Genomic DNA, 57,671 nt, shown 5'->3' with positions numbered 1-57,671 from the left:
TCGGCGCCGCGGTGGACAAGACGACCACCAGCCAGATCAAGGCCGACTACATGGTCGCCATGGCCAGCGGCGGCGACCTCGACAAGAGCGCGCTGACCGCCCTGGAGAAGGCCCCCGGCGTGACCGCCGTGTCGCCGCAGCAGGCCGCGTACTTCGACATCGGCGACACCTGGGCCTCCGCGTCGGCGATCAGCCCCGAGGACGTCGAGCGGGTGCTGAACGTCGAGGTGGTGAACGGTTCGCTGGCCACCCTCGGCCAGGGCCGGATCGCCGTCGCCGAGAAGACGGCCGCCAAGGAGGGCTGGAAGGTCGGCGACAGCCTGCCGGTCACCTTCTCGGACAAGAAGAAGCAGTCGCTGACGGTCGGCGCGATCTTCAAGGACAGCGAGTTCCTGTCGCCGGTCCTGGTGGACACCGAGGTGGTCGGCCCGCACGAGGCGAAGCCGTACATCCGGCAGATCTTCGTCAAGATGGAGGGCGGCGAGACCGCGGCCAACGAGAAGGCCCTGGCCGGCGCCCTGGGTGAGAACCCGGCGATCAACATCATGGACAAGCAGGACATCCGCGACGAGTTCGGCGGCATGATCAACATGATGCTGAACATCATGTACGGCCTGCTGGCGATGGCCCTGCTGATCGCGGTGCTTGGTGTGGTCAACACCCTGGCGATGTCGGTCTTCGAGCGCCAGCAGGAGATCGGCATGCTGCGGGCGATCGGTCTGGACCGGCGCCGGGTGAAGCGGATGGTGCGGCTGGAGGCCGTGGTCATCTCGGTCTTCGGCGCGGTGGTCGGCATCGGCCTGGGCGCGTTCCTCGGCTGGGCGATCGGCCAGACCGTGAAGTCGGAGCTGCCGGGCTACGCGCTGGTCGTCCCGTGGGACCGGATCGGGATCTTCCTGGTGCTGGCCGGCCTGGTGGGCGTCCTGGCCGCGATGTGGCCGGCCCGCAGCGCCGCGAGGCTGAACATGCTGAACGCCATCAAGACCGAGTAGCCCCCGCCGCGGGAGGCAGAGGGCCGGGTTCCCGTACGGGAGCCCGGCCCTCGCGCCGTCACGGGGCGGTGGTCTCGTCCCACACCCGGGTGCGCAGCGGCAGCCCGGAGGCGCCGCTGCCGGGGGTGCGGACGGCGAGGACCTGGTTGACCCCGATGCGGTTGCGCTCGAACGAGACGGCGCACGCCGCCATGTACAGCTGCCACACCCTGACCCGGCCCGGCGAGGTGAGCCGCTCCGCCTCGGCCCGGGCGCCCTCCAGGTTCGCCACCCAGCGGCGCAGGGTCAGGGCGTAGTGCTCGCGCAGCGCCTCGACGTCCCGCACCTCGAAACCGGCCGCCTCCAGGGTGGCCGTGGTGCGCCCGAGCGGCGCCAGCTCGCCGTCGGGGAAGACGTACCGGTCGATGAAGTCGTCGAGCCGGTGCGGGGCGCCGTCCGGCTCGGGGCGCCGGGAGATCTGGTGGTTCAGCAGCCGGCCGCCCGGCCTGAGCAGGGCGTACAGCGTGTCGGCGTACTCCCGGTAGCGGACCTCGCCGACGTGCTCGGCCATCCCGATCGACGAGATCGCGTCGTACGGGCCGTCCCTGACGTCCCGGTAGTCCTGGACGCGGATCTCCACCCGGTCCGTCAGGCCCTCCTCGGCGACGCGCTTGCGGGCGTGGGCGGCCTGCTCGGTGGAGAGGGTGATGCCGACGACCCGGGCGCCGTGCTCGCGGGCGGCGTGCATCGCCATGGAGCCCCAGCCGCAGCCCACGTCCAGCAGCCGGTCGCCCTCCTTCAGGGCGAGCTTGCGGCAGACCAGGCCGAGCTTGGCGGCCTGCGCCTCCTCCAGGGTGCCGCCGTCGGTCCAGTAGGCGCAGGAGTACACCATGGACGGCCCGAGGAGCAGGGCGTAGAAGTCGTTGCCGACGTCGTAGTGGTGGCTGACGGCGGCCCGGTCGCGGACCCGGGTGTGCAGCGGCCCGGCGCGGTGCCGGACCTCCTCGGCGGGCGGTCTGGGGGGCAGCCCCGGCCCGGCCAGCCGCAGCAGGTCACGGGCCGCGGCGCGCAGGGCCGGGTCGCGTACGTCCCGGACGCGGCGCACGGCCGGCGGGGGCGCCTGGGGGTCGTCGCGCTCCCAGAGCAGGCCCGCCAGCCGGTCCAGGGCCTCGTAGAGGTCGCCCTCCACGTCCAGCTCGCCGGCCACCCACGCGCGGGCCAGCCCCAGCTCCCCCGGGCGCCACACCAGCCGCCGCAGCGCCCGGCGGTGGCGCACGACGAGCACGGGCGCGCCCGGCGGTCCCGCCCGGCTGCCGTCCCAGGCGCGGACGGCGACCGGGAGCGGAACGCCCAGCAGTTCCTCGGCGAGCGCGATGAGCCGCGACGCGGCGTCGGCCATGGTGCACACCTCCGTGGTGAGGAGTCCCCGACATGCTCGACACCACGAAAGCACCCGGGGCGCGCGGGCGCAGTCCCGCTGCGGCAGCGGAGGTGGGCGAAAAGGGGGAGCCCGTACGCCGTGCGGGGCTCCTGACGCCTCCTCAGCCCCCCGGCGCCGCCCCCGCGAAGCACCCCGCGCCACCGTGGCGTCAATACAGCGAGGGGCCGCCCGCACCACGGATGGCGGGCGGCCCCTCGTCAGGACCGTACGGAGCCCGGCGGTGCCGGGGGCGGGCCCGGCCGCGAGCGGCCGGGACCGGGGGGTGTCCGGGTCAGGACGCCTTGGCCTTCTCCGGCTTGGCCGCGGCCGGAGCCGCCGCCGGGGCCGGCTTGGCCGCCTCGTAGAACTCCTCGCGCGGCGACTCGATGGCGCCGAGCGAGACGACCTCGCGCTTGAGGAACATCGCGAGCGTCCAGTCCGCGAAGACCCGGATCTTGCGGTTCCAGGTCGGCATGGCCATGCCGTGGTAGCCGCGGTGCATGTACCAGGCGAGACGGCCCTTGAGCTTGATCTTCACCTTGCCCATGACGATCATCGCGACGCCCTTGTGCAGGCCGAGACCGGCGACCGCACCCTTGTTGGCGTGGCTGTACTCCTTCTGCGGGAAGCCCCGCATGCCGGAGATCACGTTGTCGCCGAGGACCCGGGCCTGGCGCAGCGCGTGCTGGGCGTTCGGCGGGCACCAGGCGTTGGGGTTGCCGGCCTTGCGGCCGACGAGGTCCGGGACCTGGGCGTTGTCGCCGGCGGCCCAGATGTAGTCGGTGCCGTTGACCTGGAGGGTGGGCTCGCAGTCCACGTGGCCGCGGGGGCCGAGCGGCAGGCCGTAGCGGGCGAGCGCCGGGTTCGGCTTCACACCGGCGGTCCACACGATGGTGTTGGAGTCGACCTCGAGGCCGTTCTTCAGCACCACGTGGCCGTCGACGCAGGAGTCCATGGACGTCGAGAGGTAGACCTCGACCCCGCGGCCCTCCAGGTGCTCCTTGCCGTACGTGCCGAGCTTGGGGCCGACCTCGGGGAGGATCTTGTCCGCGGCGTCGACCAGGATGAAGCGCATGTCCTCGCGCTTCACGTTCTTGTAGTACTTGGCCGCGTCCCGGGCCAGGTCCTCGACCTCGCCGATGGTCTCGGCGCCGGCGAAGCCACCGCCCACGAAGACGAAGGTCAGCGCCTTGCGGCGGACCTCCTCGTCGGTGGTGGAGTCGGCCTTGTCGAGCTGCTCGAGGACGTGGTTGCGCAGGCCGATGGCCTCCTCGATGCCCTTCATACCGATGCCCTGCTCGGCGAGGCCGGGGATCGGGAAGGTGCGGGAGACCGCGCCCAGCGCGATCACCAGGTAGTCGAAGGGCAGCTCGTACGCCTCGCCGACGAGCGGCGCGATCGTGGCGACCTTGCGGTCCTGGTCGATGGTGGTGACCCGGCCGGTGAGTACCTCGGCCTTGGGCAGCACGCGTCGCAGCGGGACGACGACGTGCCGGGGCGAGATGCTGCCGGCGGCGGCTTCGGGCAGGAAGGGCTGGTAGGTCATGTACGACCGGGGGTCGACGACCGTGACGGTCGCCTCGCCGTAGCGCATCTTCTTGAGAATGCGCCGAGCTGCGTACAGGCCTACGTACCCACCGCCTACTACGAGGATCCTGGGACGCTCCGTGGTGCTCATGCCATCGAGTATCCACCCGGTCGAGGGGGGTTGCTCGTGCGCCCCTTCACAAGGTCCGGGGACACCTCTGCTACACTGCGCGGCCCGCGTGACCCAGGTCATGGGGTCCGGGGGGAACCACCGGGGGTCCGGGGACATTGTTCACCCCCGTTGAACTGGGACGGTGAGGCCCATGAACCCTGAACCGCCATCGGAGTTCACGCCTGCGAAACACCGGCCTGGATGCGGGATACGCCTGCGAAAGGGCCCCGGAAGGGGGCGCGGAGGCCGTTGCGGGCCCCCATCGGCCCTCCCGGGGCCCTTTTCCTTGTGAAGAACTTCACGAACTTTTCCGACGGACTGTCGTCCGGCCGCCCGGTCAGGCCAGCGAGAGGGCGATTCCGTCCAGAATGTCGTGCTCGGAGACGACCACCTCACGGGCCCCGGCGCGCTCCATCACGGCCAGCAGGACCAGGGCGCCGGAGACGATGACGTCCGCCCGGCCCGGGTGCATCACCGGGATCGCCACGCGCTCGTCGTGGGTGGCCGCCAGCAGCCGGGCGGTGACCTCGGCGACCCGCTCGTAGGAGATCCGGGACCGGTGGATGGCCGCCGAGTCGTACGCGCCGAGCCCCAGCGCGATCGCCGCGACCGTGGTGACCGAGCCGGCCAGCCCGACGAGCGTCTCCGCCTCGCGCAGCGGGACCGTCTCCTCGGCCAGGTCCAGCGCGGCCTCGACGTCCGCGCGGATCGCCGCCACCTCCGCCTCCGTCGGCGGGTCGTGCCGGACATGACGCTCGGTCAGGCGTACGCAGCCGATGTCGACGGACCGGGCGGCGCGGGCGTGCTCCGCCCCGACGACGAACTCGGTGGAGCCGCCGCCGATGTCCACCACCAGGTACTCGCCGGACCCGGAGCCCGCCAGCTCCTGGGTGGCGCCGGTGAAGGAGAACTCCGCCTCCTGGTCGCCGGTGACGACCTCGGGCTCCACGCCCAGCACGTCCAGGACGCCCCGGACGAAGTCGGCGCGATTCTCCGCGTCGCGGGAGGCCGAGGTGGCGACGAAGCGCAGCCGCTCGGCGCCGTACTCCTTGATGACGTCGGCGTACTCACGGCAGGCCGCGAAGGTGCGCTCCAGCGCCTCGGGCGCGAGCCGGCCGGTGCGGTCGACGCCCTGGCCGAGCCGGACGATCGTCATCCGGCGGTCCAGGTCGGTGACTTCACCGGTGGCGGGGTCCACGTCGGCGACGAGGAGCCGGATGGAGTTCGTCCCGCAGTCGATGGCGGCGACCCTGGTCACCGGGCGTCCTCCTCACCGGCCGCGGGGCCGGGGCAGGGGGTCACGCAGGGGCCCTTGGCCCACCACTCGGGCAGCATGGCGAGGGCCTCGTCGCCCAGCGGGTTGACGCCGGGTCCGGCGGCCAGCGAGTGGCCGACCAGCACGTGCAGGCACTTGACGCGGTCCGGCATGCCGCCGGCGCTGGGGAAGCCCTCCAGCACCTCGATGGCGTCGCGGCGGGCGAGGTAGTCCTCGTGGGCGGCGCGGTAGGAGGCGGCCAGCTCCGGGTCGGTCAGGAGCCGCTCGGACATCTCCTTCATCACGCCGTTGGCCTCCAGGGTGCCGATCGCGGAGGCCGCGCGCGGGCACGTGAGGTAGTACGTGGTGGGGAAGGGCGTGCCGTCCGGGAGCCGGGGCGCGGTCTCCACCACGTCCGGGTTGCCGCACGGGCAGCGGTGCGCGATGGCGCGCAGGCCGCGCGGCGGGCGGCCGAGCTGTTCCTTGAACGCCGCGACGTCCGCCTCGGTGGGTTCGGTGCGTTCGGTCTGCGGAGGGGGCGTTTCCATGCCTGCCTTGGGTTCTACTCGCGATCGGTGCGGTCGGCGGTGTCGACGCCGTCCCAGAGGTTGGAGTACCAGGGGCGGTCGGCCGCGCCCTGGTCGTCGCGGTGCCGGCGCACCGCGTCGGGGTCGATGACCGTGTAGCCGGTCTCCCCCGGTAGGACGTAGTGGAGGTGCTCGCGCGCCAGGCGCCGGATGTAGGCGTCGTCCCGGAGCCGCGCCTTCTCGTCGCGCAGCCGCTCGACGCGCTCGCCGGCCTCGGCGGCGAGCCGCTCCTGCTCGGCGATCTCGGCGCGCTGGGACACCCATTGGCGCATCGGGTACGCCAGGGCCACCACCAGCGAGCAGACCACCAGCGCCAGGAAGGCCGCGCGGCCGGTCAGCCGCGAGCGGCGGGCCTGGCGGCGGTTCTGGGAGCGGTAGACACGGGCGGCGGTCTGCTCGCCGAGCAGTCGCAGCCTGGTCGCGGTGGAGAACCGGTCCCGGGCCATGTGGTGCACCGCCTCCCCTGCCCGTCACGTACATACGTCCCCGGACACGGTACGGGACCGTGGCCGGGGACGTACGTAACCCGGGCGGGGAAGGGCCGGCCCGCGGGGCGCGGGCCCCGGGGCGCGAGCCCTCCGGGGTCAGCCCTTGAAGCGCGGGAAGGCGCTGCGGCCGGCGTAGACCGCGGCGTCGTCGAGGATCTCCTCGATGCGCAGGAGCTGGTTGTACTTGGCGACGCGCTCGGAGCGGGCCGGGGCACCGGTCTTGATCTGGCCGCAGTTGGTGGCGACGGCCAGGTCGGCGATGGTGACGTCCTCGGTCTCGCCGGAGCGGTGCGACATCATGCACTTGAAGCCGTTGCGCTGGGCCAGCTCGACGGCGTCCAGGGTCTCGGTGAGCGAGCCGATCTGGTTGACCTTGACCAGCAGGGCGTTGGCGGCGTTCTCGTCGATGCCGCGGGCCAGGCGCTCGGGGTTGGTGACGAACAGGTCGTCGCCCACGAGCTGGACCTTGGAGCCCAGCTTCTCGGTGATGGTCTTCCAGCCGTCCCAGTCGTCCTCGAACAGCGGGTCCTCGATGGAGACCAGCGGGTACGCCTCGACCAGCTCGGCGTAGTAGTCGGTCATCTCGGCGGCCGAGCGGGACTTGCCCTCGAACTCGTACGAGCCGTCCTTGTAGAACTCGGACGCGGCGACGTCCAGCGCCAGGGCGATGTCCTTGCCCGGGGCGTAGCCGGCCTGCTTGATGGCCTCCAGGATGAGGTCGAGCGCGGCGCGGTTGGAGTCGAGGTTCGGGGCGAAGCCGCCCTCGTCGCCCAGGCCGGTGGAGAGGCCCTTCTCCTTCAGCACCTTCTTGAGGGTGTGGTAGACCTCGGCGCCCCAGCGCACGGCCTCGGAGAAGGACTCGGCGCCGATCGGCGCGATCATGAACTCCTGGATGTCCACGTTGGAGTCGGCGTGCGAGCCGCCGTTGAGGATGTTCATCATCGGAACGGGCAGCAGGTGCGCGTTCGGGCCGCCCAGGTAGCGGAAGAGCGGCAGGTCCGACGCCTCGGAGGCGGCGTGGGCGACGGCCAGGGAGACGCCGAGGATGGCGTTGGCGCCGAGGGACGACTTGTCCGGCGTGGCGTCCAGGTCGAACATCGCCTGGTCGATCAGCCGCTGCTCGGTGGCGTCGTAGCCGACGAGCTCCGGGCCGATCTGCTCGATGACGGCGAGGACGGCCTTCTCGACACCCTTGCCGAGGTAGCGGTCCTTGTCACCGTCGCGGAGCTCGAGGGCCTCGAAGGCACCGGTGGAGGCACCGGACGGGACGGCAGCACGGCCGGTGCTGCCGTCGTCGAGGCCGACCTCGACCTCGACCGTGGGGTTGCCTCGGGAGTCCAGGATTTCCCGGGCTACGACGACGTCGATGGACGGCACGAGCATCTCCTTCTGGGATGTGACGCAAGTAGTGACGCGTGGTGGTGCAGGGTCTATGGCCTTGCGGCAAGAGCCTAACCGGCCCGGGAGCCGGAGCCCGCCGACGCCCGCCTCCTGGGACGAAAAAGGGCTCATGGGACGGCATTACGGGCGAATCGCCGCGAAAGTTACCGAGCGGTAGTCGCAGTGTGCGCGGGGCCGCTCAGGCGGGCCCCCGCCCGGGCGCGCCCGCCGCGAGCGGGCCGGGGACGGGAAACCCCGGCCCGGTGCGCACGGGGGAAGGGCGCACCGGGCCGGGGCGGCTGGTGGCGGGTCAGCTCAGGTGGAGCTGCTGGCCCGGGTAGATCAGGTCGGCGTCGTCGACGATGTCCTTGTTCAGCTCGAAGAGCTTCGCCCAGCCGCCGGTGACCTTCTTGTCGGCGGCGATGGTGCTGAGGGTGTCGCCGGTCTTCACCTTGTACTCGCCGTCGCCCTTCTCGACCTTCTTGCCGGTCGGGGTGGTGACGGTCTTCTTCGACTCGGCCTTGGGGGCGGCGTCGGCCTTGGGGGCGGCCTGCGGCGCGGTGCGCTGCTCGCTGCGCGTGGTGGGCTCCTCGGCCTTGCGCTCCTGCTGCGGCTGCGCCTGCTCGGCACCGCCGTCGTAGGCGGCGTTGGACAGGCCGACGCCGCAGCTCGGCCACGCGCCCTTGCCCTGGCCGGCGAGGACCTTCTCAGCGATCTGGATCTGCTGCGACTTCGACGCCTGGTCGGCGGTCTGGGCGAAGGCGGTGCCGCCGTACGCGGCCCAGGTGGAGGCCGAGAACTGGAGGCCGCCGTAGTAGCCGTTGCCGGTGTTGATGGACCAGTCGCCGCCGGACTCGCACTGGGCGACCTTGTCCCACTCGGCGGTGGTGGCGGCCGAGGCGGTGGTGGCGCCCATCAGCGGGGCGGCGACGGCGGCACCGGTGATACCGGCGAACGCGGCGAATCGGACGGCCTTGGACGGGCGACGGTGCTTGGCCTTGCCGGAGAACAGCATGGGACATCTCCTCACCGACGCCTGCGAGGTGAGCTGTCGGGTTCGGGCGTGAGCTGCCCGGCCGCACGGCACTGGTGTGCGCGCGGCTTCACCCCTAGCCGGTCCCCGCGCCATGTCTCCATGGCCGGGCCCCGGCACCTACCTTGGGTCCCCCGCTCCTGCCTTCGGCGCTGACGCGACGACTGTTCCCTCCGGCCGGCGGCAGGATTCGGCGTTCCGGCTGAAGGGGCCCGCGGTGGCGAGCGGTCACGACCGTAGACGCACACCCGTCCGAAGTTCAAAGACGGACATCCGGGTCAATCAACCCTTATCCGCCTGCCCTTGACGGGCGTTTACGCAGGTGACGGGCGGATTGGGCGATTCGGACGCGCCCGGCCGGCCGGAGGGGGTGAAGAGATTCATGTCTCACTCCCGCAGAAGGGGACATAAGCCCCGACACCCCCGTGTGCGGCTACGGCTGATCGGCCGTCAGCTCCAGGCTCTGGCCGGGGAGGATCAGGTCCGGGTCGCCGCCCACGACGCCCTGGTTCGCCTGGTAGAGGGCGGCCCAGCCGCCCGCCACGCCCTGCTCGTCCGCAATGGCCGAGAGGTTGTCGCCGGGGCGGACCGTGTACGCGCCGGGCTCGACGCTGCCCGGGTCGCGGGTCGCCCCGTCGCCCCGGGAGGGGTGTGCACCGGTTTCACGCTCGTCGTCCGTATTGCCGGGAACGGCGGGCTTGGTGGGATCGGCGGGCTTGTCGCCGGTTTCGCCCGTGGCGGTGCCCGGCGCGCCCGGGGCCGCCGGTTCGGCGGGGGCGGTGGGCGCCGCGGTGCCGGCCGGCGCGGTGGGCGCGGCCGGGCCGGTGGCCGGGGTCTCCTCCTTGGCGGGCTCGCCCCGGTGCTTGCCGGTGCCCGAGGCGGGCGTCCCCGGCGTGCCGGACGCGGGCGGCGCGGCGGGCTCCGCCGGGTCGCCGGGCAGGAGGGAGCCGACCGGGTCGGTGGGGCGGGCCGGGGCGGTGGCCCCGGGCGCGTCCGGGTCCTCCAGCGTCTCGGCCGGATCCGTGGCGCCGGGCGCCGGGGTGGTGGCGGTGGGGTCGGCGGGGGCCGCGGTGGCGCCGCCCAGGCCCGCGATCGGGGCGCAGGTCTCCCACGCCTTGGCGCCCGTCGCGGCGTACACCTTCTCGGCGACGGAGATCTGCTGGGCGCGGCTGGCGAGGTCGGGGCGCGGGGCGTGGGCGAGGCCGCCGTACGACTCCCAGGTCTCCTGGGACATCTGGAGGCCGCCGTAGAAGCCGTTGCCGAGGTCGGCGCTCCACATGCCGCCCGACTCGCACTCGGCGACGCGGTCCCATGTGGTGGCGTCGGCCGCCGTCGCGGAGCCGGCGCCGAGCAGCGGGAGGGCGATCGCGGATCCGGTCACCCCTGCCGCGACGACGATGGCGGGGGCTTGGCGAGGTCGTCGGTGCCGGCCGTTCCCGGAGCGCATGCGGTGCTGCCTTTCGCGTGACTGCTGAGGTGACGGTGAACGTAGCGGCATTCGAACGTTCGTCACAAGTCGATGCACCCCCGATCACGCGAAGATCACAGAACTGACGGTCCGTCAGCGGGCGTCACTTCGCGTACGGGGTGAATTCCACCGGGAGCGTGCGCAATCCCCGCATGATGAGCCCGCCCCGCCACCGCAGATCCGCCGGGTCCACGGCGAGCCGGAGGTCCGGCAGCCGGGTCAGCAGGGTCGCCAGCGCGGTCTGCCCCTCCAGCCGGGCGAGCGGTGCGCCGAGGCAGTAGTGGATGCCGTGCCCGTACCCCAGGTGCTGGTTGTCCCGGCGCGCCAGGTCCAGCGTGTCCGGCCCGGCGAACCGCTCGGGGTCCCGGTCGGCGGCGGCGAGCACCACGAGCACCGGGTCGCCCGCGGCGATCCGCTCGCCCCCGACGGTGAGCGGCTCGGTGGCGAACCGCCAGGTCGCCAGCTCCACCGGCCCGTCGTAGCGCAGGAGTTCCTCCACCCCGGTCTCCAGCAGCCCCCGCTCCCCGGCGGCCAGGGACGCCTGGAGGCGCTCGCGCTCGCCGGGGTGGCGCAGCAGCGCGTACACGCCGTTGCCGATGAGGTTCACCGTCGTCTCGAAGCCCGCGAAGAGCAGGATGAACGCCATCGCGGCGGCTTCGTTCTCGGTGAGGTGCTCGCCGTGGTCGGAGGCCCGGATGAGCCCCGAGATCAGGTCGTCGCCGAGGTCGTCGCGCTTGCGGTGGATCAGCTCGGCCAGGTAGCCGCGCATCTTCTTCACCGACCGGGCGACCCCGCCCCGGGGCCCTCCCCCGTGCCGGATCATCATTCCCGCCCAGTCGCGGAAGTCGTCCTGGTCCTCGCGGGGCACGCCGAGCATGTCGCAGATCGCGTAGATGGGGAGCGGGAAGGCGAACTCGTGGATGAGGTCCGCGCTCCCCCGCGCGGCGAAGTCGCCGATCAGCCGGTCCGTCAGCTCCTGCACGCGCGGGGCGAACGCGGCCACCCGGCGGGGCGTGAACGCCTTGGACACCAGCCGGCGCAGCCGGGTGTGGTCCGGCGGGTCGATGTTGAGCAGATGGGTCATCAGCTCGGCCTTGCGCTCGCCGGGGATGCCGGTCCTGCCCCGGGCGTGCGCCGGCTCGTCGTGGTGCGCCGGGTTCTTGCTCAGCCGCTGGTCGGCCAGCGCCTGCCGGGCGTCCGCGTACCGCGTCACCAGCCACGCCTCCACCCCGCTGGGCAGCGTGGTGCGGTGCACCGGGGCGTGCTCCCGCAGCCAGGCGTAGGCGGGGTACGGGTCGGTGGCGAACTCCCAGGTGAAGAGTTCCGGGGCGGCGTTCGGGTCGGTCACGCCCCCGACGTTAACCGGTCAGGAGGAGTGCCCCTCCGCGGCCCGGACGGCGTCGCGGTAGGCGCGGCCGGCCGCGCGGAGGGCGGCCTCCGGGTCGACACCCGCCGCCTCCGCCCGTACGGCCAGGGCCAGCAGCTCGTACCCGATGCCCTCGCCCGCCGGGAGCGGGACGTCCAGCCCGGCGGTGCGGACCCGGCTCGCCAGCTTGGCGGCCAGGGCCAGGCCCGGCTGGCCGAGCGGGACGCCGTCGGTCACCGAGGCCCGGCGCTTCTCCTCCGCCTTGGTGCGCAGCCAGTGCTCCCGGACCTCCTCGGGCGTCTCGGCGCGCTCCTCGCCGAAGACGTGCGGGTGGCGGTTGATCAGCTTCTCCACGATGGTGCCCGCCACGTCGTCGACCGAGAACGGCTCCTCCTCGTGCTCCTCGGCGATCCGCGCGTGGAAGACCACCTGGAGCAGGACGTCCCCCAGCTCCTCGCGCAGCTCGTCGCGGTCGCCGTCCTCGATGGCCTCGACCAGCTCGTACGCCTCCTCGATGCCGTACTTGGCGAGCCCCTCGTGGGTCTGCCGCGACGACCAGGGGCACTCGCGGCGGATGCGGTCCATGACCTCCACGAGGTCCAGCAGCCGGGCCCCGGGCAGGTCGTACGAGCCGGGCAGCAGCTCCAGGTCGGGCATGGCCACCCGCCCGGAGCCCGCCATCCTGGCCAGCCCGTCCGTCAGCGCCCCGTCGCCCTCGCCGGCCGCCAGGACCACCACCGTCCGGCCCCCGGCGCAGGCGTCGACCAGCTCCCGCGCGGTGGGCGCGGCGATCTCCACCGCGACGCCCGCCTCGCGCAGGTACGGCAGCTGGGGGTGGGCGTCGTCGGCGCACAGGACGCGGTCGGCGTCGCCCAGCGTCCGCCAGGCGGGCCAGGACAGCAGCCCGGGGGCGACGCGGTGGCTGGCGGTGAGCAGGACGACGCGGCCGGGACCGGAGGGGTCGGGGGTGTGGGCGTTCACCCCTCGAACCTACATCTGCCGCTGGGCGTCCGGCTTCCGCAGCCAGGGGGCGCTGTACTCGCCGAGCTGGATCTTGTCGTTGTCCCAGGTGCCGTAGCGGGGGTTCACTTCGATGTCGAGCGCCTTGGAGGTGGTGGTGAAGACCTCGGTGAGCTTGCGCTGGCCCTCCGGGGTGTTCGCGGCGCCCAGCTTGGCCGCGATCTTGTTCATCAGGACGTCGCGCCGGACCACGTCGTCGATCTGGTCCGGGGCCACGCCCTGCTGCTGGAGCAGCATCGCGGCGAGCTGCTCCTCGCCGCCGCTCTGCGCCGCGGCGGCCCGCCGGGTCTCCTGGATCTCCTTGCGGCTGACGGTGACGCCCTGGTCGGCGGCGATCCTCTCGACCACCCGGTCGAAGATCATGCCGTTGAGCTTCTCCCGGTTCAGGTCGCCGGTGGCCTCGATCAGCCGCTGCGCCTGCGGGGACGCCTCCTGGGCGGTCCGCACGTCCCTGACCTGCGCCTGGAGGGCGGACACCTCGATCCGGTCGCCGTCGACGACGGCCGCCGCCCCGGGGTGGGTGTCGCTCCCGCAGGCGGCCAGGAGCGGGGCCGCGGCGATCAGCGCGGCGGAGACGGAGAGCGCGGTGCGACGGCGGCGATGCAGGCGGTGCAAAGGAGCCTCCCGGCGTGGGTCGTGCGTGAGTAAGACGACCTTGCGGTGATCGATGGTAGGCAGTGAAGGTGGCTCGGGCCACTACTTCGCGGCCACTGCCCGGTCCAACGATCCCCCGGCCCGCGGGGTCTCGGGCCGCAGCATGATCGTCCGCGACACCAGGAAGGTGACCGGGACGGCCGCCGCGGCGGCGAGCAGGGGGGCCCAGCGGCTGGAGAAGCCGGCCACGTCGACCAGGAGCCACACCCCGCTGGTGGTGATCACGAAGTTCGCCGCGTTGGTGAGCGGGAAGAGCAGGAACTTCCGCCAGGTGGGGCGGGTGCGGTAGGTGAAGCGGCAGTTCAAGAAGAACGACCCGGTCATCGCCAGCAGGAAGGCCACGACGTGGGCGGCCACATAGGGCAGGCCGAGCGCCAGGAGCAGCAGGTACAGGACGTAGTAGGTGGCGGTGTTCACCGCGCCCACCAGCGCGAACCTGACGATCTGGGCGCGGACGGTCATGTGCGGACGAGCTCCCCACGGGGTCGTTGGTGCGGTACGGGGGTGCTGGCCGCCTTCACCAGGAAGTGCGGGCGCCTTTTCACCTCGTAATAGATACGGCCGACATACTCCCCGACGAGACCCAGCATCACCATCTGGACCCCGGCGAGTGCCGTGACCGACACCAGCAGGGTGACATAGCCGGGCGTCTCCACCCCGTTCACCAGGGCGGCGCCGACGATCCAGGCGGCGTACGCGCCGGCCGCCGACACCAGCAGCAGACCGAGGTGGAGCGCGGCCCGCAGCGGTTTGTCGTTGAAGGAGATCAGGCCGTCCAGGCCGTAGTCGAGCAGTCGGCGGAACGTCCACGAGGAACGGCCGGTCTCCCGGCGGGCGTTTTCGTAGTCGAAGGTCGTGGTGCGGAATCCGACCCAGGCGAAGAGCCCTTTGGAGAAGCGGTTGTACTCGGTCAGCTCCAGGACCGCGTCGACGGCGCGGCGCGACAGCAGCCGGAAGTCGCCGACCCCGTCCGCCAGCTCGACGTCCACGAACCGGTTGACCAGCCGGTAGTAGGCGCGGGCCGCCAGGGCGCGGGTGACCCGCTCGCCGGTGCGGGTGCGGCGGGCCACCACCTGGTCGTATCCCTCGCGGTGCAGCCGCAGCATCCGGCGTATCAGCTCCGGCGGGTGCTGGAGGTCGGCGTCCATGACGACGACCGCGTCCCCGCCCGCGTACTGGAGGCCGGCCAGCATCGCCGCCTCCTTGCCGAAATTGCGGCTGAAGGACACATAGTGCGTACGGGGATCGGCCGCCGCGGCCTTCTCCAGGAAGGGGAGCGTACGGTCCTCGCTTCCGTCGTCCACATAGACCAGCTCGAATTCCACCGCGCATTCCGCGGCGTATTCCGCGGCGACGGATTCGAGTTCGCCGGTCAGGTGGGCGTGGAAGCGGCCGATGATCTCCTCTTCGTTGAAACACGGCACAACAATCGAGATCAGCACGGGAAAACGACAACGGACGCGCGTGTCGGCGGCGGTCGCTCCACATGGCGGGCAGACGACCATTCCATGAACGGGTCCGGGAGGCCGGTGATTCACCCGGCGGGCCCCGGCATATTCGGTCCCACCATGCGCAGACCCGCCCCCCGTGCCGCCGCCCTCGCCGCCCTGCTGACCGTGCTCTCCCTCGGTGCCGGTGACGCCGCCGCCCGGACCTTCCCCTTCGGCCCCCGCACTCGCGCCGTCAACGACCTGGGCAACCAGTTCGTGCCGTTCCACGCCCACCTGTGGGACCTGCTGCACGGCCGGGCGGACGGCGGGCTGCTGCTCAACTGGTCCTCCGGCCACGGCACCGCCTTCCTGCCCGACCTCGGCACCTATCTGTCCAGCCCGTTCGCGCTGCTCGTCGGCGTCTTCCCGCGGGACGCGCCGGACCTCGCGGTGTACGCGATCACCGTCCTGAAGACGGCCACCGCCGGCGCGGCCATGGCCGGGCTGCTGCTCGCGCGGCGCCCGGGGCCGTGGTGGGCGGCCGGGGTGCTCGGCGCCGCGTACGCGCTGTGCGGCTGGGCCGTCGTCGAGGCGTCCTACAACCCCATGTGGCTCGACGGGCTGATCGGCCTGCCGCTGCTGTGCCTGGTGGGCTCCTGGGTGCGGGAGGGGCGCCGCCCGGTGCTGGGTCCGGTGGTGGTCGCGGCGGTGTGGGCCGCCAACTTCTACACCGCCTGGATGGCGACGCTCGGCGCGGCCCTGGTGCTGCTGGTGAGCGGGTGGCCGGGGTGGCGGGTGCTGGGACGCGCGGTGGGGACCGTGCTGCTGGGCGTGGGGCTCGCGGCGCCGCTGCTGGTCCCCGTCTACCTGGGCACCCGGCAGGCGTACCCGGGCTGGACGCGGGAGTTCGCGCCCGCCGGGTGGGCGGAGGTGGCCGCGCGGGCGCTGCCCGCGACGTACGGCTTCTTCACCCCGGCCGTCTTCCTGGGCGCCGCCGCCCTGCTGCCGGCGGCTGCGCTGCCCTTCCACCGGGGCGTGCCGGCCCGTCAGCGGTGGGCATGGACGGGGCTCGTGGCGGCGGTGGTGCTGTCGGCGCAGTGGAAGCCGACGCACCTGGTCTGGCATGCGTTCGCCACGCCCAACGGCAGCCCCTACCGGCAGACCTTCGTGCTCGCGGGCGTCCTGGTCCTCGCCGCGTGGACGTGCCTCTCCCACGGCCCGCCCGGCCGCCGGGCCCTGGCGGGCGGCACGCTGGTGCTGGGGGCGGTCGCGGCCGCCGCCGCGACCGGGGACCTGGCGTCGCCGCCGGCGTACGCGCTGTACGCGGCGGGGCTCGCCGCCACCGCCGGGGGGCTGGTGCTGATGCGCCGCAGCACCCGGCGGTACGTGGCCGCCGGCGCCGTCCTGCTGGCGGGCGCCCTGGTCGGGCAGGCCGCCGCGACCACCGCGTACGCCGACCGGGAGCGGCCCGCCCGGCTGGACGACCGCCCGCCCTGGGGCGCGGCGCACGACGCGCGGGCGGCGGCGGTCGCGGCGGCGGACGGCTGGCCCGCGTACCGCACCGACCCGGGCCGCCCGCAGCTCACCGGCAACGACCCGCTGCTGGTGGGCGGGCAGGGCGCGGCGTACTACAGCAGCCACACCCCGGCGGTGTGGACGCGGACGCTGGCGGCCCTGGGCGGCGGGTGGACGTCCAACGGGCGCAGCCTGCAGTCGCTCGACAACCCGGTGACCGACGCCCTCTTCGCGGTCGGGGCGCGGTGGCGGGACGGCCGGACGCACCGGAACCCGGGCGTCCCGCCCCTGGTGACGGTCCGTCCGGACGACCCGGCGCCCCGCTACGGCGCCTCGCCGTTCCGCAACCAGGAGCTGCTGCTCGGGGCGCGCGTCTACGACCTGCCCGCCGACGGGGTCTGCCCGGTCGGCAGCGAGGTCCACCTCTGGGCGCCGGACGCCACCGGGACGGCCCGGCTGGGCGCGGGCCCGCCGGTGGAGCTGCGCGGCGGGCGGCCCCGGTGGAGCGCGGCGATGGCCCCGCTGGGCGTCCAGCGCACGGCGGGCACCCGGGTGGTCCTCGGGCGCGGCGCGGTACCGCCACCGGGGAGCGTCGGGTGCCTGGACCGGGCCCGGCTCGCGGCGGCCGTCGCCCGGCTGCGGGCCACCGGCGCGGTCGCGGTGCGCGTCTCCGGCGACTCGGTCCGCGCCGAACTGCCGCCCGGCACCCGGGGCACGGCCGTCCTCGCGGCGCCCCGGATCGCCGGCTGGCGCTGCGACGGCCGCCCCGCCGCGTCGTACGGCGGCCTGGTCGCCGCCCGGGTGAGGGACGGCCGTACGTCCCTGACCTGCACGTTCCGCCCGCCGGGGCTGCGCGCGGGGGTGGCGGCCTGCGCCGTCGCGCTGCTCGTCCTGGGGGCGTCGAGTGCCGTACGTCGCCTGCGCGCCACCAAGACTTCACCACCGCACCACCGGGACGTGACCCGGGCGGCGACCGGAGCGGCGTAGCTTGCCGCGCATGCCCTCTCTTCTGAGCAACCGGCTGGCGAAGCGGGTCCTGCGGCCCGCCTTCGCCCTGGTGGAGCAGCGTATGGAGCGCACCACCACCGCGCTCCAGTCCGACCTCGACGCCCTGCACCACGCGGTGGCCGACCTGCGGCGGCAGAGCTACGGCCTCGGGCTGCTGCTCGACCACGCGGGACGCGACGGGCACCGCATGCCCACCGCCACCCAGGTCGACACCCTGGTCCGCGAGGTGCGGGCGGTCACCGGCGACGACGGGGAGCGCGCCCGGCACGACGTCACCGTGGCCTACCGCCACCTGGTGGCCCTGGAGGCGCTGGGCGCCGGCGGGCTGGCGGGCACCGTCTCCGACGTGTGCGGGCGCCTCGCGGCCCTCCCGCTGCTCACCCCGCCGAACGGCGAGGTGCTGGAGATCGGCACCTCCAACGGCCTGTTCGGCGCCGCGCTGCGGCGGATGCTGCGGCGCGCCGGGCTGGAGGCGCGGCTGACGATCGTCGACCCGCTGGACGGCACGTCCGCCGGCGAGGACGTGGTGCGCGGCAACCTGGCGCTGGGCGGCGGGACGGGCCCGGTGGACACGGCGCGGTTCGCGCGGGGCGCCTTCGCCGATGCGGCTGTACGGGAGCGGGTCGCCGACCGCCGCTACGGGGTGATCGTGGTGAACGGCGCCCACGACCTGGCGGCCGTGCGGGAGCTGGCCGCACCCGGCGCGGTAGTGGTGGCCGGCACGGACGCCGGGACGCGCCCGGCGGGGCTCGGCGGGCTGGGGCGGATCGCCGACTCGGTGTACTGCCGCGCCGCCTGACGGCCCGCCACTGCCGGCTCAGGCGCCCCGCATCCGCTGCTGGCGGTCCAGCGCCCGGCGCAGCTCCGCCGGGAGCGGGTGGTAGGGGCCGTAGGCCCGTTCCGCGTCGTACAGCAGGTTCTGGAGCTGCTGGTGGGCGGCCGTGTGGTCGCCCATCGCCAGCAGCAGGTGCCCGATGCGGTGCCGGAGGTCGAAGGCGCGGGACGGGTCGGCGCCGGTCGTGTGGTACGGCAGGAGCGCCCGGTACTCGGCGAGCGCGGCGGCCGTCTCGCCGAGCTGCTCCAGGCAGAGCGCCGCGTCGTAGCGGTACTGGAGGGTCTCCGGGTCGGCGGGGCCCGCCTCGGCGCCCCGGTCCTCGGCGAGGCGCCGCAGCTCGGGCAGGGCGCGCCGGTACTGGCCGTCGTCCATCAGGGTGGTGGCGTACTGCCGGCGCAGGATGCGCACCACCGGGGAGTGCTCGCCGTGCTCGGCGGCGGCGGCCGGGAGGATCGAGCCGAGCAGGTCGACGGCCCGGGTGATGCTGCCCTCGCCGAGCAGCCGCTTGACCTCGTCGACGGCGGCGGCCACGTCGGGGCGGGTCACCGGGGGCGCGGCGGGCGGGGGCGGGACGGCCGCGGGCGTGGAGACCCGGTCGGGCCAGGGGGCGAAGGGGCGCAGGAAGGGGCGGGTGGGGTCGAGCGGCCCGGTGGGCACCCCGCGCGCGGGCAGCAGCGGGGCGAGCGCCTCGTACACCTCCTGGGCGCCGGACGGGCGGTGCTGCGGGTCCTTGGCGAGCAGCCGCAGGACGAGCGCCTCCAGCGCCTCGGGGACCTCGGGGCGGAGCTGGCGCACCGGCAGCGGCGGCTCGTAGAGGTGGCGGTGCAGGACGCCGAGGGCGGTGGAGCCGGCGAAGGGCACGCTGCCGCTGAGCAGTTCGTGCAGCAGCGCGCCGAGCGCGTACAGGTCGGTGTACGGGCCGACGGCGCCGCCCATGGCCTGCTCGGGCGCCATGTAGGCGGGGCTGCCGATGGGCGAGCCGGTGTGGGTGAGGCGGGTGGTGTCGGTGTCGATGACGGACGCGACGCCGAGGTCGAGGACGGTGACCGTGCCGTCCGGCTTGACCATCACGTTCCGCGGCTTGAGGTCGCGGTGGACGATCGGCACCGCGTGGACGGCGGCGAGGACGGCGCAGAGCTGGGCGGCGACCGACACCGCCCACGGCCACGGGTAGGGATCGTGCTCGGCGAGGTGGTCGGCGAGGTCGGCGCCCTCGACGTACTGCATGACGAGGTAGAGGTCGTCGCCGTCGCCGCCCGCGTCGTGCACGGTGACCAGGCCCGGGTGGGAGACCTGGGCGGTGACCCGGCACTCGCGGACGAACCGGCGGCGCATGTCGCCCGCCGCGGTGGCGGCGGCCATGTGGTCGGGGCGCAGCAGCTTGACGGCGACGCGGCGGTCGAGCCGGCCGTCGTAGGCGGTCCACACCTGCCCCATGCCGCCCTGGCCGATGACGGTGGACAGCTCGTACCGCCCGGCGATGACGCGTCCGTTCACGGCGTCCCGTCCCGCGGGTCACGGGGGTCGCTGGCGTCGCGGGGGTCGCGGGGCGGGTGGCCGGCCCCGGGGTCGTTGCGGAGGAGGTCGCTGAGCTGGTCGAGCTCGGCGCGCACCCGGTCGATCCGCTGCGGCGTGGGCCTGGCCGCGGGCGGGGGCGTGGGCGTGTGCTGGGGGGCCTGCGGGTGGTACGCCGGCTGGTGCGGGAGCGGGGTCTGCCGGGGCGGGGTCTGCTGGGGCGGCGCGGGGTGGGGGTACGCCTGCGGGTAGCCGTAACCGCCGGGCCGCGGCGGGTCGTAGGAGGGGACGGGGGCGGCGGCACGGCCGAAGTGCCGGATCTCGGCGATCAGGTAGTAGATGGTGACGCCCACCACGCTGAGGATCATCCAGACGCCGAAGGCGAGCGCCGACCCGTCGCTCATCTCCTGGTTCTCGTCGGCCGGCACGGCCGAGGCCAGGAACACGAACATGCCGATCATGCTCAGCAGCAGCAGGCAGAACAGGAACCAGTCGAGCGTCCTGCGGGTGACGACGGCCAGCCGGACCATCGGCGCCCACGCCAGGAAGCCGCAGCTCAGCACGGTGATGGCCACGAAGAGCGTGCGCAGCACGACCAGCGTGCCGTCGGCGGGGCGCCCGGGCGGGGGCGGTGCGTGGCCGTGGCCGTGCATTACTGCTCCTGGAAGAGGTGTGCCGACCCGGCGAGTCGGACGAGAGGATGAGCGTATACATCGACACCGACAAGGGTGCCGGGGTTGTACGCAACCGTTGTGGAAACGTCAGACGGGCCCGCCCCCGCCCTCGTTCACGCCTCGACCGTCCCGTCCGTGAGGCCGTCGTACAGGCCGCGCACCAGCCGTTCGCCCAGGCGTCCGGTCTGGCGCAGGGCCTCCTCGAAGGCGGCGAGCGCCCGGAAGCGCTCGCCGTACCGCTGCTGTTCGGCCGGCGGCAGCCGCGGCAGCTGGAGGCGCCGGACGTCGAGCCGGGTGGCGGTGGAGGCGTAGCTGCTGGCCTGCCGGTTGTTGGCGGTGCCGCGCAGGAAGCCGGCCAGGAACCAGGGGTCGAGCGCCTCGGGGTCGGGGCGCAGCAGCTGGAGGTTGCGGCCGAGGGCGGCGCCCGCGGTGGTGTCGTCGACGACGCGGGCGATCGCCCCGCCGCCGAGGACGGGGACGACGACGTCGCCCGCCCGGACGCGCACGGGCTCCTCTCCCGGGCCGAGGCCCTCGGGGAGGGTCCCGGAGGGCTCCTGGCCCGTCAGCACGTCCTGCTCGGTGAGGACGGCGACCGGTCCGGAGCCGGTGGCGCCGCCGGAGCCGGGGCCGGTGCCGGTGGCCGCGCCCGCGCCGGTGCCGGTGCCGGTGCCCGGTCCGCCGGTGTGCAGCTCCAGGGCGCCGGTGCGGGCCAGTTCGCCCACGGTGACGGCGGGGAGGCGGGCGGCCCCCGGGCGCGGGGAGGTGTGGGCGGGCGGCGGGGTCAGTTCGGCGGTCCGGCGCAGGACGGCCGTCAGCCGGTCGTGCACCGCGGCCAGCTCCTCGGCCCCGCCGGCGGCGGCCGGGGGCGGCAGGTGGCGGGCGGGCGCCAGGTCGACGTCGTCGTCCAGCAGCTCGATGACGGGTACGCAGCGGTGGGCGCCGGGCCGTTCGGGGACGGTGCCGTGCTTGTCGAAGGGCGTCCACGCGTCGAGCACGGCGGTGCGCACGGCGCCCCAGTCGAGCTTGTCGCGCCCCGCGCCGGTGTGCTCCGCCGTGTCGACGACCAGCAGTTCCGGTGACGCGGCGGCTCCCGGGACGGGCTTGCGGAGCACCCAGAGGTGCAGCGGGATGCCGTACGGGGGCGCCGCCCCGGCCGGGAGGGCGACGACCGCCCGCAGCGCGCCCCGGCGCAGCAGGTCGGCGCGGATGCGGCGGCCGGAGCGGCGGGACGCGGCGGCGGGGGGCATCAGCAGGACGGCGGTGCCGCCGGGGCGCAGCCGGGCCAGGGCGTGCTGGACCCAGGCCAGCTCGGACTCGGTGCGGGCGGGGAAGCCGTACTCCCAGCGGGCGTCGTAGGCCAGCTCCTCGTGGCCCCAGTTGCGTTCGTTGAACGGCGGGTGGCACAGCACCGCGTCGGCGGTGAGCCCGCCGTACGCGTCGGCGCGCAGCGCGTCGCCCGCCGTGGCCCGCACCTCGGCCCCGGAGTGGAGGGCCAGCCGGAGGGCGGTGAGCGCGGCCAGGTCGCGGTCGGCCTCCTGGGCGTACAGGGCGGTGGGTTCGGCCACGGCGCGGAGCAGGGCCCCGGTGCCGCTCGCGGGGTCGAGCACGGTCGCGGCGGGCCCGGCCAGTTCGGCCATGAGGGCGGCGGGTCCGGGCGGGGTGAGCGTGTACTGGCGGGGGTTGGCGTCCAGGTGGCGTCCGAGGAGGAACTCGAACGCCTGCCGGGCGCCGGTCCCGGCGGCCAGTTCGGCGGCGGACCTCAGCAGCGGGATCGAGGGCGCGAGTTCGGCGGCGAGCGGGGTGGGGACGGGCCGGTCGGGGCCGAGACGGAACGTCAGGACCTCTTCCAGGGCGGGCGGGAGGGTCTCGGCGAGGCGCTCGTCGGAGACGGCGGCCAGCTCCAGCCAGCCGCTGGGCCGGTGGCACACCAGCAGCAGGGCGCAGCCGGCGTGCACGAGCGCGGTGACCGCGCCGGCGGGGTGTCCGGCGGCCTGCTGCCAGACGCGTTCCCGCAGGGGCACCTCGGCCAGCTTGCCCTGGGCGCGCAGCCACGCCTCGACCTCGGCGAGGGCGAAGGAGGGGCTGGTCTCGGTGCCGCCGACGGGCTGGGGGAAGTCGGCGTGGCGGCGGCGCCAGTTGCTGACAGCGGCGCGCCCCACTCCCGCGAGGCGGGCGATTCCGGCCGCCGTGACCTCTGCTGCGTTGTCCGGCACCGGCCGACTCCCTTCGGTCTGCTGCTGTGGCGCCGATCCTACAGCCGTACACAAGACCACCGGCTTCACAGTGTGAGTCATCCACACTCCGGGATCTCGTGTTGACTCGGTTCACAGGCTCTGCTCTTATTGACCCGTCGCTACACGGGGTAGGCACGGTGGCCCCGCACACAGACTTCTCGTCATGTCCGGGAGGACACCCATGTCCGACTTCACGCAGCAGCCCTCGTACGGCACCCAGCAGCCCTATCCGGGCCCCGGCCCCTACGGCGGCGGTGCCCCGGTGCCCCCGCCGGCGCCCCTGCGCAACGGGCTCGGCACGGCGGCGCTGGTGCTCGGCATCATCGGCGCCCTGGCCGGCCTGATCCCGTTCCTGTTCTGGGTGGCCGGCATCCTCGGCCTCCTGGCCCTGATCCTCGGCCTGTCCGGCCGGGGCCGGGTCAAGCGCGGCGAGGCCGGCAACAAGGGCGTGGCCACGACCGGCGCGGTGCTGGGCCTGGTCGCGCTGATCCTCTCGGTGGTCGGCGCGGTGCTCGTGTACCAGGCCGCGAGCGACCTGGTCGACGAGGTCGACAAGGCGCTGGACACCACCAGCGCGGCGCCCAAGGACCCGTCGGCGGCGAAGAAGGGCGCGGCGGGCGCGGAGGAGAAGCCCGACGGCAAGCCGCTGGCCGCCGGTGACACCTCGGTCTACGACGACGACGTCGAGGTGAGCGTGTCCGCGCCGAAGGCCGTCGAGGCGGGCGAGTTCGCCATCGGCCACACCGAGGGCAACAAGGTCTACGAGGTCTCGATCGTCATCGAGAACGCCGGCAAGAAGGCGTTCACCGCCGACTCCGTCGGTGTCAGCGCCCGGGCCGGCGCCGAGGGCACCGCCGCCGAGGAGATCTTCGACGGCGACACCTACGGCAAGGGCTTCACCGGCACCGTCCTGCCCGGCAAGAAGGCCACCGTGAAGTACGCCTTCGACGCCCCCGCCGACGCCGCCTCCCTGACCGTCGAGGTCGTCCCGGGCTTCGACTACGACCCCGTGCAGTGGGAGCTGAAGCTCTGACCCCCTCCCCCCGCACCCCCGCTCGCCCCCTGCACCGCACCACCCCTCGTCTCTCTCACCCCCGGAGTCCCGTCCCATGTCTGCCACCACCCGCCGCGCACTGAAGGTCTCCCTCGTGGCCGCCCTGTGCACCTCCGCCGCCCTCGGCCTGAGCGCCTGCGGCCCCACCGGCACGGCGGGCGCCGCGTCCGGGAAGGAGGGCCCCTTCCCGGGCCTCACCGGCCCGCAGATAGCCGACAGGGCCATCAAGGCGACCAAGTCGGCCACCTCCCTCACCCTGGACGCCGACATCACGGACAAGGAGGGCCGGACGAAGACGTTCATGGCCCTGGACACCAAGGGAGAGTGCGCCGGGACCATTACGGAGAACACCACGGGCACCTTGGAGATCCTCCGGACCGGGGGGCTCGCCTACCTGCGCTTCGACGAGGCGTTCCTGCGCGACCAGAGCGAGGGCTCCTCGCCCGAGGAGACGGCGGCCGTGCTGAAGACGCTCCAGGGCCGCTGGGTGAAGGCGGACACCAATGACCCCGACGTCAAGGACGGCCTCGCGATGTGTGACCTCGACACACTGCTGTCCGGGTTCGAGACGGGTGGCAACGCCGCCCGGCGCGGTGCGGAGACCACCGTCGGCGGCAAGAAGGCCCTGACGCTCACCGAGAAGGACGGCGCCACGACGTACAAGATCTACGTCGCCACCGAGGGCGAGCCGTACCTGCTGAAGATCGACATCGCGGGCGGCAAGGAGCCGGGGACGATGTCCTTCCGCGACTACGGCAAGCCGGTCCCGGCGAAGAAGCCGGCCGCGAAGGACGTCGTGGATCTGGACGCGCTGGGCGGGGAGTAGCGAGACCCACGGGGGAACAAGGGGAGCCGGACGGGCCGTCGGAGGGGGCGGCCCGTCCGGCTCCCCGTCGTACGCCGCCTCCTACAGGCGGTGGCGCACCCACACGTTGGGCTCGACGTACACGGCGTACCCGCTGGACGCCTCGCACCGCACCGGGGCCAGCGCGCCCTCCACCTCCACCGGGCCGTCCGTGTCGAACGGCAGCCCGGTCCACTCCCGCCAGCGCTCCACCGAGTGCGCGATCGTCATCGACGCGGGCGCCACCGCCTCCACGACCCCGCCCGCGCGGACGTGGACCCGCAGCCACGGGTCGTGCGGCAGACCGTCCTCCCGCGTGCGGAAGGCGTACTCCCGCATCGGCGCCCCGACCTCCAGGTGCTTGCCGCTGGGACGGACCGGTGCGACGACCTCGCCGAAGCCCATCCGCCGCGCGTTGTCCCGCATCGCGGCCAGCATCCGCGCCGACACGCCCCTGCCCTGGACGCCGGGGGCGACGGCGATCTCGATCGCGCTCACCGTGTCCGGGACGCGGCCGTGCCGCCGGTCGGAGAACGCCCACAGCAGCACCTGGTCCCAGCCGGTGGCGGGCAGTTCACCGCGCCCCTCCGCCCGGAGCCGGAACGGCACGCTGAACCCGCGCGCCACGACCGCCCCTCCGGCGTCGGTGGCGACCAGGACGTACTCGGGCAGCTCGGCGACGATCCGCCCGATGTTCGCCCAGCCGATCGGGTCGTGGCGCATGAACTCCGGCCACAGGTCGAGCATCTCCCACAGCTTGCCCTGGAGTTCGGGCCGCTCGGCGAGCGTGGATATGCGCAGGTCCATCCGGGCAGGCTAGACAACCGGGAGCCGTCCGCCCAGCGATTTTCACCCGCCGCACTGCGTGAGCATCATGTCCTTGTCCGGGGCCGTCACCGGCAGCTGGTACTTCTTCGCCACCTGCGCGAACCGCACCGCGTAGGAGCAGCGGACCGCCTTGTTCGGCGGCAGCCAGGACGCCGGGCCGGAGTCGCCCTTGCGGCTGTTGGCCGGGCCGTCGACCGGCAGCAGGTTCAGCGGATCGTTCGCCAGCCGCTCGCGTTTGCTCTCCGACCAGCGGGAGGCGCCCATCTGCCAGCTGTAGGAGAGCGGTACGACATGGTCGATCTGCACGTCCGCCGCCTCGGCCTTGGTCCAGGCGATGTCCCGGTCCGTGTACGGGTCGTACAGCGTCATCGCCACCACCACGCAGTCGGAACCGGACCGGAAGCGCACCTCGCGGCCGTCGCGCCGGAGCAAATCGTTGCGGGTGTCGCAGCCGTTGCGGGCCAGCGGGACGCCGTCGGCCGAGTCCATCCAGGCGTACCCGAACGCGTCCCGGTCGTACCCGGTCCGGGGCCCCCGGCCCTTCACGGACAGCGAGGCGACGAGCCGCCGCGCCTCGGCCCGGGCGGCGTCGGAGGTGACGGGCGCCAGGCCCGGTTTCGTACCGTCCGGGTTGTCCAGCGGCACGGACGCGCGCGTACCGGGCGGCGGCCCCTGGGCGGACGAGGGGTCGTCCAGGACGCCGCACCCGCCGGCGCAGACGGCGGCGAGGGCGGCGGCCAGGACGGGGCGGACGGCCCGGAGCGTACGCATGCCCGCATCGTAGGGCGTACGCCCCCGGGCCGGACCCGGCCCCCTAGGACCCGAGGATCGTCGTCAGGAACTCGCCCGTCCACGCCAGCAGTTCGCGGCCCACCACCGGCTTGCCGCCGATCTTGCCGGTGGTCGGGCGGGGCACCAGGATCTGGTGGGTGGGCGCCTTGATCACCGTACGGGGGTAGAGGCGCTTGAGGCGCAGCTCCTGCGACTCGCGCAACTCCACCGGGGCGAAGCGCACGTTGGGCCCCTGGAGGACGATCTCGGCGACCCCGCACGCGCGGGCCAGCATCCGCAGCCCGGCGACCAGCAGCAGGTTCTCCACCGGCTCGGGCAGCTTGCCGTAGCGGTCGGTCAGCTCCTCCCGCACCGCCGCGATGTCCTGTTCCGAGTTGGCCGAGGCGATCGCCCGGTACGCCTGGAGGCGCAGCCGCTCGCCCGGCGCGTAGTCGTGCGGGACGTGCGCGTCGACCGGCAGCTCGATCTTGACCTCCAGCGGCGGCTCCTCCTCGACACCGCCTTCGAGCGAGGCCCGGTAGTCGGCGACCGCCTCGCCCACCATCCGTACGTACAGGTCGAATCCGACGCCCGCGATGTGACCGGACTGCTCGCCGCCCAGCAGATTGCCCGCGCCCCGGATCTCCAGGTCCTTCATGGCGACGTACATGCCGGCGCCCATCTCGGTGTGCTGGGCGATCGTCGCGAGCCGCTCGTGCGCGGTCTCCGTCAGCGGCTTCTCCGGCGGGTAGAGGAAGTACGCGTAGCCCCGCTCCCGGCCCCGGCCGACCCGGCCGCGCAGCTGGTGCAGCTGCGAGAGGCCGAAGTTGTCGCCGCGCTCCACGATCAGGGTGTTGGCGTTGGAGATGTCGATGCCGGACTCGACGATCGTGGTGGAGACGAGGACGTCGGACTTCTTCTCCCAGAAGTCCACGACGACCTGCTCCAGCTGGGTCTCGTTCATCTGGCCGTGCGCGGTGGCGATCCGCGCCTCCGGGACGATGTCCCGCAGCCGGGCCGCCGCCCGGTCGATGGACTCCACCCGGTTGTGGATGTAGAAGACCTGGCCCTCGCGCAGCAGTTCGCGGCGGATCGCCGCGCCGATCTGCTTCTCCTCGTACGGGCCGACGAAGGTGAGCACCGGGTGCCGCTCCTCCGGCGGGGTGGTGATCGTGGACATCTCGCGGATGCCGGTCACCGCCATCTCCAGCGTCCGGGGGATGGGCGTCGCGGACATGGTGAGCACGTCGACATTGGCCCGCAGCTTCTTCAGCTGCTCCTTGTGCTCGACACCGAAGCGCTGCTCCTCGTCGACGATCACCAGCCCGAGGTCCTTGAACTTCGTCTCGGACGAGAACAGCCGGTGCGTGCCGATGACGATGTCGACGGAGCCGTCCTTCAGCCCCTCCAGGGTGGCCTTCGCCTCGGTGTCCGTCTGGAAGCGGGACAGCGCCCGCACCACGACCGGGAACTGGGAGTACCGCTCGGAGAACGTGCCGAAGTGCTGCTGCACCAGCAGCGTCGTGGGGACGAGCACCGCGACCTGCTTGCCGTCCTGGACCGCCTTGAAGGCGGCGCGCACGGCGATCTCCGTCTTGCCGTAACCGACGTCGCCGCAGATCAGCCGGTCCATGGGGACCGTCTTCTCCATGTCCTCCTTCACCTCGGCGATGGTGGACAGCTGGTCGGGGGTCTCCGCGTACGGGAAGGCGTCCTCCAGCTCCCGCTGCCAGGGGGTGTCGGGGCCGAAGGCGTGCCCGGGGGCGGCCATCCGGGCGCTGTAGAGCTTGATCAGGTCGGCGGCGATCTCCTTGACCGCCTTCTTGGCGCGGGCCTTGGTCTTGGTCCAGTCGGCGCCGCCCAGCCGGTGCAGGGTGGGCGCCTCGCCGCCGACGTACTTGGTGACCTGCTCCAGCTGGTCGGTGGGGATGTACAGCCGGTCGCCGGGCTGGCCGCGCTTGGCCGGGGCGTACTCGACGAGGAGGTACTCGCGCGTGGCGCCCTGCACGGTGCGCTGCACCATCTCGATGTACCGGCCCACGCCGTGCTGCTCGTGGACGATGTAGTCGCCGGCCTCCAGGGTCAGCGGGTCGATCGTCTTGCGGCGGCGGGCCGGCATCCGGCCGCCGTCCTTGCCGGCCGCCTTCTGGCCCGACAGGTCGGTCTCGGTGAGGACCGCCAGCTTCAGCGCCGGGTCCACGAAGCCGTGGTCGATCGAGCCGCACGACACATGGACCAGGGACGGCTCGATGGCCTCCAGGTCCCGGTCGAGGCGGGCCGCGATGCCCTCGCCGCCCAGCACCTCGACCGTCCGGGCCGCCGGGCCGTGCGCCTCGGTGACGTACACCGTGCGCCAGCCGTCGGCGAGCCAGCCCTTGGTGTCGGCCAGCGCCCGCGCGGTGTCGCCGCGGTACGACTCCGGCGCGTGCATGCCCAGCTTGAGCGTGTCATCGTCCAGCTCGTCGTCCGCCGCGAACGGCGACACCGACCACCACATCATGCCCAGCTCGCGGGCCCGCTCCCGGACGTCCGCGATGCCCCACAGGGACGCCGCGCCCACGTCGATCGGCGCCTCGCCGCCCCCGGCGGTCGCCGCCCAGGAGGCGTGCAGGAACTCCTGGGAGGTGGCCACCAGGTCGGCGGCGCGGGTCCGCACCCGCTCCGGGTCGCACACCACCGCCATGGCGCCCTTCGGCAGCACGTCGAGCAGCAGCTCCATCTCGTCCACCAGGACCGGGGCGAGGGACTCCATGCCCTCGACCGCGATGCCCTCGGCGATCTTGCCCAGCAGCTCGCCCAGCTCCGGGTGGGCCTCGGCGAGCGCCGCCGCCCGCTCCCGCACGGCGGGCGTCAGCAGCAGCTCACGGCACGGCGGCGCCCACAGGCCGTGCTCGGCGATCTCCAGGGAGCGCTGGTCGGCGACCTTGAAGTACCGGATCTCCTCGATGTCGTCGCCCCAGAACTCCACCCGCAGCGGGTGCTCCTCGGTCGGCGGGAAGACGTCCAGGATGCCGCCGCGCACCGCGAACTCGCCGCGCTTCTCGACCAGCTCCACGCGCGCGTACGCCGCTGCCGCGAGGCCCTCGACCACCTCGTTCAGATCGGCCTGGGCGCCGGTCCGCAGCGCCACCGGCTCCAGGTCGCCCAACCCCTTGACCTGCGGCTGGAGCACCGAGCGCACCGGGGCGACGACCACCTGGACGGGCCCGGCCGCCGGGTCGTCGGGGGACGGGTGCGCCAGCCGGCGCAGCACCGCGAGGCGGCGGCCCACGGTGTCGGAGCGGGGCGAGAGCCGCTCGTGCGGCAGGGTCTCCCAGGACGGGTACTCCACCACCGCGTCCGGGTCGAGCAGGCTGCGCAGCGCGGCGGCCAGGTCCTCCGCCTCCCGGCCGGTCGCCGTCACGGCCAGCACCGGGCGGCCCGCGTCCCGGGCGAGCGCGGCGAGCGCGAAGGGCCGCGCAGCGGGCGGGCCCACCAGGTCGACGTGGGCCCGGTGGCCGTCGGAGGCGGCCCGCACCGCTTCGGCGAGGGCGGGGTCCTTGACGACGGCGTCGAGCAGACCGTGCAGACTCATGGGGCTTCCATCCGGAGGGTGGGCAACGCGAAGGGCCCGACACGTCGCACGGGCCGGGGGTTTCCCAGCGTACGACGTCGGTCCGACACCCGCCCCCGAAACCTCCCGGGCCCGCCCCGCCACCCGGCGCCCACGCGCCACACCCGCGGCGCCCCGGCCTCCCGGGCTCCCAGGCGCCCCGGCCTCCCGGGCTCCCGTCCCGGCCTCCCGGGCTCCCGTCCCGGGGCCGTCCCCGGCACCCGCTGCGGGCCCTCCCGGACCTCGTGCCGGGCCCTCCCGGACCCCATGTCCGAAAATTCGTGCGGCACAGTGTCAACCGGGACCCTCCGCCCCCGCGTGTACGCCAGGGGCGGCCCGGACCCCCGCCCCGCACCCGACCCCAGGAGCCCCGAGCCATGCGTGGAGCCGTCCTCGCCCCGCCCGCCGGCGGCGGCGCCGAACCGGCCCGAATACCCGGCGCGCGGCGCCCGTCCGCGCCGGGCGACCGGACGCGGACGTGGTGGAACCGCGCGCCCCACCTCCTCGCACTCGCGCTCTTCGCCGCGTACACGACGCTCTCCGTGCTGCGGTACCACCGGATGGAGACCCGCTCCTGGGACCTGGGCATCTTCGAGCAGGCCGTACGGGGCTACGCCCACCTCCAGGCGCCGGTCGCCGACCTCAAGGGGCCGGGCACCCACATCCTGGGCGACCACTTCAGCCCCGTCACCGCCCTCCTCGCGCCCGCCTACCGGCTCTTCCCGACGCCCGTCACGCTGCTGGTCGCCCAGGCCGCGCTGTTCGCGCTCGCCACGATCCCCGTCACCCGCGCCGCCGGGCGCCTGCTGGGCCGCGCCTCCGGGCTCGCCGTCGGCGCCGCCCACGGGCTGTCCTGGGGCATCCAGCAGGCCGTCGACTTCGACTTCCACGAGATCTGCTTCGCCGTTCCCCTGATCGCCCTCTCCCTCGAAGCGCTCCTGCGCCGGCGGTGGCGCGCCGCACTGCTGTGGGCGGCGCCCCTCGTCCTGGTCAAGGAGGACCTGGGCGTCACCGTCGCCGCGATCGCGCTCGTGGTGGCCTGGCGCGCCCGCCGCGAGGCGCCCCGTGCCGCCCTGTACGCCCTCGGCGCCGCCGTGCTCGGGGCGGCGGCCACCCTGCTGACCCTCACCGCCGTCATCCCGGCGTTCAACACCGGGGGCGGCTACGACTACTGGACCAAGGTCGGCGACGGCCCCTCGCCCCTCGCGGGCGCCGACACCAAGCTGCGCACCCTCGCCTGGCTGCTGCTGCCCACCACCGGGCTGCTCGCCCTGCGCTCCCCGCTGCTCCTGGCCGGGGCGCCCACCCTCGGCTGGCGGTTCCTGTCCGGCGACGACCACTACTGGTCCACCGACTGGCACTACAGCGCCGTCCTGATGCCGGTGCTGTTCCTCGCCCTCGCCGACGCCGCCGACCGCTCCCGCCGCAGCCCCCGCCCCTGGCTGCGCGCCTACGCCGACCGGCTCCCCGCGTGCGTGGCCGCCGCCGCGCTCGCCCTGACCCCCTCGCTGCCCCTGTCGGCGCTCACCGAGTCCGCCACCTACCGCAAGCCCCCGCGGGCCGTCGCCGCCGAGCAGCTCCTCGCGCGCGTGCCGGACGGTGCGACGGTCGAGGCGAACGTCGGCCCCATCAGCCGCCTCACCGGCCGCTGCCGGGTGCTGTGGCTGGGCGACACCCGGGGCGTGACGCCCGACTGGATCGCCCTGGACAACACCTCCGGCTGGGTGCGCGACGCCCACTCCTACGTCCGGCGGCTCCACCCGGACGCCCGCTACCGCCTCTCCGGCGAGGCGGGCGGCCTCCTCCTCCTGGAACGCCGCACCTGAGCACCGGGCCCGGGTGCCGGACCTGATCGTCCGGGCGCCGGACCGGGCGCCGCGCCCGAGCGTCCGGGCGCCGGACCGACGGGAGCGCCGTCCACGGGCCGGTACGCCCCGTGACGCCGCCCGGCCCGCGTGCCATGCTGCCTGCCACCTACAGGTATCCGGGTCCGAGGCGCTGGGGGGACACGTGAGCGGCACCGCCGGCCGAGCCGACCGCACCGAGGACGGCGCCGGGCCCCGGCGGCCGGGCTCCTCCCGTACCCCCGCACCGCCCGCCCGGCGGGGAGCGGTCGTCGCGGCCCTGATGCTGGCGATGGCGCTGGCCGCGCTCGACGGCACCGTCGTCGCCACCGCCGTACCGCAGATCGTCGGCGACCTCGGCGGGCTCTCGGTGTTCTCCTGGCTGTTCTCCGGCTACCTGCTCGCCGTCACGGTCACCCTCCCGGTGTACGGCAAGCTCTCCGACACCTTCGGCCGCAAACCCGTCCTGATCGCGGGCACGGTCCTCTTCCTCGCCGGGTCCGTGCTGTGCGCCACCGCGTGGAACATGCCGTCCCTGATCGCCTTCCGGATCGTCCAGGGCCTCGGCGGCGGCGCGCTCCAGGGCACCGTCCAGACCGTCGCGGCCGACCTCTACCCGCTCAAGGAGCGCCCCCGGATACAGGCGCGGCTCTCCTCGGTGTGGGCCACGTCGTCCGTCGCCGGGCCTGCGCTCGGCGGGCTCCTCGCCGGGTACGCCGACTGGCGCTGGATCTTCCTGGTCAACCTGCCGATCGGCGCCGTCGCCCTCTGGCTGATCGCCCGCCACCTCACCGAACCCGCCCGCGAGCGCACCCGGGTCCGCGTCGACTGGCCCGGCGCGCTGGGCGTCTTCGCCACCGGCACCCTGCTGCTGACCGCGCTCGTCCAGGGCGGCGTCGCCTGGCCCTGGCTGTCCCCGCCCTCCCTCGGCCTCTTCGCGGGCGCGGCGGCCCTGGCGGCCGTCACCGCCGCCGTCGAGCGCCGCGCCGCCGAGCCCGTCATCCCCGGCTGGGTCTGGCGTCGCCCCACCATCGCGGCGGTCAACCTCGCGCTCGGCGCCCTCGGCCTGCTGATGGTCGCCCCCACGGTGTTCCTGCCGACCTACGCCCAGTCCGTGCTGGGCCTCGGGCCCATCGCCGCCGGGTTCGTGCTGTCCGCGATGACCCTCTCCTGGCCGATCAGCGCCGCCTTCTCCAACCGCCTCTACACCCGCATCGGCTTCCGGCTCACCGCCGTCACCGGCATGGCCCTCGCCGTCCTCGTCCTGCTGGCCTTCCCCCTCCTGCCGTACCCCGGCGAGCCCTGGCAGCCCGCCCTGCTGATGCTGCTGCTCGGCGCCGCCCTCGGGCTGTTCCAGCTGCCGCTGATCGTCGGGGTCCAGTCGACCGTCCCCTGGGCCGAACGCGGCACCACCACCGCGTCCGTCCTCTTCTGCCGCCAGGTCGGCCAGAGCGTCGGCGCGGCGCTGTTCGGGGCGATCGCCAACGCCGTGCTCGCCACCCGCCTCACCGAGGGCGCCCTGGACGACCCCGCCGCCCTCACCCCCACCGCCGTCGACGCCGCCGTCGAGTACGTGTACCTGGGCGCCGCGGCGGCCGGGGTCCTCGCGCTGGTGGCGCTCCTCACCCTCGCCCCGCGCCGCTTCCCGGTCCTGACGGACGACCAGGCCGCCGCCCCCGACTGACCCGCCGACCGGCCCGGGCGCGCGCGGGACGCCGCGTCCTACTCCGTACGCCCCGTCAGCGCCGCCAGGCTGCTGCGGACGTGCGCCATGTGCGCCCGTACCTCGTCGCACGCCGTCTCGTGCTCCCGCAGCACCCGCTGCGTCTCCCGCTCCACCCGCTCCGCCCGCAGCCGCGCCCGCGCCAGCAGCTCCGCGGCCCGCGCCTCCGCCTCCTCCTGGCGGTGCCGTGCCTCCTCGGCCGCCGCCGCCCGCGCCCGCTCCGCCTCCGCGAGCCGCTCACCGGCCGCCTCCAGCGCCGCGTCCCGCCGCGCCGCCGCCTCGGTCTCCCGCCCGGTCAGCTCCCGCTCCACGGCCTCCCGCCGCTCCGCGTGCCGGGCCTCCTGCGCCGCCGTCAGCCGCTCCGCGCGCTCCCGCGCCTCCCGCAGCGCGGCCAGCCCCTCCTCGCGCCGCTCCCCGGCCTCGGCCAGCGCCGCCGCCCCGGTCTCGCCGGCCACCCGCCGCGCCTCCGCCAGGGTCTCCCCCGCCAGCGCCCCGGCCCGCTCCCGTACCGCCTGGGCCTCCGCGCGTGCCGCGTCCCGCACCGACCGGGCGTACGCGCCGGCCTCGTCCGCGAGGCGCCGCCCCTCCTCCAGCGCGTCCGCCCGCAGCGCCTCGGCCTCCTCCTCCGCGAGCGCCAGGATCTCCCGCGCCCGGGCCGTCAGCGACTCGTACCGCTGCGGCGGCAGTTCGGCCACGAACTCCCGCAGCCGCGCCGCCTCCCGGGCGCACTCCTCCGCCCGTACCGCCAGCTCCTCCGCCCGGCGGCCGGCGGCCTCCCGGTCGGCCTCCAGCCGCGCGACCACCCGGTCCACCTGCTCGGTCCGGTAGCCCCGCCCCCACACCACAGCGAAACCGCTCATGAAAGACGCCCCTTTCCCCGGTCCAGGATGCAACAACCCGGACCACCGGAAAGGGGCGCCCATGCGCCACGCGCGCGAAACGGCCGCTACAGCAGCCCGTCCCACATCTGTTCCAGCAGCACCGACCACCAGCTCTCCGGCGACGACAGCGCCGCCGGGTCCAGCATCGCGAGCTGCGCCTGGAAGTCGACCGTCCAGCGCCCCGCCTGCTCGGGCGTCAGCCCGAACCGCAGCCGCCACATCCGGCCCAGCAGGGCCAGGCAGCGGGTGAACTCGGGCAGCCCGCTGTTCACGAACTGCGGCGCGACCGGACGGCCGCCCGGACCCGCCTCCACCGGCACGGCCACGATGTGCGCCGTCCCGTACTGGACGCAGACCGCCCGCCCGAAGTCCGAGCCGACCACCAGGTAGGAGCCCGCGTCGGACGCCGGCTGCACCTGCCGCTGCGCGGCCAGCTCGGCCAGCGTCGGCACCACCGGCTGGGCCGGCTGCGCCCAGAAGAACGGCCCGAAATCGGCGGGCAGCCCCGCCCACACCAGCGTCCGCGCCACCAGCTCCGGCACGCCCTGCCGCGACACCGCCCGCTGGTCGAACCGGCAGATCCCCTGCGGCCCGAAGGCGCCCAGCAGCTCCTGCGCGATCCCCTCCGGCGGCACCGGCGGCGCCGGCTGCACCGGGGGCAGCGGCACCCGCAGCGGCGCCGGACGCGCCGGCCCGTCCGCGACCTGGTGCAACTCGCCCTGGTGCGCGATCAGCTGGCCCATGCCCTGCTGGCGGCTCGCGTGGTCGCGCCCGTACGGGGCGATCGACGTGATCCGCGCCTGCGGCCAGGTCTCCCGGATCATCCGGGCGCAGTAACCGCCCGGCAGCTCGCAGGACTCCAGCTCGGTGTGCAGCTCCAGCACCTGCTGCGGCGGCACGTTCAGCGCCCGCAGCTCGTGCAGGATCTGCCACTCAGGGTGCGGCGTACCGGGCGCGGAACGGCGGATGAGCTGCGCCTCCGAGCCGTCCGGCGCGCGGTAGCGCAGCACGGCCTGGTAGCCGGGGCCGACCGTCGGCATGCCGGTGGGCGGCTGCTGCGGATAGCCGTACGCCGGCGGGGCCGGGGACGGCGGCACCGGACCGGGCGGCGGCGGCATGCCGGGGCCACCGGGGCCCGGCTGGGCCAGCATCGTCGCGGCGTGGTGCACCCCGCCCCCGGAGGAACCGGGCGAACCAGGCACACCGGGCGGGCCGGGAGGCGGCGGCGCCCCGGGCCCACCGTGCGTGCCGGGCACCCCGGGAGGACCGGGAGGCGGCGGCGTACCCGGACCACCGGGACCACCGGGACCCGGGTGCGCCAGCATCGTCGCCGCGTGGTGCACCCCGCCAACCGACGGCGGCGGCGTCGCACCGGGCGGCGCCGGAGGCGCGGGAGGCGGCGGCGCACCGGGGCCACCGTGGGTGCCGGGCACCCCGGGAGGACCGGGAGGCGGCGGCGTACCCGGACCACCGGGACCCGGGTGCGCCAGCATCGTGGCCGCGTGGTGCACCCCGTCACCCGGCGGCGGCGTCGCACCGGGCGGCACGGGCGGCTGCCCGCTCTCCGGCGGCAGCTGCGACACCAGCTGCGTCGGTACGTACCCGCCGGCCGGCGCACCCGGCGCGCCCGGGCCCGACGCGGGCGTGCGGGCCCCCGGCGTACCCGGCTCGCCGGGCGGCGGCGGGGTCGTGGGCCCGGTGCCGCGCGCGCCCCGCGGCGGCACGGCCGCCTTGCTGGTGGCGGCGTCCGCGATGTCGCCCGGCGCCCCGGCGCCCGGCCGCGCGGGCGGCGGCGGAGCCTGCGGGTCCACCGCGGGCGCCACGGCGGTGCGCGGCAGCTGGCTGCCGCCCGACATCAGGGCGGTCGGCGCGTCGGCCCCCACCGAGGGCGGCGGGGTGTCGTCGTCGTCCGCCCCGGACAGCGGCGGCGCGAAGACCGTCGCGGGCAGCGGTACGGAGGCGTCGTCACCGTCGCCGGCTGCGGCCACGTCGCTCCACGGCGCCGAGGCCGGCACCCCGTCCTGGGCCGTGGGCTCATGGTCGGCGGGCGGCGCCGGCCAGTCGTCGCCGTCACGGCCCCCGCCGCGGTCGCCGTCACGGTCGACGGAGCCCGGGGTGGCGTCACGGTCGACGGGCCCCGGGGCGGCGTCCGCCACGGCCGGACCGGGCTCCTCCGCCACCGCATCCGGGCCGGCGGACCCCGAGGAGCCCTCCGCGCGCCGGTCCGGAATGCCCATCCGGTCCGCCGCGTCCTGCAACCACTCCGGCGGGGTCAGCAGGAACGACGTCTGGTTCAGATCGATCCGCTCCGGCCGCTCCGCGGGCGCCTCCGCCGGCGCCGCAGCGGGGGCCCCGTACTCCTCCTCGTACCGGCGGATCACCTCACCCACCGGCAGCCCCGGCCACAGCGTCGCCTCACCGCTGTCCCGGGCGATCACCAGCCGCTGTCGGCCGCCGTCCGACGTCGGGCCCTCCGGACGGTCCTCCGCCCACACCACGAACCCCAGGTCGAACTCCCGCACCCGCACCTCACGGTGCTGGTACGCCGGCACCTCGCCGTTGACCCACTCCTCCGCCCGCTCCTGCGCCTGCGCGAACGTCACCATCGAAAGCTCACTCCCCCACCGGGACGGCCCGCGCGAAGCCGCCGTCCACCATCAGGTTCGCCACCGTCTCCAGCTCCGGCGGACTGCCCGCCAGCCGCTGGAGGAACGCGTCGAAGTCCGCGCCGCACGGCAGCAGGAGCGAGTCCACCCGCTCCCCCACCGTCAGACCGTCCCGGTCCCGCGCGTCGTCGTACGGGCAGAACCACACCGAGCCCACGTCACCGCCGCCCCGCACCTTCACCGCCAGCAGACCGCCCTGCACGAACGCCACCCCGAGGAAGTCCTTCGTCAGGTGGTCCCGCAGACACTTGTTGACGTACAGCAGGTCGTTGACCGCCGCCTCGTCCCGCACCGTGAAGAACGGCTGGTCCACCAGCAGCCCCAGCTCCGGGTCCAGCGCCACGCCCACCGGCGCGCACCCGCCCGCCGCCTTCAGGAACGACCGGTACGCACCCGGCAGCCGGTACCCCAGGTCCTCCTCCACGCCCAGCAGCTGCGCCTCCGACACCGACAACGCGCCCTTCGGCAGCCCGAAGTGCGCCGGGCGGGTCTCCTGCAACGGCCGCGTGCCGCGCTTGCCGTGGTCCACCGCGGCCGTCGCCAGCCCGCCGTGGTGCCGCAGCAGCGCCTTCACCTCCACCGGCACCAGCTCCATCCGGCGCGTACCGGCCACGTGGTGCCAGGTCCAGCCGTGCGGGGTCGCCACCGCCGGGACGGTGTCCCACAGCTCGTGGCCGGCCGCCGCCAGCGCCGCGTTCGCCGACACGTAGTCCGTCAGCCGCAGCTCGTCCACCCCGAAACCCTCGGGCGGCTCGGCGATCTCCGCCGCCGCCCGGGCGTACGGCGAGAACACCGGACGGCCCTCCGCGTCGACCCGCACCCCACCGGGATGCCGGGCGGCACGGACCGGGTCCGGAAAGTGCACGACCTGCCCGGCGTAGGCCGCGTTCGGTGGCGCGGCACTCTGCTGCCCGAGCCGACCTGTCGTCATGGCGGATGCCCCCTGTGCTGCTGGCTGGTCCGCACAGCCTAAGCGCTGGGCCGACAGGGGGAACCCGCCCACCGCCACGGTGACCACACGTCACACCCGGGTGACCCAGCGGCCACCCCGCGACACACCGACCACCCGTTTCAGCGCCCCCGCTTCCCCATCAGCTCACCCATTTGGCAGGCTGTCCCACGCAACTCGGGGGATTGCAGAGGGGACGACACACAACATGCACCCACCGCGACCAGGCACGACGCCCGCCACCGGCGGAGACCCACGCCTCAGCTGGAGCAGCACCGGCCCCGACCTCACGCCGATCCTGCGCCACCGCCGCGACGGCATCCTCCCCACCGTCGGAGCAGCACTCTCCGTACGCGGCGAAACCCTCACCTGCACCGCCGGGCGCGGCAACCGGCCGCCCGCGCTGCACCCCCTCGTACAGGATTTCCTCGACACCCTCACCAGCGGCCAGCGCGAGCGCTTCACCGGCCGCTGCCCCGAGGCGATCCTCCTCTCCCGCCACCTCACCGCCGCCGACGCCGGCCGCTCCAAACGCGGGCGGCGCAAGCCCCTCAGCCAGGGCGAGGCACGCCGCTCCCTGAAGAACGCCAAGATCACCGCACGGCGCATCCGCGAGGACGGCGACCCCCTCCACGGCAGCTACGCCCCGCCCTGCCGCTCCTGCGCCGCGCTCCTCGCCCACTTCGGCGTACGCCCCGTCGACCCCGCCACCGCCCAGAACGGCTGACCGCACGCACATGCCCGACCTCAACACCACCCGCTTCCCCGTCAACGTCGACGCCACCCTCAAGGAAGCGGGCTGGCAGCCCGGCCGCTGGGACATCAAGCAGGCCGAACACTGGGCCGACACCCTGCGCGCCTACGTCTCCCCCGCCGGCCACCGCCACAGCGTCTTCCCCGCCGCCGTCGAGGCCTGGGCCGAGTTCGGCGGCCTGCGCATCACCCCGCCCGGCCCCGGCCGGCAGATCGCCCCCGCGCCCGTCCACCTCGACCCGCTGGCCGGCCTCCACCACGCCCGCAGCCTCGCCGACCTCGGGCGCGCCCTCGACACCCACCTCGCGCCCCTCGGCGAGGAGGCCGGTAACAGGGCCGTCCTCGCCATCGACGCCGAAGGGCGCGTGTACAGCCTCGACCACGCCGGCGACTGGTTCCTCGGCCCCGGCATCGACCACGCCCTCGCCGCCCTGATCACCGGCGCCCAGCCCGCCCGCCTCACCTCCCCCTGAGGCCGCGCGGGCGCACCCGCTCAGGCGGACGCGACCGGCAGCACCGCCGACACCTTGAACCCGCCCGCGTCCGTCGGCCCCGACACGAACACCCCGCCCAGCGCCGTCACCCGCTCCCGCATCCCCACCAGGCCGTTGCCCCCGCTCGGCAGCCCCGCGTCCGCCGCCGTACCGTCCGACGGACCGTTCTCCACCTGCATCGCCACCTCACCGTCCCGGTGCGCCAGCCGCACCACGACCTTGGCCCCCGGCGCATGCTTGTGGACGTTCGTCAGCCCCTCCTGCACCACCCGGTACGCCGTCCGCTCCACCGCCGGACCGCACGGCCGCGCCTCCCCCGACACCAGCAGCTCCACCACCATCCCGGCCTGCCGGGACTCCTCCACCAGCGCCTCCACCGCGTCCAGGCACGGCCCCTCGTCCGCCGTCCCCGCACCGCCCCCGCCGGACGCCGCGGCCGCCGCCGCCCGCCCCACCGCCTCCAGCGGCACGGCACCCCGCGCCGGAGCGGCGCCCGGGTCCGCCGCCCGCAGCACCCCGAGCATCTCCCGCAGCTCCGTCAGCGCCTGCCGCCCCATGTCCCCCACCAGCGCCGCGTTCCGCGCCGCCTTCTGCGGGTCCTTCACCGCCACCGCCTGGAGCGCCGCCGCGTGCACCACCATCAGACTCACCCGGTGCGCCACCACGTCGTGCATCTCCCGCGCGATCCGCGTCCGCTCCTCCGTCCGCGCCATCTGCGCCCGCTGCTCCGCGCGGTCCGCCAGCAGCGACAGCTCCTGCTCCAGGCTGTCCGCCCGCTCCCGCAGGCTCTCCATCAGCCGCCGCCGCGCCCCTATGTACAGCCCGAACAGCACCGGCGGGGCGTTCAGCCCCAGCGACATGAACACCGCCATCAGCGGCACGTACCAGGGCCCGGGGTCGAAGTCCGCCGACGCGATGTCCTGCCGCACCCGTACGAACGTCACGATCAGCACCGCGACCAGGGACATCCCCGCCAGCGCCGCGATGATCCGCCGCGGCACCTCCGACGCCGCCAGCGTGTACAGCCCGACGAAGCTCATCAAGTAGCCCATCTCGGCCGGGGTGATGGCGATCGACACCAGCACCACGGCGATCGGCCACCGCCGCCGCAGCACCAGCACCGCGCCCGCGACCAGCCCGAACAGCACCCCCACGGGCACCGGCAGGCCCGCGTCCTGCGCGAACCCGACCCCCTCGGCCCCGCACTCCAGCGCCGACACGGCCCCCAGCGAAACGTCCAGCACCGCACTGCGGCGCCGCTCCCACCACCACCAGCCCCGGGCGTTCGCGCCCGGGGCGTCCTGGTGTGCCCCCGTTGTGGTCATGTCTCCCAGCCTACGGGCGCCCGCATCCCCTTTTCCGGCCAGCTCGCCCCGGGGCGCACCGGGCGGGCCCGGCCCTCCGGGCGGGGCGAAGTGCCGATCCGCTCCGTCGCATTGGGGGCGGGCGGTACGGCATAGTAGGGGCTGCGTCCACGCCCGGATCACGGGACGGACAGCACGCCCATCCCGGGTCGTCTAAGGGCAAGACGTCAGATTTTGGTTCTGATCATGGGGGTTCGAGTCCTCCCCCGGGAGCACCGTCCGGAAGCACGGGCCCCGACCGCGCGGTCGGGGCCCGTTGCCGTCCCCGGCCCCCGCGCCCGTCTGGGCTCGTGGGCCCCCCGGTATCCTGCGGGTGTCCACCACCCGAAGCCGAAGGGCATTCCCGTGAGCGCCAACCGCCCGGCAGCCGTCGTCGTCCTCGCAGCGGGTGAGGGCACCCGCATGAAGTCGAAGACCCCCAAGGTCCTGCATCAGATCTGCGGGCGGTCGCTCGTGGGACACGTCGTCTCGGCGGCGCGCGAGCTGGACCCCGCACACCTCTGCGTCGTCGTCGGGCACGCCCGTGAGCAGGTGACCGCGCACCTCGACGAGTTCTACGCCGGTACGCGCACCGCGGTGCAGTACGAGCAGAACGGCACCGGGCACGCGGTGCGGATGGCGCTGGAGGAGCTGGGCGCCGGGGCGCTGGACGGGACCGTGGTGGTGGTGTGCGGCGACACCCCGCTGCTGTCGGGCGCCACGCTGACCGCGCTGGCGGCGACGCACGCGGCGGACGGCAACGCGGTGACGGTGCTGACGGCCGAGGTGCCGGACTCGACGGGGTACGGGCGGATCATCCGCGACCCGGAGACCGACGCGGTGACGGCGATCGTGGAGCACAAGGACGCGACCGACGCGCAGCGGGCGATCCGGGAGATCAACTCCGGGGTGTTCGCGTTCGACGGGCGGCTGCTGGCGGACGCGCTGGGGAAGGTGCGGACGGACAACAGCCAGGGTGAGGAGTACCTCACGGACGTGCTGGGGATCCTGCGCGAGGCCGGGCACCGGGTGGGTGCGTCGGTGGCGGGGGACCACCGGGAGATCCTGGGGATCAACAACCGGGTCCAGCTCGCGGAGGCCCGGCGGCTGCTGAACGGGCGGCTGCTGGAGGCCGCGATGATGGCAGGTGTGACGGTGGTCGACCCGGCGTCGGTGTTCGTGGACGTGAGCGTGACGTTCGAGCGGGACGCGGTGGTGCACCCGAACACGGTGCTGCTGGGCGGGACGCATCTGGCGGAGGACGCCGAGGTGGGCCCGAACAGCCGGCTGAAGGACACCCGGGTGGGTCCGGGTGCGCGGGTGGACAACACGGTGGCGGACGGCGCGGAGGTCGGCGCGGGCGCGTCGGTCGGCCCGTACGCCTATCTGCGTCCCGGGACGCGGCTGGGCGAGAAGGCGAAGGCCGGGACGTACGTCGAGATGAAGAACGCCCGGATCGGCGAGGGCACGAAGGTGCCGCACCTGTCGTACGTGGGTGACGCGACGATCGGCGAGTACTCGAACATCGGCGCCGCGAGCGTGTTCGTGAACTACGACGGCGAGAGCAAGCACCACACGACGATCGGGTCGCACTGCAAGACGGGCTCGGACAACATGTTTGTGGCTCCTGTCACGGTCGGGGACGGCGCGTACACCGCCGCCGGTTCGGTGATCACCAAGGACGTCCCGCCCGGGTCGCTGGCCGTCGCCCGTGGCCAGCAGCGGAATATCGAGGGCTGGGTGGCGCGGAAGCGGCCCGGCAGCGCCGCCGCGCAGGCGGCCGCGGCGGCGTCCGGGCAGGGCTCTGACGAGGGCTGACCGAAAACGGGTGCGCCGGACTGGGCGTACCGTGATACGTGCACACAAATTCGGCTGGTTCGCGCGGAAGTGGTCGCGGCCAGGGAACACGTCTGAGGAGACAGTGCTGTGACCGGGATCAAGACGACCGGCGAGAAGAAGTTGATGCTCTTCTCCGGCCGCGCCCACCCCGAGCTGGCCGAGGAGGTCGCGCACCGGCTGGGCGTGGGCCTGGTGCCGACGAAGGCGTTCGATTTCGCCAATGGTGAGATCTATGTGCGCTTCCAGGAGTCGGCGCGCGGTGCGGACTGCTTCCTGATGCAGAGCCACACGGCTCCGATCAATAAGTGGATCATGGAGCAGCTGATCATGATCGATGCTCTGAAGCGGGCCTCGGCCCGGAGCATCACCGTGATCATCCCGTCCTACGGCTATGCCCGGCAGGACAAGAAGCACCGCGGCCGTGAGCCGATCTCGGCCCGTCTGGTGGCGGACCTGCTGAAGTGCTCGGGTGCGGACCGCATCCTCACGGTGGACCTGCACACGGACCAGATCCAGGGCTTCTTCGACGGTCCGGTGGACCACCTGTCGGCGCTGCCGGTGCTGGCGGACTACGTGGGCGCCAAGGTGGACCGTTCGAAGCTGACGGTGGTCTCGCCGGACGCGGGCCGGGTGCGGGTCGCGGACCGCTGGTGCGACCGGCTGGACGCGCCGCTGGCGATCGTGCACAAGCGGCGCGACAAGGACGTGGCGAACCAGGTGACGGTCCACGAGGTCGTGGGCGAGGTCGAGGGCCGGGTGTGTGTCCTGGTGGACGACATGATCGACACCGGTGGCACGATCTGCGCGGCGGCGGAGGCGCTGTTCGCGCACGGTGCCGAGGACGTGATCGTGACGGCGACGCACGGCATCCTGTCGGGTCCGGCGGCGGACCGCCTCAAGAACTCGAAGGTGAGCGAGTTCGTGCTGACGAACACGCTGCCGACGCCGGGTGAGCTGGAGCTGGACAAGATCACGGTGCTGTCGATCGCGCCGACGATCGCGCGCGCGGTGCGTGAGGTGTTCGAGGACGGTTCGGTGACGAGCCTCTTCGAGGAGCAGGGCTGATCCGCTGACGCCCGGGAGGCCGCTTCGACCACTGGTCGGGGCGGCCTTCCGCGTTCGGTTAGACTGGTGGGGTTGCTCGGCGAGGGAGGCCGCACGGTCACGTGCGGCGGTCCGTTATCGACGCGCTCTTCGTAGCAGGCCAAGTCCAGTCGTGGCCGGGTGACCCCACGACCGTTGATTCGTCTGACTCTTACGAGGAGTGCACATGTCCGAGGTGAAGATCCCCGCCGCGACGCGTACCGAGTTCGGCAAGGGCGCCGCCCGCCGTATCCGCCGCGCGGACCAGGTTCCCGGTGTTCTGTACGGTCACGGCACGCAGCCGCTGCACCTGACGCTGCCGGGCCACGAGCTGCTGCTGGCGCTGCGCACGCCGAACGTCCTGATCTCCCTGGACATCGACGGCAAGACCAACGAGCTGGCGATCCCGAAGGCCGTGCAGCGCGACCCGCTGAAGGGCTTCCTGGAGCACGTGGACCTGCTGCTGGTGAAGCGCGGCGAGAAGGTCACCGTCGAGGTCCCGGTCCAGGCCGAGGGCGAGCTGGCGCCGGGCGGCAACCTGCTCGAGCACGTGCTGAACGCGCTTCCGGTCGAGGCCGAGGCCACGCACATCCCCGAGTCGTTCACCGTGTCGGTGGAGGGCCTGGAGGCCGGTGCCTCGGTGCTGGCGAAGGACGTCCCGCTGCCGAAGGGTGTCACGCTGGCCGTCGAGGAGGACGCCGTCGTCCTGCAGGTGCTGGCCGCGCAGGCCGAGGAGCCGGCCGCCGAGGGTGACGACGAGGTCGCCGAAGAGGCCGCCGAGGCCTGAGCCCTCCTGGGTTCTGTGTGACGGGGTGGTGGGCTGCGGCCCGCCACCCCGTTTCCCTGTGGCTACGCGAGGAGACGCGAGGACATGACGACGGACGCCAGTGCCCCTTGGCTGATCGTGGGTTTGGGCAATCCGGGGCCGGAGTACGCGGGGAATCGGCACAATGTCGGTTTCATGGTGGCCGATCTCCTCGCGGCGCGGACCGGGGGGAAGTTCAAGCGGGCCGGGAAGGCCCAGGCGCAGGTGGTGGAGGGGCGCATCGGGCCTCCGGGGCCGGCGGGCCGGCGGGTGGTGCTGGCGAAGCCGATGTCGTACATGAACCTGTCGGGCGGTCCGGTGACGGCGCTGCGGGACTTCTACAAGGTGCCGACGGCGCAGGTGGTGGCGGTCCACGACGAGCTGGACATCGACTACGGGGTGCTGCGGCTGAAGCTGGGCGGCGGGGACAACGGGCACAACGGGCTGAAGTCGATGACGAAGGCGATGGGCGCGGACTACCACCGGGTGCGGTTCGGGATCGGGCGTCCGCCGGGGCGGATGCAGGTGGCGGACTTCGTGCTGAAGGACTTCTCGTCGGCGGAGCGCAAGGAGCTGGACTACTTCGTGGACCGGGCGGCGGACGCGGTGGAGTGCCTGGTGACCGAGGGGCTGGAGCGGGCGCAGTCGGTGTACAACTCCTGATCGTTCTGCTCCGGAATTGACCGGGTGCGGTCGTCTGGCCGAGGATCGCGCCCCATGAGCACGAAGCGGAGTTCAGCCCTCCCGTACGCCCGCGGTGCCGCGATGGCGCTGGTCGCGCTGTTGCTGGTGGTGGCGGGCGCCTGGGCGTCGTGGGGGACGGCGCAGCACGTCCTGCTGTCGAAGGGCCGTGAGCACGGCACGCTGGCGGTCACGGGGTGCTCGGCGGACGTGTGCACGGGGCGGTACGACCCGGAGGGGCCGGCGGGGCCGCGGACGGACATGACGATCGCCCGGTCGGTGGCGGTGCAGGACGGTGGCCGCTATCCGGTGGTGGTGAAGCCGGACACCCGGGAGCTGGTGCGGACCGGCTGGCCGGGCGGGCTGCACGCGTGGCTGCCGCTGGGCGGGGCGCTGCTGCTGGCGTCGCTGGTGATCGCCGGCGGGATGCGGCTGCCGCGGCTGGCGTGGGCGTCGGCCTCGGCGGGGGGCGCGCTGCTGGTGGGGACGTTCCTGGCGTTGTGAGGGTACGGACGGAAGGGGGCGCCCGGTGTGGACCGGGCGCCCCCTTCGTCGTACGCGCTTACGGGTCAGCCGGTGTTGCGCAGGCCGGCGGCGACGCCGTTGACGGTGAGCAGCAGCGCCCGGGAGAGCAGCGGGTCGGGTTCCTCGCCGCGCTCGGTGGCGGCCCGCTGGCGGGCGAGCAGCGCGACCTGGAGGTAGGAGATCGGGTCCAGGTAGGCGTCGCGGATGGCGAAGGTCTGCTGGAGGACGGGGTTGGAGTCCAGGAGTTCCTCGCCGCCCGTGACGCGCAGCACCTCGCTGACGGTGAGGGCGTGCTCGGCCTCGATGTCGTCGAAGACGTGCCGCAGGTTCTCCGGCACGAGGGTCTCGACGTAGTGGCGGGCGATCCGCAGGTCCGTCTTGGCGAGGGTCATCTCGACGTTGGACAGGAAGTTGCGGAAGAAGTGCCACTTCTCGTACATCTCGTCGAGTACGGCGTCGAGGCCGGCCTCGCGCAGGGCCTTGAGGCCCGAGCCGACTCCGTACCAGCCGGGGACGATCTGCCGCGACTGGGTCCAGCCGAAGACCCAGGGGATGGCGCGCAGTCCGTCGAGTGAGACGCCCGAGCCGGGGCGGCGGGCGGGCCGCGAGCCCAGGTGCAGGTCGGCGAGCTGGTCGACGGGGGTGGAGGCCAGGAAGTACGTCGGCAGGTCGGGGTCCTCGACCAGCTTGCGGTAGGCCGTGTGGGCGGCGTCGGAGACGACGTCCATGGCCGCGTCCCAGCGGGCGAGGGCCTCGTCGGACTGGCGGGGCGCGGTGTGCAGGGCGGACGCCTGGAGGGTGGCGGCCACGGTGAGTTCCAGGTTCTCCCGGGCGAGGGAGGGGATGAGGTACTTGTCGGAGATGACCTCGCCCTGCTCGGTGACCTTGATCTCGCCCTCGAGGGTGCCCCAGGGCTGGGCGAGGATCGCGTCGTGGGAGGGGCCGCCGCCGCGGCCGACGGTGCCGCCGCGGCCGTGGAAGAGGCGCAGCCGTACGCCGTAGCGGTGGGCGACGTCGCGCAGCCGGCGCTGGGCGCGGTGGATCTCCCACTGGCTGGTGGTGATGCCGCCGAACTTGGAGGAGTCGGAGTAGCCGAGCATGACCTCCTGGACGTCGCCGCGCAGTGAGACGAGGCGGCGGTAGGAGGGGTCGGCGAGCATCGCGTCGAGGATGACGTCGGCGGCGCGGAGCTCGTCGGTGGTCTCCAGCAGCGGCACGATGCCGATCTTGGCCCAGCCGGCGTGGAGGTCGATCAGCCCGGCCTCGCGGGCGAGGACGGCGGCGGCGAGGACGTCGTCGGCGCCCTGGCACATGGAGATGATGTAGGACTCGATGACCTCGGGCCCGAAGCGCTCGAACGCTTCCTTGACCGTGTGGAAGACGCCGAGGGTCTTGGTGCCGGCCGCGTCGAGCGGGGCGGGCGTGGGGGCCAGGGGGCGGCGGGAGCGCAGCTCCTTGGCGAGCAGCTTCTGCCGGTACTCGCGGGGCATGTCCGCGTACCGCCAGGACTCCTCGCCGAGGCGGTCGAAGAGCTGGCCGAGGGCGTGGTGGTGGGCGTCGGCGTGCTCGCGGACGTCCATGGTGGCGAGCTGGAGGCCGAAGGCGGCCAGCGTGCGGATGGTGCGGTCCATCCGGCCGTCGGCGAAGAGGCCGCCGCGGTGCTCGCGCAGGGAGGTCTGGACGACGGTGAGGTCGCGCAGCAGCTCGGCGGTGCCGAGGTAGTCGCGGCCCTCCTCGTGGGCGGTGCCCCGGGCGAGGCGTTCGCGGGTGTTGACGAGCTTCTGGCGGATGCAGGTGGCCTTGAGCCGGTACGGCTCCTCGGCGTTGAGGCGCTTGTAGCGGGGGCTGATCTCCGGGAGCCGGTCGAGGTCCTGCTGGAGGGAGTCGAGCAGCTCCTGGGTGGCGCCCGCGTAGCGGATGGAGTTGGAGAGCTGGCTGCGCAGGTGGTCGATCAGCTCGATGGCGTCGGTGATGCCGTGCTCGTGCTGGAGGATCAGGACGTCCCAGGTGACCTGCGGGGTGACGTTGGGGTTGCCGTCGCGGTCGCCGCCGATCCAGGTGCCGAAGGTGAGGGGGCGGGTGCCGGGCGGCAGCTCGAAGCCGACGCGCTCCAGCTCGGCGGCGAGGTCCTCCAGGACGTCGCCGACGGCATTGGCGTGCAGCTCGTCGAGGTAGTAGATGGCGTTGCGGGCCTCGTCGGTCGGCTCGGGGCGGACGACGCGCAGTTCGTCGGTCTGCCAGATGAGGTCGATGGACTCGGCGAGCCGCAGGTCGTGGCGGCGCCGGTCGGAGGCGATGACCGGGGTCTCCAGCAGTTCGGCGACGCGGCGGAGCTTGTTGAGGACCGAGCGGCGGGCGGCCTCGGTGGGGTGGGCGGTGAAGACGGGCCGGACGTTGAGGTGCCGGACGGTCTCGCGCACGTGCTCGGGGTCGCCGTCCTTGAGCATGTCGGCGGTGCGGGCGAGGAGGCCGCCCTCGGCGGCGCGCCGCTCGCGCAGCTCGCGGCCGCGGTGGACCTGCTCGGTGACGTTGGCGAGGTGGAAGTAGGTGGAGAAGGCGCGCACCAGGCGGGCGGCGGTCTCCAGGTCGGTGTCGCCGAGCAGCGCGGCGGCGGCCTCGCCGTTCTCGCGGGTGAGGTGGCGGACCTTCTCGACGAGGTCGAGGAGCTCCGGTCCTTCCTGCCGTACGAGGGTCTCGCCCAGCAGGTCGCCCAGTCGGCGGATGTCGGCGCGCAGCTCGGTGCTGGCGGAGGGGGTCTGGTCGGCACTGCTCACAGGTGCGGCTCCTTGCAGTGTTTGAGCACGTCTGGAGGGGTTCTGGAGGCTGCGGACCGCGCTGTCCGACGACACCCAGGATAGGTGCCCGTCCGCCCGGCGCCGTCGCCAGCCCTCTTGCCGCGCGCCGAACCGCTGCCATACTTACGACGCCGTAGGTTACGGGACCGTAGCCTCGGTGTCCTTCGCATTCCCTCACCCCCCAGGGGACCCCATGACCTCAAGCCCCGACGTCCTCGCGTCCTCGGAGCCGTCCGCCTCCCCCACATCCCCCGCAACTCCAGCCTCCCCCGAATCTCCCGCGTCTCCCGGGCTGCCGTCCGCGACGCTCGGCGGCGACAGCAAGGGGTCGGTCGAGCAGATCGCGCTGCTGCTGTTCATCGTCGTGCCCTTCGTGGCCCTGGTGGCGGCGGTGCCGCTGGCCTGGGGCTGGGGGGTGAGCTGGCTGGATCTGGGGCTGATGGTGGCGATGTACTACATCGGCTGCCACGGCATCACGATCGGTTTCCACCGGTACTTCACGCACGGCGCCTTCAAGGCGAAGCGGCCGCTGCGGATCGCGCTGGCCGTGATGGGCTCGCTGGCGGTGGAGGGGCCGCTGGTGCGCTGGGTGGCGGACCACCGCAAGCACCACAAGTTCTCGGACGCCGAGGGCGACCCGCATTCGCCGTGGCGGTTCGGTGAGACGGTGCCGGCGCTGATGAAGGGCCTGTGGTGGGCGCACATCGGCTGGATGTTCGACGAGGAGCGGACGCCGCAGCACAAGTACGCCCCGGACCTGATCAAGGACCCGGCGCTCCGGGCGGTGTCGCGCCAGTTCGTGCTGTGGACGATCGTGTCGCTGGCGATCCCGCCGGTGGTGGGCGGTCTGGTGACGATGTCGTGGTGGGGCGCGTTCACGGCGTTCTTCTGGGGCTCGCTGGTGCGGGTGGCGCTGCTGCACCATGTGACGTGGTCGATCAACTCGATCTGCCACGCGGTGGGCAAGCGGCCGTTCAAGTCGCGCGACCGGTCGGGCAACGTGTGGTGGCTGGCGGTGCTGTCGTGCGGTGAGTCGTGGCACAACCTGCACCACGCGGACCCGACGTGTGCGCGTCACGGCGTGATGCGGGGGCAGATCGACTCCAGCGCACGGCTGATCCGCTGGTTCGAGAAGCTGGGCTGGGCGTACGACGTGCGCTGGCCGACCGCCGAGCGGATCGCGGCCCGGCGCCGGGAGCGCGCCGCGAACGCGGCATGATGGACGGTGTGGCGATCGACGGCAGTGGCACCAGCAGTACTGACAAACCCAGGCGGGGACGCAGGGTCCGGATGACGGGCGCCGAGCGCCGCCAGCAGCTGCTGGACATCGGCCGTACGCTCTTCGCCGCACGGGGCTTCGAGGGCACCTCGGTGGAGGAGATCGCCGCGAAGGCGGGCGTCTCCAAGCCGGTGGTGTACGAGCACTTCGGCGGCAAGGAGGGCCTGTACGCGGTCGTCGTGGACCGGGAGATGCGCCAGCTGCTCGACATGGTGACGGGCGCCCTGACGGCGGGGCACCCCCGGGAGCTGCTGGAGCAGGCGGCGTTCGCGCTGCTCGACTACATCGAGACGTACACCGACGGCTTCCGGATCCTGGTCCGGGACTCCCCGGTGGCGCAGTCGACGGGCACGTTCGCCTCGCTGATCTCGGACATCGCCACACAGGTCGAGGACATCCTGGGCCTGGAGTTCAAGGCCCGGGGCTTCGATCCGAAGCTGGCGCCGCTGTACGCGCAGGCCCTCGTCGGCATGGTGGCGCTGACCGGCCAGTGGTGGCTGGACGTCCGCAAGCCGAAGAAGGCGGAGGTCGCGGCGCACCTGGTGAACCTGGCCTGGCACGGGCTGGACGGCCTGGAGCAGAAGCCGCGGCTGATAGGGCACCGCAAGAGCTGACCGCGTCGGGGCGTGGCGTACGCGTACGCCGCGCCCCGGCGCGGACGTGGGGCGGGATGCGCCGGTAAGTGGGGCGTCACCCCCTCGGCTCCCGGCCCCGGGTGGCGACCGCGAAGACCCGGCGGAACGGGAAGACGGTGCCGTGTGGGCCGGGCGGGTACGCCTTGCGGAGCAGGTCGCGGTACTGGGACAGGAATTCGGCGACCGCCTCGCCGTCCCCGTCGAGGGCGGTGAGGACGGGCCGCAGGGCGGTGCCCTTCACCCAGTCGAGGACGGGGTCCTCGCCCTGGAGGAGCTGGGAGTAGACGGTCTCCCACACGTCCACGGCCAGGCCGAGGTCGGTGAGCCGGGTGAGGTAGTCGGCGGCGTCCAGGATGTGGACGAAGCGGCGGCCGTGGCCGGTGAGCCGGGCGCGCCACTGGGGCGTCTCGCACAGCTCGCCGAGGAGGGCGTGGCTGGGCGCGGTGAAGTTGGCGGGGACCTGGAGGGCGAGGGTGCCGCCCGGGTGGAGGCCGTCCGCCCACAGCGGGAAGGACTCGGGGTGGTTGGGCACCCACTGGAGCGCCGCGTTGGAGATGATCAGGTCATAGGGTTCGTCGGGCGTCCAGTGCGCGGCGTCGGCGGGCCGGAAGTCGAGCCAGCCGCCGCCGGGCGTGGTGCCGGCGTGGTGCTTCTCCGCCTGTTCCAGCATCTCGGGCGAGAGGTCGAAGCCGGTGATCCGGGCGTCGGGCCAGCGGTCGGCGAGCAGCGCGGTGACGTTGCCGGGTCCGCACCCGAGGTCGGCGATGCGCGGTGAGCGGCCCTCGGCGGTGGCGGGCAGCTGGGGTATACGGGCGAGCAGGTCGAGGAACGGGCGGGTGCGGTGCGAGGAGTGGCGCAGGTACTGCTGTGGATCCCAGATCGGTGCGGAATACATGTTCGAGCCCCCTTGCTGGAACGAAGTGCCGAAGCGGAACAGAGTCCCGGCCCCGTCATGCCCAATGGTCCAGCCAGGTATTTCTTGACGTCAAGAGACTTCACGTCGACAGATCCCCTACACTGATCGCCATGGAGGACGAGGTCGACCGACTGGTCGCAGCATGGCGCCGGGAGCGCCCCGACCTCGACGTGGAACCGCTCGAGGTGCTCAGCCGTGTCTCCAGGCTGGCCCGCCACCTCGACCGCGCCCGCCGGCTGGCCTTCTCCGAGCACCACCTGGAGCCCTGGGAGTTCGACGTCCTCACGTCGCTGCGCCGCGCCGGCGCCCCCTACCAGCTCTCCCCCGGCCAGCTCCTCACCCAGACCCTGGTCACCTCCGGCACCATGACCAACCGCATCGACCGGCTCGCCAAGAAGGGGCTCGTCGAGCGGCTGCCCGACCCGAGCGACCGCCGCGGCGTGCTGGTCCGCCTCACCCCCGAGGGCCGCGACCGCGCCGACCAGGCCCTCGCCGGGCTGCTCGCCCAGGAGCGGGCCATCCTCGCGGAGCTGTCCCGCGCCCAGCGCGCCGAACTGGCCGCGCTGCTACGCCAGCTGACCGCCCCGTTCGACAACATCCCCGGCTGACGCGGGCCCCGGCTCGGCCGGGCACACCCCCGCGCGCCGGGCCAGCGCCACCGCGGCCAGCGTGGAGTGGACGCCCAGCTTCCCCAGGACGTTCTGCATGTGCGTCCGCACGGTGTGCGGCGACAGGAACAGCCGCTCGGCGACCGCCTTCCGGCCCAGCCCGGCCACCATGCACCGCAGCACCTCCCGCTCCCGGGGGGTGAGCGACTCCACCAGCCGCTCGCTCTCCGTACGGTGCCGGCGCGCGGCCGTCAGCTCCCGCAGCACCCCGGTGAGCAGCGCGGGCGGCAGGTGGGTCTCGTCGCGCAGGACGCCCCGGATCACGGTCAGCAGCCGCTGGAGCGAGCAGTCCTTGGCGACCCAGCCCGAGGCGCCCGCCTGGAGCGCGAGCGCGGCCCGCCGGGCGTCGTCCCGCTCGGCCAGCACCACCACGCGCACCTCGGGGCGCCCCTCGCGGACCCCGGCCACCAGCGAGATGCCGTCCACCACGCCCCCGCCGTCGTCCGGCACCGCGCGGGCCACCGCCGGCGCCGCCGCCGCGCCCAGGTCGGCGTCGACCAGCAGGACGTCGAACCGGCGGCCCTCCGCCGACGCCCGCTCCAGGCAGCGCAGCGCGGCCGGGCCGCTGCCCGCCGCGGCGACGTCCACGTCGGGCTCGGCCGCCAGCGCCGCGGCGAGGGACTCGGCGAAAATGCGGTGGTCGTCCACCACCAGCACCCGGATACGGCCCACGGACACCCCCATGCGTCGGTAAGGACGGAGCGGCCACGGGGACGGCGCCCGGGCCGGAGGCACAGCGGTCGCACGGCCGCCGCCGCGCTGTGAGTGCTACCCGCGCCCCGGGCGTCGTACCCGGCGCTCTCGCCCCCTGATCGGCACCGGCCCCCACCGGTGCTGTGCATCAGAGTACGGCGGCCCGGCCGCGCGGGAAGCCCGGTTGTGGAAAACTCCCGGCGCCCGCCCGCGGCACGGCCACTGGCGGGTGCTCGGCGCCCGGCCGCTCAGGCCCGGCGCCCGCCCTGCGCCACCCGCCCCGCGACCGCTCAGGCCAGGCGGCGTGCGCCCGCCGACGGGGCCGCCGGGAAGACGCGCGGGGCGGTGTACCCGGCCGCCGCGAACGCCTCCCGTACCGCCTTGGTCACCGTGTCCGTGTCGCCCGCCTCGGCCAGGACGACCGCCGAGCCGCCGAACCCGCCGCCGGTCATCCGGGCGCCGAGCGCCCCGGCGGCCGTCGCGGCGGCGACCACCAGGTCCAGCTCCGGGCAGGAGACCCGCAGGTCGTCGCGGAGCGAGGCGTGCCCCTCGGTCAGCACCGGCCCCACCGCCCGGAGGTCGCCCGCCTCCAGGAGCGCGACCGTCCGCTCGACCCGGTGGTTGTCGGTCACCACGTGCCGGACGGCGCCCCGCACCGCCCTGTCAGGCAACCGGCGCAGGGCGTCCGGCAGTTGCACGGTGCCGATCTCGCGCAGCGCCCGCACGCCGAGCGCCCGCGCACCCGCTTCGCACGCGGCGCGCCGCTCGGCGTACGCGCCGTCCCCGAGCGCGTGCTTCACCCCGGTGTCGACCACCAGCAGGGCCAGCCCGTGCGCGGCGGGGTCGAAGGGGACGTGCCGGGTCGTCAGGTCCCGGGTGTCGAGGTGCAGGGCGTGGCCCTCCGCGCAGCAGGCGGACGCCATCTGGTCCATCACCCCGCACGGCACGCCCACGAAGGCGTTCTCGGCGCGCTGCCCCACCCGGGCCAGCTCGGGGGCGGTCAGCCCGAGTCCGTGGAGGTCGTTCAGGGCGAGCGCGGTGACGATCTCCAGCGCGGCCGACGAGGACAGCCCGGCGCCCGTGGGGACGGTGGACGCCAGATGGAGGTCGGCGCCGGTGACGGGGTGCCCGGCCTCGCGCAGCGCCCACGCCACACCGGCCGGGTAGGCGGCCCAGCCGGTCCCGGCGCGCGGCTCCAGGGCGTCCAGGTCCAGCTGGACCACGCCCTCGCCGGTGTCGGCCGAGTGGACCCGCAGCCGCCCGTCGGTGCGCCGCGACACGGCCGCGACGGCGGTGTGCGGGAGGGCCAGCGGCAGCACGAAGCCGTCGTTGACGTCGGTGTACTCGCCGATCAGGTTGACCCGGCCGGGCGCCGCCCACACCCCCTCGGGCGGGGCCCCGTAGAGCCGGCGGAAGCCCTCGGCGACCCCGGCCCCGATCCCCGCCGCGCCCCCGGCCCCAGCCCCCGCCGCCACTCCGGACCCGACCCCGGCCGCGGCCCCGGCGGTGTCCCGGGCCGCCCCGGCGGTCACGCCCGTACCCCCGCCGTGGCGTCCTGGCGCCGGGCGAAGTCCCAGGCGTCCGCCACGATGTCGGCCAGCGCCGGCCGGGAGGGCTTCCAGCCGAGCCGCTCACGGGCGGTGGTGGCGGAGGCGACCAGGACCGCCGGGTCGCCGGGGCGGCGCGCGGCGGCCACCTCCGGCACCGGGCGGCCGGTGACCGCCCGCACGGTGTCGATCACCTCGCGGACCGAGAAGCCGTGGCCGTTGCCGAGGTTGCAGATCAGGTGCTCGCCCGGGGTGAGGACGTCCAGCGCCCGCAGGTGCGCCTCGGCGAGGTCGGCGACGTGGATGTAGTCGCGGACGCAGGTGCCGTCGGGCGTCGGGTAGTCGTCGCCGTACACCGCCACGGACGGGCGGCGGCCAAGGGCGACCTGGAGGACCAGCGGCACGAGGTGCGACTCGGGGTCGTGGCGCTCGCCGAGCGTCCCGTACGCCCCGGCGACGTTGAAGTACCGCAGGGAGGCGGCGGCCAGGCCGTGCGCGGCGGCCTCCCCGGTGATCATGTGGTCGACGGCGAGCTTGGTGGCGCCGTAGGGGCTGGTGGGGGCGGTGGGGTCGGTCTCGGTGACCGGGGTGGAGACGGGCTCGCCGTAGGTGGCGGCGGTGGAGGAGAACACCAGGCGGCGCACGCCCGCCCCGCGCATCGCGGCGAGCAGCGCCATGGTGCCGCCGACGTTGTTCTCCCAGTACTTCTCCGGGTCGGCGACCGACTCGCCGACCTGGGAGAACGCCGCGAAGTGCAGGACGGCGTCGTAGGAGGGGTCCAGGTGCCGGGCGGCGTCCTGGATGCGGCCCTCGACGAACCGGGCGCCGTCCGGGACGCCCTCGCGGAAGCCGGTGGACAGGTCGTCCAGCACGGTCACCTCGTGCCCCGCCTCCAGCAGGTGGGCCGCGACGACCCCGCCGACGTACCCGGCCCCGCCCGTCACCAGGTACCGGGCCGCCGTCCGGCCGCCGTTCACCCGGTCACCGTTCACGCGGTCACCGTTCACCCGGTCGCCGTTCACACGGTCGCCGTTCACACGGTTGCTGCTCACTGGGACGCCACCTCTCGCAGTCGGCGGGCCGCGGCCTCCGGCGGCACGTCGTTGACGAACACGCTCATGCCGGACTCCGAGCCGGCGAGGAACTTCAGCTTGCCGGAAGTGCGGCGGATGGTGAAAAGCTCGAGATGCAGGGCGAAGTCGGCGCGTTCGGGGTCGTGGAACGGCGCCTGGTGCCAGGCGGCGACGTACGGCGTGGGCGGTTCGCCGGGCCCGAAGATCCGGTCGAAACGGCGGAGCAACTCCAGGTAGACGGCCGGGAACCCGGCGCGTGCCGCGTCGTCCAGCGCCCGGAGGTCGGGCACCCGCCGGGTGGGGTAGAGGTGGACCTCGTACGGCCAGTGCGCCGCGTACGGGACGAAGGCGACCCATTCGCCGGTCCGGAGGACCACCCGTTCGGCGGCACGCTCGCGCTCCAGGACGTCGTCGAAGAGGTTGCGCCCGGTGGCGGCGCGGTGGGCGGCGACCGAGCGGCGCATCAGCGCGGTGCGGGGGGTGATGAACGGATAGGCGTAGATCTGGCCGTGCGGGTGGGCGAGGGTGACGCCGATCTCGGCGCCCCGGTTCTCGAAGCAGAAGACCTGCCGTATGCCGGGGAGTTCGGCCAGTTCGGCGGTGCGGTCGGTCCAGACGTCCAGGACGAGGCCGGCCCGCTCCTCGGAGAGGCCGGCGAAGGACGCGTCGTGGTCGGGGGTGAAGCAGACGACCTCGCAGCGGCCGGCGTCGCCGGCGAGGGAGGGGAAGCGGTTCTCGAAGACCACCACGTCGTAGTCGTCGCCGGGGATCTCGCTGTGGCGCCCGTCGCGCGAGGGGCACAGCGGGCAGGCGTCGGCCGGCGGGTGGTAGGTGCGGCCCTGGCGGTGCGAGGCGATGGCCACGTCGTCCCCGAGGAGCGGGTCGTGGCGGATCTCCGCGGTGGTGGCGACCGGGTCGAGGGGCCGCGGGTCGGCGGCGTCGCGCACCACGTCGTCGCGGGAGTCGTAGTAGACCAGCTCGCGGCCGTCGGCCAGCCGGGTCGACGTCTTCTTCACACGGGGCTCCTCGGCGCCTCACCCACACCCAACATAAACACACATAATCAATCACAGCACAACAAGGGCGTCAACGAAGTCGGCCCGAAGTCGGCCCGCACGATCACAAACAAACAAAGAAAACGAACAGAAGTGTTCAGTTCTGCGCGAGGGAGGCGTAGGTTCCGGCCAGGTTCCGTTCACGCGACGAAGCGAGTACGCATGTATCACCTGGCCGACGGGCTCCGGCTCCCCACCAACGGGCTCGACTACACGATCCTGGCGATCTACTTCGCCGTCGTCCTGGGCATCGGCTTCGCCGCCCGGGCGAGCGTGCGGACCAGCCTCGACTTCTTCCTCTCCGGCCGCTCCCTGCCCGCCTGGGTGACCGGCCTGGCCTTCGTCGCCGCCAACCTCGGCGCCACGGAGATCCTCGGCATGGCCGCCACCGGCGCCCAGTACGGCGTGGCCGTCGTGCACTGGTACTGGATCGGCGCCATCCCCGCCATGGTCTTCCTGGGCCTGGTGATGATGCCCTTCTACTACGGCTCCAAGGTCCGTTCCGTACCCGAGTTCCTGCTCCAGCGGTTCGACCGGCCGGCGCACCTGCTCAGCTCGGTGCTGTTCGCCCTCGCCGCCATCCTCATCGCGGGCGTCAACCTCTACGCGCTGTCGATCGTGGTCGAGGCGCTGCTCGGCTGGCCCCAGTGGGTGTCCATCGTGGTCGCCGGGCTCTTCGTCCTCGCGTACATCACCATCGGCGGCCTGTCCTCGGCGATCTACAACGAGGTGCTCCAGTTCTTCGTGATCCTCGCGGCGCTGATCCCGCTGACCGTGCTCGGCCTCAAGCGGGTCGGCGGCTGGGACGGCCTGACCGGATCGCTGGAGCGGAGCCACGGCCCGGGCTTCCTCTCCGCCTGGAGCGGCACCGGCATCGGCGACCCCAACCCGCTGGGCGCCAACTGGCTGACCATCGTCCTCGGGCTCGGCTTCGTGCTCTCCTTCGGCTACTGGACCACCAACTTCGCCGAGGTGCAGCGCGCGCTGTCCGCGAAGAACCTGTCGGCGGCCCGGCGCACCCCGCTGATCGCCGCCTTCCCGAAGATCTTCATCGTGTTCGTGGTGATGATCCCGGGCCTGGTCGCCGCCGTCCTCGTGCCCCGGATCGGCACCGCCGGGTCGGACCTCACCTACAACGACGCCATCCCGCTGCTGATGCGGGAGCTGCTGCCCAACGGCGTCCTCGGCATAGCCGTGACCGGCCTCCTGGCCGCCTTCATGGCGGGCATGGCGGCCAACGTCTCCTCGTTCAACACCGTCTTCACCGCCGACATCTGGGCGAAGTACGTCGTCAAGGACCGCGACGACGGCTACTACCTGCGCTTCGGCCGCCTCATCACCGCCCTCGGCGTCCTCGCCTCCATCGGCACCGCGTTCCTGGCGGCCGGCTTCTCCAACATCATGGGGTACCTCCAGACCCTGTTCTCCTTCTTCAACGTGCCGATGTTCGTCGTCTTCATCATCGGCATGTTCTGGAAGCGCGCCTCGGTCAAGTCCGGCTTCTGGGGCCTGATCGCGGGCACCACCGCCGCGATGGTCAACTACTTCGTCGTCTACCGGCAGGGCCTCGTCGACATCCCCACCGACCAGGGCGCCAACTTCGTCTCGGCGATCACCGGCTTCGTCGCCGGCGCGGTGGTCATGGTCGCCGTCACCCTCTTCACCGCGCCCAAGCCCGAGGCGGAGCTGGCCGGCCTGGTGTACGGCACGAGGGCGCCGGGCCTCGAGGAGCCGCCGTCCGAGGGCGACGACGCCTGGTACCGCCGGCCCGCCCTGCTGGGCT

The 57,671-nt window shown here is 74.0% G+C and carries 47 protein-coding genes, 1 tRNA gene and 1 riboswitch (2 of these 49 running past the window's edge); of the genes, 19 read left to right on the top strand and 29 right to left on the bottom strand.

Annotated elements, in window-relative coordinates:
* Positions 1-992 carry the 3' portion of an ABC transporter permease gene (locus ACF08D_RS25285; protein WP_392225453.1) on the top strand. 1,537 nt of this gene lie to the left of the window's left edge, so only the last 992 of its 2,529 coding nucleotides appear in the window; its start codon lies beyond the left edge, outside the window; it ends in the stop codon at positions 990-992.
* A 58-nt stretch (positions 993-1,050) separates the two neighbouring features.
* Here the strand turns inward: ACF08D_RS25285 and ACF08D_RS25280 are convergent, their stop codons facing one another.
* From ACF08D_RS25280 to ACF08D_RS25220, 13 genes are all read right to left on the bottom strand, one after another.
* Positions 1,051-2,370, bottom strand: a complete 1,320-nt coding sequence (locus ACF08D_RS25280) for a class I SAM-dependent methyltransferase (protein ID WP_392225452.1) — start codon at positions 2,368-2,370, stop codon at positions 1,051-1,053.
* 313 nt (positions 2,371-2,683) lie between these two features.
* Positions 2,684-4,069, bottom strand: a complete 1,386-nt coding sequence (locus ACF08D_RS25275; RefSeq protein ID WP_392225451.1) for an NAD(P)/FAD-dependent oxidoreductase — start codon at positions 4,067-4,069, stop codon at positions 2,684-2,686.
* A 358-nt stretch (positions 4,070-4,427) separates the two neighbouring features.
* Positions 4,428-5,348 (bottom strand): exopolyphosphatase, encoded by a 921-nt coding sequence (locus ACF08D_RS25270; protein ID WP_392225449.1) that lies wholly within the window; start codon positions 5,346-5,348, stop codon positions 4,428-4,430.
* The gene (locus tag ACF08D_RS25265; protein WP_392225448.1) at positions 5,345-5,893 is read right to left on the bottom strand and encodes a DUF501 domain-containing protein; all 549 of its coding nucleotides are present in this window, start codon (positions 5,891-5,893) and stop codon (positions 5,345-5,347) included. Before ACF08D_RS25265 ends, ACF08D_RS25270 begins: the two co-directional genes overlap by 4 nt.
* A 14-nt stretch (positions 5,894-5,907) precedes the next feature.
* Entirely contained in the window at positions 5,908-6,378 is a 471-nt protein-coding gene (locus tag ACF08D_RS25260; protein WP_392225446.1) for a septum formation initiator family protein, read from the bottom strand.
* A 138-nt stretch (positions 6,379-6,516) separates the two neighbouring features.
* The gene (eno, locus tag ACF08D_RS25255) at positions 6,517-7,797 is read right to left on the bottom strand and encodes a phosphopyruvate hydratase (protein WP_392225445.1); all 1,281 of its coding nucleotides are present in this window, start codon (positions 7,795-7,797) and stop codon (positions 6,517-6,519) included.
* Between the two features lie 313 nt (positions 7,798-8,110).
* Complete coding sequence (locus ACF08D_RS25250) at positions 8,111-8,815, bottom strand: transglycosylase family protein (RefSeq protein ID WP_392225443.1); 705 nt, start codon at positions 8,813-8,815, stop codon at positions 8,111-8,113.
* A gap of 3 nt (positions 8,816-8,818) precedes the next feature.
* Positions 8,819-8,995: riboswitch (cyclic di-AMP (ydaO/yuaA leader) on the bottom strand.
* A 271-nt stretch (positions 8,996-9,266) separates the two neighbouring features.
* Positions 9,267-10,214, bottom strand: a complete 948-nt coding sequence (locus tag ACF08D_RS25245; protein WP_392225442.1) for a transglycosylase family protein — start codon at positions 10,212-10,214, stop codon at positions 9,267-9,269.
* A 190-nt stretch (positions 10,215-10,404) separates the two neighbouring features.
* Positions 10,405-11,649, bottom strand: coding sequence for a cytochrome P450 (locus tag ACF08D_RS25240; protein ID WP_392225440.1), 1,245 nt, complete (start codon positions 11,647-11,649; stop codon positions 10,405-10,407).
* Between the two features lie 18 nt (positions 11,650-11,667).
* The gene (locus ACF08D_RS25235; RefSeq protein ID WP_392225439.1) at positions 11,668-12,648 is read right to left on the bottom strand and encodes a nucleoside triphosphate pyrophosphohydrolase; all 981 of its coding nucleotides are present in this window, start codon (positions 12,646-12,648) and stop codon (positions 11,668-11,670) included.
* A 9-nt stretch (positions 12,649-12,657) separates the two neighbouring features.
* Positions 12,658-13,293: a SurA N-terminal domain-containing protein gene (locus ACF08D_RS25230; protein WP_392225621.1), complete on the bottom strand. Its 636-nt coding sequence runs from the start codon at positions 13,291-13,293 to the stop codon at positions 12,658-12,660.
* Positions 13,294-13,383: 90 nt separating this feature from the next.
* Entirely contained in the window at positions 13,384-13,803 is a 420-nt protein-coding gene (locus tag ACF08D_RS25225; protein WP_392225437.1) for a GtrA family protein, read from the bottom strand.
* Positions 13,800-14,783 (bottom strand): glycosyltransferase family 2 protein, encoded by a 984-nt coding sequence (locus ACF08D_RS25220; RefSeq protein ID WP_392225435.1) that lies wholly within the window; start codon positions 14,781-14,783, stop codon positions 13,800-13,802. The genes ACF08D_RS25225 and ACF08D_RS25220 overlap by 4 nt, the downstream gene beginning before the upstream one ends.
* 126 nt (positions 14,784-14,909) lie before the next feature.
* On the opposite strand from ACF08D_RS25220, the gene ACF08D_RS25215 reads away from it, so the two are divergent.
* Positions 14,910-17,273 carry a YfhO family protein gene (locus tag ACF08D_RS25215; RefSeq protein WP_392225433.1) on the top strand — a complete coding sequence of 788 codons (2,364 nt, stop codon included), beginning with the start codon at positions 14,910-14,912 and terminating at the stop codon, positions 17,271-17,273.
* Between the two features lie 10 nt (positions 17,274-17,283).
* Positions 17,284-18,093 (top strand): class I SAM-dependent methyltransferase, encoded by an 810-nt coding sequence (locus ACF08D_RS25210; protein ID WP_392225431.1) that lies wholly within the window; start codon positions 17,284-17,286, stop codon positions 18,091-18,093.
* Positions 18,094-18,111: 18 nt separating this feature from the next.
* Here the strand turns inward: ACF08D_RS25210 and ACF08D_RS25205 are convergent, their stop codons facing one another.
* The 3 genes from ACF08D_RS25205 to ACF08D_RS25195 all read right to left on the bottom strand — a co-directional run bounded on the left by ACF08D_RS25205 (position 18,112) and on the right by ACF08D_RS25195 (position 22,531).
* A complete protein-coding gene (locus ACF08D_RS25205) occupies positions 18,112-19,626 on the bottom strand; it encodes a protein kinase (protein WP_392225429.1) in 1,515 nt (504 codons plus the stop codon).
* Complete coding sequence (locus ACF08D_RS25200; RefSeq protein ID WP_392225428.1) at positions 19,623-20,297, bottom strand: hypothetical protein; 675 nt, start codon at positions 20,295-20,297, stop codon at positions 19,623-19,625. Before ACF08D_RS25200 ends, ACF08D_RS25205 begins: the two co-directional genes overlap by 4 nt.
* A gap of 134 nt (positions 20,298-20,431) precedes the next feature.
* The gene (locus ACF08D_RS25195; protein WP_392225426.1) at positions 20,432-22,531 is read right to left on the bottom strand and encodes an N-6 DNA methylase; all 2,100 of its coding nucleotides are present in this window, start codon (positions 22,529-22,531) and stop codon (positions 20,432-20,434) included.
* Between the two features lie 202 nt (positions 22,532-22,733).
* Here ACF08D_RS25195 and ACF08D_RS25190 point away from each other — a divergent pair, with 202 nt between their 5' ends.
* Complete coding sequence (locus tag ACF08D_RS25190; protein WP_392225425.1) at positions 22,734-23,585, top strand: DUF4352 domain-containing protein; 852 nt, start codon at positions 22,734-22,736, stop codon at positions 23,583-23,585.
* Positions 23,586-23,661: 76 nt separating this feature from the next.
* Entirely contained in the window at positions 23,662-24,432 is a 771-nt protein-coding gene (locus tag ACF08D_RS25185; protein WP_392225423.1) for a hypothetical protein, read from the top strand.
* Positions 24,433-24,513: 81 nt separating this feature from the next.
* Here the strand turns inward: ACF08D_RS25185 and ACF08D_RS25180 are convergent, their stop codons facing one another.
* Genes ACF08D_RS25180 through mfd form a run of 3 tightly spaced genes read right to left on the bottom strand, consistent with a single transcriptional unit; the run spans position 24,514 to position 29,623 of the window.
* Positions 24,514-25,257 carry an N-acetyltransferase gene (locus ACF08D_RS25180; protein WP_392225421.1) on the bottom strand — a complete coding sequence of 248 codons (744 nt, stop codon included), beginning with the start codon at positions 25,255-25,257 and terminating at the stop codon, positions 24,514-24,516.
* Positions 25,258-25,299: 42 nt separating this feature from the next.
* Complete coding sequence (locus tag ACF08D_RS25175) at positions 25,300-26,049, bottom strand: HNH endonuclease family protein (RefSeq protein WP_392225419.1); 750 nt, start codon at positions 26,047-26,049, stop codon at positions 25,300-25,302.
* A 43-nt stretch (positions 26,050-26,092) separates the two neighbouring features.
* Positions 26,093-29,623, bottom strand: coding sequence for a transcription-repair coupling factor (mfd, locus tag ACF08D_RS25170; protein WP_392225417.1), 3,531 nt, complete (start codon positions 29,621-29,623; stop codon positions 26,093-26,095).
* A 395-nt stretch (positions 29,624-30,018) separates the two neighbouring features.
* Here mfd and ACF08D_RS25165 point away from each other — a divergent pair, with 395 nt between their 5' ends.
* Positions 30,019-31,467: a DUF2079 domain-containing protein gene (locus ACF08D_RS25165; protein ID WP_392225415.1), complete on the top strand. Its 1,449-nt coding sequence runs from the start codon at positions 30,019-30,021 to the stop codon at positions 31,465-31,467.
* Between the two features lie 184 nt (positions 31,468-31,651).
* Positions 31,652-33,169 (top strand): MFS transporter, encoded by a 1,518-nt coding sequence (locus ACF08D_RS25160; protein WP_392225413.1) that lies wholly within the window; start codon positions 31,652-31,654, stop codon positions 33,167-33,169.
* Between the two features lie 38 nt (positions 33,170-33,207).
* Here the strand turns inward: ACF08D_RS25160 and ACF08D_RS25155 are convergent, their stop codons facing one another.
* The 3 genes from ACF08D_RS25155 to ACF08D_RS25145 form a co-directional block, all read right to left on the bottom strand.
* A complete protein-coding gene (locus tag ACF08D_RS25155) occupies positions 33,208-34,068 on the bottom strand; it encodes a cellulose-binding protein (RefSeq protein WP_392225411.1) in 861 nt (286 codons plus the stop codon).
* A gap of 86 nt (positions 34,069-34,154) precedes the next feature.
* A complete protein-coding gene (locus ACF08D_RS25150; protein WP_392225409.1) occupies positions 34,155-36,695 on the bottom strand; it encodes an SUKH-4 family immunity protein in 2,541 nt (846 codons plus the stop codon).
* Between the two features lie 7 nt (positions 36,696-36,702).
* Complete coding sequence (locus ACF08D_RS25145; RefSeq protein ID WP_392225407.1) at positions 36,703-37,686, bottom strand: SMI1/KNR4 family protein; 984 nt, start codon at positions 37,684-37,686, stop codon at positions 36,703-36,705.
* Between the two features lie 226 nt (positions 37,687-37,912).
* Between ACF08D_RS25145 and ACF08D_RS25140 the strand changes: the two genes are divergently transcribed.
* On the top strand, positions 37,913-38,431 hold the full coding sequence (locus tag ACF08D_RS25140) for a YwqJ-related putative deaminase (protein WP_392225405.1): 519 nt from the start codon (positions 37,913-37,915) through the stop codon (positions 38,429-38,431).
* 10 nt (positions 38,432-38,441) lie between these two features.
* On the top strand, positions 38,442-38,930 hold the full coding sequence (locus tag ACF08D_RS25135) for an SUKH-3 domain-containing protein (RefSeq protein WP_392225403.1): 489 nt from the start codon (positions 38,442-38,444) through the stop codon (positions 38,928-38,930).
* A gap of 20 nt (positions 38,931-38,950) precedes the next feature.
* Here ACF08D_RS25135 and ACF08D_RS25130 read toward each other — a convergent pair whose 3' ends face one another.
* Entirely contained in the window at positions 38,951-40,276 is a 1,326-nt protein-coding gene (locus ACF08D_RS25130) for a sensor histidine kinase (RefSeq protein ID WP_392225401.1), read from the bottom strand.
* Positions 40,277-40,457: 181 nt separating this feature from the next.
* On the opposite strand from ACF08D_RS25130, the gene ACF08D_RS25125 reads away from it, so the two are divergent.
* The 6 genes from ACF08D_RS25125 to ACF08D_RS25100 all read left to right on the top strand — a co-directional run bounded on the left by ACF08D_RS25125 (position 40,458) and on the right by ACF08D_RS25100 (position 45,206).
* Positions 40,458-40,528 (top strand) — tRNA-Gln (locus ACF08D_RS25125).
* A gap of 132 nt (positions 40,529-40,660) precedes the next feature.
* Positions 40,661-42,112: a bifunctional UDP-N-acetylglucosamine diphosphorylase/glucosamine-1-phosphate N-acetyltransferase GlmU gene (gene glmU, locus ACF08D_RS25120; RefSeq protein WP_392225399.1), complete on the top strand. Its 1,452-nt coding sequence runs from the start codon at positions 40,661-40,663 to the stop codon at positions 42,110-42,112.
* Between the two features lie 108 nt (positions 42,113-42,220).
* The gene (locus ACF08D_RS25115; protein WP_064073246.1) at positions 42,221-43,198 is read left to right on the top strand and encodes a ribose-phosphate diphosphokinase; all 978 of its coding nucleotides are present in this window, start codon (positions 42,221-42,223) and stop codon (positions 43,196-43,198) included.
* A gap of 205 nt (positions 43,199-43,403) precedes the next feature.
* Entirely contained in the window at positions 43,404-44,003 is a 600-nt protein-coding gene (locus tag ACF08D_RS25110; RefSeq protein WP_392225397.1) for a 50S ribosomal protein L25/general stress protein Ctc, read from the top strand.
* A gap of 84 nt (positions 44,004-44,087) precedes the next feature.
* The gene (gene pth / locus ACF08D_RS25105; protein ID WP_392225395.1) at positions 44,088-44,684 is read left to right on the top strand and encodes an aminoacyl-tRNA hydrolase; all 597 of its coding nucleotides are present in this window, start codon (positions 44,088-44,090) and stop codon (positions 44,682-44,684) included.
* Between the two features lie 54 nt (positions 44,685-44,738).
* Positions 44,739-45,206, top strand: coding sequence for a hypothetical protein (locus ACF08D_RS25100; protein ID WP_392225393.1), 468 nt, complete (start codon positions 44,739-44,741; stop codon positions 45,204-45,206).
* Between the two features lie 65 nt (positions 45,207-45,271).
* On the opposite strand, the gene ppc is transcribed toward ACF08D_RS25100, so the two are convergent.
* Positions 45,272-48,001: a phosphoenolpyruvate carboxylase gene (ppc, locus tag ACF08D_RS25095; RefSeq protein ID WP_392225391.1), complete on the bottom strand. Its 2,730-nt coding sequence runs from the start codon at positions 47,999-48,001 to the stop codon at positions 45,272-45,274.
* 214 nt (positions 48,002-48,215) lie between these two features.
* Between ppc and ACF08D_RS25090 the strand changes: the two genes are divergently transcribed.
* Both ACF08D_RS25090 and ACF08D_RS25085 read left to right on the top strand, forming a co-directional pair.
* Complete coding sequence (locus tag ACF08D_RS25090; protein WP_392225389.1) at positions 48,216-49,241, top strand: acyl-CoA desaturase; 1,026 nt, start codon at positions 48,216-48,218, stop codon at positions 49,239-49,241.
* Positions 49,238-49,915 carry a TetR family transcriptional regulator gene (locus ACF08D_RS25085; protein WP_392225388.1) on the top strand — a complete coding sequence of 226 codons (678 nt, stop codon included), beginning with the start codon at positions 49,238-49,240 and terminating at the stop codon, positions 49,913-49,915. The genes ACF08D_RS25090 and ACF08D_RS25085 overlap by 4 nt, the downstream gene beginning before the upstream one ends.
* Positions 49,916-49,991: 76 nt before the next feature.
* Here the strand turns inward: ACF08D_RS25085 and ACF08D_RS25080 are convergent, their stop codons facing one another.
* Positions 49,992-50,831 carry a trans-aconitate 2-methyltransferase gene (locus ACF08D_RS25080; RefSeq protein WP_392225386.1) on the bottom strand — a complete coding sequence of 280 codons (840 nt, stop codon included), beginning with the start codon at positions 50,829-50,831 and terminating at the stop codon, positions 49,992-49,994.
* A 131-nt stretch (positions 50,832-50,962) separates the two neighbouring features.
* Here ACF08D_RS25080 and tamR point away from each other — a divergent pair, with 131 nt between their 5' ends.
* Positions 50,963-51,460: a MarR family transcriptional regulator TamR gene (gene tamR, locus ACF08D_RS25075; RefSeq protein WP_392225384.1), complete on the top strand. Its 498-nt coding sequence runs from the start codon at positions 50,963-50,965 to the stop codon at positions 51,458-51,460.
* On the opposite strand, the gene ACF08D_RS25070 is transcribed toward tamR, so the two are convergent.
* The 4 genes from ACF08D_RS25070 to galT all read right to left on the bottom strand — a co-directional run bounded on the left by ACF08D_RS25070 (position 51,419) and on the right by galT (position 55,849).
* Positions 51,419-52,204, bottom strand: a complete 786-nt coding sequence (locus ACF08D_RS25070; protein WP_392225383.1) for a LuxR C-terminal-related transcriptional regulator — start codon at positions 52,202-52,204, stop codon at positions 51,419-51,421. The two genes, tamR and ACF08D_RS25070, sit on opposite strands and share 42 nt — an antisense overlap.
* Before the next feature lie 299 nt (positions 52,205-52,503).
* Positions 52,504-53,688 (bottom strand): galactokinase, encoded by a 1,185-nt coding sequence (galK, locus tag ACF08D_RS25065; protein ID WP_392225619.1) that lies wholly within the window; start codon positions 53,686-53,688, stop codon positions 52,504-52,506.
* Positions 53,689-53,741: 53 nt separating this feature from the next.
* Positions 53,742-54,737, bottom strand: coding sequence for a UDP-glucose 4-epimerase GalE (gene galE, locus ACF08D_RS25060; RefSeq protein WP_392225617.1), 996 nt, complete (start codon positions 54,735-54,737; stop codon positions 53,742-53,744).
* 71 nt (positions 54,738-54,808) lie between these two features.
* Complete coding sequence (gene galT, locus ACF08D_RS25055; protein WP_392225381.1) at positions 54,809-55,849, bottom strand: galactose-1-phosphate uridylyltransferase; 1,041 nt, start codon at positions 55,847-55,849, stop codon at positions 54,809-54,811.
* A 201-nt stretch (positions 55,850-56,050) separates the two neighbouring features.
* Between galT and ACF08D_RS25050 the strand changes: the two genes are divergently transcribed.
* On the top strand, positions 56,051-57,671 hold the 5' portion of the coding sequence (locus tag ACF08D_RS25050; RefSeq protein ID WP_392225379.1) for a sodium:solute symporter family protein. 50 nt of this gene lie beyond the right edge of the window; the window shows 1,621 of its 1,671 coding nt (coding positions 1-1,621); its start codon is at positions 56,051-56,053; the stop codon falls past the right edge of the window.

Origin of the sequence: Streptomyces sp. NPDC015131, assembly GCF_043079975.1 — a bacterium.
Classification (GTDB): Bacteria; Actinomycetota; Actinomycetes; order Streptomycetales; family Streptomycetaceae; genus Streptomyces.
Note: the sequence above shows the minus strand (reverse complement) of the source record. Positions and strands in the feature narration are given on the sequence as shown.

Coding starts and splice junctions, on each gene's coding strand:
- ACF08D_RS25280 (WP_392225452.1), bottom strand. CDS start 2,370: ATGGCCGACGCCGCGTCGCGGCTCATCGCGCTCGCCGAGGAACTGCTG.
- ACF08D_RS25275 (WP_392225451.1), bottom strand. CDS start 4,069: ATGAGCACCACGGAGCGTCCCAGGATCCTCGTAGTAGGCGGTGGGTAC.
- ACF08D_RS25265 (WP_392225448.1), bottom strand. CDS start 5,893: ATGGAAACGCCCCCTCCGCAGACCGAACGCACCGAACCCACCGAGGCG.
- ACF08D_RS25260 (WP_392225446.1), bottom strand. CDS start 6,378: ATGGCCCGGGACCGGTTCTCCACCGCGACCAGGCTGCGACTGCTCGGC.
- ACF08D_RS25250 (WP_392225443.1), bottom strand. CDS start 8,815: ATGCTGTTCTCCGGCAAGGCCAAGCACCGTCGCCCGTCCAAGGCCGTC.
- ACF08D_RS25225 (WP_392225437.1), bottom strand. CDS start 13,803: ATGACCGTCCGCGCCCAGATCGTCAGGTTCGCGCTGGTGGGCGCGGTG.
- ACF08D_RS25215 (WP_392225433.1), top strand. CDS start 14,910: ATGCGCAGACCCGCCCCCCGTGCCGCCGCCCTCGCCGCCCTGCTGACC.
- ACF08D_RS25210 (WP_392225431.1), top strand. CDS start 17,284: ATGCCCTCTCTTCTGAGCAACCGGCTGGCGAAGCGGGTCCTGCGGCCC.
- ACF08D_RS25200 (WP_392225428.1), bottom strand. CDS start 20,297: ATGCACGGCCACGGCCACGCACCGCCCCCGCCCGGGCGCCCCGCCGAC.
- ACF08D_RS25190 (WP_392225425.1), top strand. CDS start 22,734: ATGTCCGACTTCACGCAGCAGCCCTCGTACGGCACCCAGCAGCCCTAT.
- ACF08D_RS25185 (WP_392225423.1), top strand. CDS start 23,662: ATGTCTGCCACCACCCGCCGCGCACTGAAGGTCTCCCTCGTGGCCGCC.
- ACF08D_RS25180 (WP_392225421.1), bottom strand. CDS start 25,257: ATGGACCTGCGCATATCCACGCTCGCCGAGCGGCCCGAACTCCAGGGC.
- ACF08D_RS25175 (WP_392225419.1), bottom strand. CDS start 26,049: ATGCGTACGCTCCGGGCCGTCCGCCCCGTCCTGGCCGCCGCCCTCGCC.
- mfd (WP_392225417.1), bottom strand. CDS start 29,623: ATGAGTCTGCACGGTCTGCTCGACGCCGTCGTCAAGGACCCCGCCCTC.
- ACF08D_RS25165 (WP_392225415.1), top strand. CDS start 30,019: ATGCGTGGAGCCGTCCTCGCCCCGCCCGCCGGCGGCGGCGCCGAACCG.
- ACF08D_RS25155 (WP_392225411.1), bottom strand. CDS start 34,068: ATGAGCGGTTTCGCTGTGGTGTGGGGGCGGGGCTACCGGACCGAGCAG.
- ACF08D_RS25150 (WP_392225409.1), bottom strand. CDS start 36,695: ATGGTGACGTTCGCGCAGGCGCAGGAGCGGGCGGAGGAGTGGGTCAAC.
- ACF08D_RS25145 (WP_392225407.1), bottom strand. CDS start 37,686: ATGACGACAGGTCGGCTCGGGCAGCAGAGTGCCGCGCCACCGAACGCG.
- ACF08D_RS25140 (WP_392225405.1), top strand. CDS start 37,913: ATGCACCCACCGCGACCAGGCACGACGCCCGCCACCGGCGGAGACCCA.
- ACF08D_RS25135 (WP_392225403.1), top strand. CDS start 38,442: ATGCCCGACCTCAACACCACCCGCTTCCCCGTCAACGTCGACGCCACC.
- ACF08D_RS25130 (WP_392225401.1), bottom strand. CDS start 40,276: ATGACCACAACGGGGGCACACCAGGACGCCCCGGGCGCGAACGCCCGG.
- ACF08D_RS25110 (WP_392225397.1), top strand. CDS start 43,404: ATGTCCGAGGTGAAGATCCCCGCCGCGACGCGTACCGAGTTCGGCAAG.
- pth (WP_392225395.1), top strand. CDS start 44,088: ATGACGACGGACGCCAGTGCCCCTTGGCTGATCGTGGGTTTGGGCAAT.
- ACF08D_RS25100 (WP_392225393.1), top strand. CDS start 44,739: ATGAGCACGAAGCGGAGTTCAGCCCTCCCGTACGCCCGCGGTGCCGCG.
- ACF08D_RS25090 (WP_392225389.1), top strand. CDS start 48,216: ATGACCTCAAGCCCCGACGTCCTCGCGTCCTCGGAGCCGTCCGCCTCC.
- ACF08D_RS25085 (WP_392225388.1), top strand. CDS start 49,238: ATGATGGACGGTGTGGCGATCGACGGCAGTGGCACCAGCAGTACTGAC.
- ACF08D_RS25080 (WP_392225386.1), bottom strand. CDS start 50,831: ATGTATTCCGCACCGATCTGGGATCCACAGCAGTACCTGCGCCACTCC.
- tamR (WP_392225384.1), top strand. CDS start 50,963: ATGGAGGACGAGGTCGACCGACTGGTCGCAGCATGGCGCCGGGAGCGC.
- ACF08D_RS25070 (WP_392225383.1), bottom strand. CDS start 52,204: ATGGGGGTGTCCGTGGGCCGTATCCGGGTGCTGGTGGTGGACGACCAC.